Source organism: Agathobacter ruminis (assembly GCF_002735305.1).
Classification (GTDB): Bacteria; Bacillota; Clostridia; order Lachnospirales; family Lachnospiraceae; genus Roseburia; species Roseburia ruminis.
This window is the reverse complement of the sequence record NZ_PDYG01000042.1, coordinates 1-44,119: the sequence shown is the minus strand read 5'-3', so window position 1 is coordinate 44,119 and position 44,119 is coordinate 1. Positions and strand designations below refer to the sequence as shown.

The 44,119-nt window shown below is 43.6% G+C and carries 31 protein-coding genes, 1 tRNA gene, 1 pseudogene and 1 riboswitch; of the genes and pseudogenes, 29 read left to right on the top strand and 4 right to left on the bottom strand.

All coding sequences use genetic code 11. The features are described 5' to 3' along the window. Window positions 1-68 precede the first annotated feature (68 nt). Together alr and CSX02_RS07390 are read left to right on the top strand one after the other, a co-directional pair. On the top strand, window positions 69-1,256 hold the full coding sequence (gene alr / locus CSX02_RS07395) for an alanine racemase (RefSeq protein ID WP_031543030.1): 1,188 nt from the start codon (window positions 69-71) through the stop codon (window positions 1,254-1,256). Further along, window positions 1,249-1,860: a phosphoribosylanthranilate isomerase gene (locus CSX02_RS07390; RefSeq protein ID WP_189281426.1), complete on the top strand. Its 612-nt coding sequence runs from the start codon at window positions 1,249-1,251 to the stop codon at window positions 1,858-1,860. Before alr ends, CSX02_RS07390 begins: the two co-directional genes overlap by 8 nt. 101 nt (window positions 1,861-1,961) lie before the next feature. Here CSX02_RS07390 and CSX02_RS07385 read toward each other — a convergent pair whose 3' ends face one another. Together CSX02_RS07385 and CSX02_RS07380 are read right to left on the bottom strand one after the other, a co-directional pair. Next, entirely contained in the window at window positions 1,962-3,017 is a 1,056-nt protein-coding gene (locus tag CSX02_RS07385; RefSeq protein WP_099386204.1) for a hypothetical protein, read from the bottom strand. A 245-nt stretch (window positions 3,018-3,262) separates the two neighbouring features. Continuing rightward, window positions 3,263-4,054 carry a lytic transglycosylase domain-containing protein gene (locus tag CSX02_RS07380; RefSeq protein ID WP_099386203.1) on the bottom strand — a complete coding sequence of 264 codons (792 nt, stop codon included), beginning with the start codon at window positions 4,052-4,054 and terminating at the stop codon, window positions 3,263-3,265. Between the two features lie 167 nt (window positions 4,055-4,221). On the opposite strand from CSX02_RS07380, the pseudogene CSX02_RS07375 reads away from it, so the two are divergent. From CSX02_RS07375 to CSX02_RS07295, 17 genes and pseudogenes are all read left to right on the top strand, one after another. Further along, window positions 4,222-5,040 (top strand): annotated as a pseudogene (locus CSX02_RS07375) (tRNA 2-thiocytidine biosynthesis TtcA family protein); the annotation flags it as partial. A gap of 230 nt (window positions 5,041-5,270) precedes the next feature. Beyond that, window positions 5,271-6,539: a diaminopimelate decarboxylase gene (locus CSX02_RS07370; protein WP_099386201.1), complete on the top strand. Its 1,269-nt coding sequence runs from the start codon at window positions 5,271-5,273 to the stop codon at window positions 6,537-6,539. Window positions 6,540-6,650: 111 nt separating this feature from the next. Beyond that, a tRNA-Leu gene (locus CSX02_RS07365) sits at window positions 6,651-6,734 on the top strand. Window positions 6,735-6,915: 181 nt separating this feature from the next. Continuing rightward, complete coding sequence (locus tag CSX02_RS07360) at window positions 6,916-7,200, top strand: hypothetical protein (protein ID WP_099386200.1); 285 nt, start codon at window positions 6,916-6,918, stop codon at window positions 7,198-7,200. A 12-nt stretch (window positions 7,201-7,212) separates the two neighbouring features. After that, the gene (locus tag CSX02_RS07355; RefSeq protein ID WP_099386199.1) at window positions 7,213-8,940 is read left to right on the top strand and encodes an LTA synthase family protein; all 1,728 of its coding nucleotides are present in this window, start codon (window positions 7,213-7,215) and stop codon (window positions 8,938-8,940) included. A 21-nt stretch (window positions 8,941-8,961) separates the two neighbouring features. Further along, window positions 8,962-11,493, top strand: a complete 2,532-nt coding sequence (locus tag CSX02_RS07350; protein WP_189281424.1) for a YfhO family protein — start codon at window positions 8,962-8,964, stop codon at window positions 11,491-11,493. Then, window positions 11,456-12,406: a glycosyltransferase family 2 protein gene (locus CSX02_RS07345; protein ID WP_099386197.1), complete on the top strand. Its 951-nt coding sequence runs from the start codon at window positions 11,456-11,458 to the stop codon at window positions 12,404-12,406. The genes CSX02_RS07350 and CSX02_RS07345 overlap by 38 nt, the downstream gene beginning before the upstream one ends. Then, a complete protein-coding gene (locus tag CSX02_RS07340) occupies window positions 12,366-14,354 on the top strand; it encodes an SUV3 family DEAD/DEAH box RNA helicase (RefSeq protein ID WP_242970440.1) in 1,989 nt (662 codons plus the stop codon). The genes CSX02_RS07345 and CSX02_RS07340 overlap by 41 nt, the downstream gene beginning before the upstream one ends. Window positions 14,355-14,371: 17 nt before the next feature. After that, complete coding sequence (locus tag CSX02_RS07335; protein ID WP_099386195.1) at window positions 14,372-16,168, top strand: aminopeptidase P family protein; 1,797 nt, start codon at window positions 14,372-14,374, stop codon at window positions 16,166-16,168. Between the two features lie 27 nt (window positions 16,169-16,195). Continuing rightward, window positions 16,196-18,838 (top strand): DNA polymerase I, encoded by a 2,643-nt coding sequence (gene polA, locus CSX02_RS07330; protein ID WP_099386194.1) that lies wholly within the window; start codon window positions 16,196-16,198, stop codon window positions 18,836-18,838. A 14-nt stretch (window positions 18,839-18,852) separates the two neighbouring features. Further along, window positions 18,853-19,458 carry a dephospho-CoA kinase gene (gene coaE, locus CSX02_RS07325; RefSeq protein WP_051637857.1) on the top strand — a complete coding sequence of 202 codons (606 nt, stop codon included), beginning with the start codon at window positions 18,853-18,855 and terminating at the stop codon, window positions 19,456-19,458. Beyond that, window positions 19,451-21,556 (top strand): cell division protein FtsA, encoded by a 2,106-nt coding sequence (gene pilM / locus CSX02_RS07320; protein WP_031543054.1) that lies wholly within the window; start codon window positions 19,451-19,453, stop codon window positions 21,554-21,556. The genes coaE and pilM overlap by 8 nt, the downstream gene beginning before the upstream one ends. A 1-nt stretch (window position 21,557) precedes the next feature. Continuing rightward, entirely contained in the window at window positions 21,558-22,361 is an 804-nt protein-coding gene (locus CSX02_RS07315; RefSeq protein ID WP_031543055.1) for an MBL fold metallo-hydrolase, read from the top strand. A 27-nt stretch (window positions 22,362-22,388) separates the two neighbouring features. Continuing rightward, window positions 22,389-22,661: an ACT domain-containing protein gene (locus tag CSX02_RS07310; protein WP_031543057.1), complete on the top strand. Its 273-nt coding sequence runs from the start codon at window positions 22,389-22,391 to the stop codon at window positions 22,659-22,661. Between the two features lie 16 nt (window positions 22,662-22,677). Next, a complete protein-coding gene (locus tag CSX02_RS07305; RefSeq protein ID WP_099386193.1) occupies window positions 22,678-24,042 on the top strand; it encodes a PFL family protein in 1,365 nt (454 codons plus the stop codon). A 91-nt stretch (window positions 24,043-24,133) separates the two neighbouring features. Then, window positions 24,134-24,214: riboswitch (ZMP/ZTP riboswitch) on the top strand. A gap of 131 nt (window positions 24,215-24,345) precedes the next feature. Continuing rightward, window positions 24,346-25,059: an IMP cyclohydrolase gene (locus CSX02_RS07300; RefSeq protein ID WP_099386192.1), complete on the top strand. Its 714-nt coding sequence runs from the start codon at window positions 24,346-24,348 to the stop codon at window positions 25,057-25,059. Between the two features lie 47 nt (window positions 25,060-25,106). After that, a complete protein-coding gene (locus CSX02_RS07295) occupies window positions 25,107-26,288 on the top strand; it encodes a phosphoribosylaminoimidazolecarboxamide formyltransferase (RefSeq protein WP_099386191.1) in 1,182 nt (393 codons plus the stop codon). Window positions 26,289-26,456: 168 nt separating this feature from the next. Here CSX02_RS07295 and CSX02_RS07290 read toward each other — a convergent pair whose 3' ends face one another. Continuing rightward, a complete protein-coding gene (locus CSX02_RS07290; protein ID WP_031543061.1) occupies window positions 26,457-27,695 on the bottom strand; it encodes a 6-phosphofructokinase in 1,239 nt (412 codons plus the stop codon). 93 nt (window positions 27,696-27,788) lie between these two features. Here CSX02_RS07290 and CSX02_RS07285 point away from each other — a divergent pair, with 93 nt between their 5' ends. Genes CSX02_RS07285 through CSX02_RS07255 form a run of 7 tightly spaced genes read left to right on the top strand, consistent with a single transcriptional unit; the run spans window position 27,789 to window position 38,331 of the window. Next, the gene (locus CSX02_RS07285) at window positions 27,789-28,889 is read left to right on the top strand and encodes a DUF4422 domain-containing protein (RefSeq protein WP_189281422.1); all 1,101 of its coding nucleotides are present in this window, start codon (window positions 27,789-27,791) and stop codon (window positions 28,887-28,889) included. A 15-nt stretch (window positions 28,890-28,904) separates the two neighbouring features. Then, window positions 28,905-32,282, top strand: a complete 3,378-nt coding sequence (locus CSX02_RS07280) for a PD-(D/E)XK nuclease family protein (protein ID WP_099386189.1) — start codon at window positions 28,905-28,907, stop codon at window positions 32,280-32,282. Window positions 32,283-32,287: 5 nt separating this feature from the next. Then, window positions 32,288-35,815, top strand: a complete 3,528-nt coding sequence (gene addA, locus CSX02_RS07275; protein WP_099386188.1) for a helicase-exonuclease AddAB subunit AddA — start codon at window positions 32,288-32,290, stop codon at window positions 35,813-35,815. Next, window positions 35,812-36,471 (top strand): Maf family protein, encoded by a 660-nt coding sequence (locus CSX02_RS07270; protein WP_099386187.1) that lies wholly within the window; start codon window positions 35,812-35,814, stop codon window positions 36,469-36,471. Before addA ends, CSX02_RS07270 begins: the two co-directional genes overlap by 4 nt. 38 nt (window positions 36,472-36,509) lie before the next feature. After that, window positions 36,510-36,773: a hypothetical protein gene (locus tag CSX02_RS07265; RefSeq protein ID WP_031543067.1), complete on the top strand. Its 264-nt coding sequence runs from the start codon at window positions 36,510-36,512 to the stop codon at window positions 36,771-36,773. 2 nt (window positions 36,774-36,775) lie between these two features. Next, complete coding sequence (locus CSX02_RS07260) at window positions 36,776-37,771, top strand: peptidyl-prolyl cis-trans isomerase (protein ID WP_099386186.1); 996 nt, start codon at window positions 36,776-36,778, stop codon at window positions 37,769-37,771. A gap of 2 nt (window positions 37,772-37,773) precedes the next feature. Next, window positions 37,774-38,331: a phosphatase PAP2 family protein gene (locus CSX02_RS07255; RefSeq protein WP_031543069.1), complete on the top strand. Its 558-nt coding sequence runs from the start codon at window positions 37,774-37,776 to the stop codon at window positions 38,329-38,331. A gap of 31 nt (window positions 38,332-38,362) precedes the next feature. Here the strand turns inward: CSX02_RS07255 and htpG are convergent, their stop codons facing one another. Then, the gene (htpG, locus tag CSX02_RS07250; protein ID WP_099386185.1) at window positions 38,363-40,414 is read right to left on the bottom strand and encodes a molecular chaperone HtpG; all 2,052 of its coding nucleotides are present in this window, start codon (window positions 40,412-40,414) and stop codon (window positions 38,363-38,365) included. A gap of 266 nt (window positions 40,415-40,680) precedes the next feature. On the opposite strand from htpG, the gene CSX02_RS07245 reads away from it, so the two are divergent. From CSX02_RS07245 to CSX02_RS07235, 3 genes are all read left to right on the top strand, one after another. Continuing rightward, entirely contained in the window at window positions 40,681-42,417 is a 1,737-nt protein-coding gene (locus CSX02_RS07245; RefSeq protein WP_099386184.1) for an HD domain-containing phosphohydrolase, read from the top strand. A gap of 265 nt (window positions 42,418-42,682) precedes the next feature. After that, entirely contained in the window at window positions 42,683-43,276 is a 594-nt protein-coding gene (locus tag CSX02_RS07240; protein WP_189281420.1) for a DUF3793 family protein, read from the top strand. 9 nt (window positions 43,277-43,285) lie between these two features. Then, entirely contained in the window at window positions 43,286-43,696 is a 411-nt protein-coding gene (locus CSX02_RS07235) for a flavodoxin (protein ID WP_031543073.1), read from the top strand. Window positions 43,697-44,119 lie beyond the last annotated feature (423 nt).

Sequence of the window (44,119 nt, the reverse complement as noted above, 5' to 3'; positions counted from 1 at the left end):
AGCATAGTCGAACCTATTGAAAAGGTAAAGAAAGACTATGACTAATACTAATAGTAGGAGATGATGAAATGTACACCGAACTCAGAAGAACCTGGGCGGAAATCAATCTGGATCATTTGAAATATAATTATGAGTCGCTCAGAAAACGAATCGGCTCAAATTGCAAATTTTTGGGCGTGGTAAAAGCGGATGCCTACGGACATGGCGCGACGCAGATCGCCCGTGAATTACAGAATCTTGGTGCGGACTATCTGGCTGTATCAAGCACGGATGAAGGACGCGAGTTGCGTGACGCAGGCATTACGATGCCGATTCTGGTATTGGGACATACCCCAAAAGATCAGGTTGCAACTTTGATCGAATATCAGATTACACAGGCCATTACCTGCGAAAGCAAAGCAATCGAATACAACGAAGAAGCACAAAAACTTGGAAAGAAGTTAAAAGTGCATATCAAACTGGATACCGGTATGTCGCGATTGGGATTTTTGTGCAACGATCAGCATTTTGAGCATGGCGTGGAAGCAATTTATCATGCTGTGACGTTACCGAATCTGGACACGGAAGGGATCTTTACCCATTTCGCGTTGTCAGATGAATATACCGATTTTGCAAAGGAATATACGCAAAAGCAATTTGATTTGTTTTGCAAAGTGATTGATGCGGTCGAGGCAAAAGGATTCCATTTTCAGATTCGTCATTGTGCCAATACAGGAGCGGTTGCAAATTATCCGCAGACATATCTGGATATGGTGCGTCCGGGATTGCTGTTGTATGGTTATGGACCGGAAGCGCATTCCCTGGGATTAAAACCGGTGATGGAACTGAAAACAACCATCAGTACCATCAAGATTTATGAGCCGGGAACCTGTGTGAGTTACGGCGCAACATGGACAAGTTCACGCAAGACACGAATGGGTGTGGTTCCAATCGGATATGCGGATGGATTGTTCCGCGCACTATCCAATCAATATGCCTTTTATACAGCAGATGGTCCGGCACCAATCAGAGGCCGCATTTGCATGGATATGTGCATGATTGATTTGACGGATGCACCGAATGTCGGTGTAGGCGATGAAGTGACGGTCTTCGGAGCACATAACTCTCTGGATGAAATGGCAAAGGCGGCAGGCACAATCCCGTATGAATTGACCTGTGCGGTCTCAAAGCGTGTACCGCGTGCCTTCTTTAAAGACGGAATTGAAATAGAACGCGAATTGAAATTGAAGATTCATGATGAGGACATCGATGAATAGAACCAAAATAAAAATCTGTGGCATCAAAACACAACAGGATATCGTGATTATGAACCGTACAAAGCCGGATTATGCCGGCTTTGTATTTTTTGAAAAGAGCAAGCGACATTTGACTTATGATCAGGCGGCTGATTTGCTTGCAAATCTGGATCATGGGATTACTCCTGTTGCAGTATGTGTTTCCCCGGATTCTGCGCGTATTGAAGCGATTGCGCGGTTGGGATTTCCAATCATACAGATTCATGGAAATTTGACGAATGAGATGATTGAACAGTGGCCAAATCAGATTTGGCAGGCTGTGAATGTTGAAGGGGAAGATCTTCCGGAGATTATGTCGCATCCGAAAATTGTCGGATATGTGGTAGATGGAGCAAAATATGGCAGTGGGCAGTCGTTTGCATGGTCGAAAGAACTCGCAAAGGCCTGTGTATCTTTGCCGCATCTGATTCTGGCAGGCGGTCTGAATGCAGAGAATGTTTGCGAAGGCATACAACTGTTCCAACCGGATATTGTTGATGTAAGCAGTGGAGTGGAGCTGCCTGAGATGGGAAAAGACGCGGCCAAAGTGGAGGCGTTTATCCGGGCGGTTCGCGAAGGTGCGTAGTTGAAACGCGTAGAGCAAAATAGACGCACAAAAGAATGATATAAGCTTAAAAAAGAAAATGGCCCGGCAGATGCCGGGCCATTTTTGGTGGTCAAAAGAGATTATGCCTGATAATCGGCTGCGACAGCCATATCGACCTGAGCGATGGTGCCTACATTGCCATTTTCATATAGGAAAATGCCGTGTCGTCTGATAATCGCATCGGTGTGATTCATGCTGTCTGTCAGTGAAAAATCAGCTGCGGAACTGCCCAGGTAGATGGCACCTACAGATGTTGATTTCAAGTCCATCATGTGGTCGGTTCCGTCCGGATTTTTGCACCAGACTTTTAATTTTGAAAATATGGAATCGGCTTCATCAATCCAGCCGTTGCCATCTTCGTCATAAGCTGCAAGATCGGCAAAGCCGTTGCCGCTTTTGGTGCCAAACAGCTCGCTGCCGTCATCGATGGTGCCGTTGTTGTTGCGGTCAAGCGCCAAAAAGCCGCTGCCTTGTCCAAGCCCTTTGATTTCTTCAGCAGTGCCATCGGCATCCATGTCGAAGAAAAATGTCTGATCATCCATTTGGATGAAATCGGAATCCACCTGTATCACCAGCGGATCGATGAGAACCGGCTGTGTAAAATCAATCTGCTGAGAAGCAGCCATTGTAAAGCTGCGCGACAGATTCATTTGCATGCCGAATTCGATGGTCCTTCCGTCTGCAGTCTGTATGATTCCGGAGGTATTTAACTGCACCGATTCATCCTCCTGAAATTCATAATGTGTCAGATAGCTTTGCGTTGAAAAGCCGAATTCATAAGTCTGTTCATTATTTGCACGATCCTCAGCATATTCATATGGATTGACAGACTCCGATGAGCAAGGGTCTCCAAAGAGCAGACGCAGAAAATACTGAAAGATTTCCTGACGCACTTTTTCGATTTTTCCCATCTGATTGGAGAAGAGTGTATTGCGCACTCCATTGGATTTGGCGGCAAGCGATTCTTTGTGTTCTGCCAAATCATCCTCCTTTGCAGACATGAGTTTTTCAAAATCGGATTGTGTGATTTTGGCACCTGTATCAACGAGGCTCGAGGAATACTCAGAAAAAGAGAGTTCGCGCTTCCTGTAACTTCGTGCAGATGCCATGTTTACATTACTTGATGTGATAATCATTCTTTTCACTCCTTTTGTGAGTAACGATGATTTCTCTTATGAGTCCGTTCAAGCAAGAAACAAAAAAAGACGAAAAGACTATGCTTTCCGTCCATGGCGTTACTGTATTGAATTGTTTGTTGTGTAAAATCCGGAGGACCACCATACTCCGGCGGGTCTTACATGTATTCCCTTTCATGTTCAGACAAAATATATATCGGCGCGAATGATGCAAAACTGAATACACTTATTTACAAAATCATCTGTCAGCTGTTGTATAATTCGACGATTTTGTCAATGTATCTGTTGCAGAATTCAGGGACACCGCCATATTTCTTGACGGTACCGGATCCTGCGTTGTATGCGGCCAGCGACAAACGCAAATCACCGTTGTATTTGTTCAGATAGTCGGCCAGCTCACATGCACCGCCGAGAATGTTTTGCTGTGCATTGTATGGATCTTTGATATTGTAATCCTCGACATTGCAAGGCATCAGCTGCATGATTCCCATGGCGCCTGCATGACTTAAGTCTTTTGGATTAAAGCTGGATTCACGATAGGCAACGGCCTTTAATAATTTGACATCAACACCGGTTGCGGCTGCAGCCTGTTCAAAATATTTTTGCAATTCATCAGAGCATTTCAAATCGCCGGTATTTTCATATCCGCTTGAACCGGTATGACTTGGACATTTCGAAGTTGTATGACCGGTGACATCAACAGGAAGGCTAGAACGGTCAACCGAGGTAATCGGGGACGTCTTGTTTGTCGATGCTGACGGGGCCGGAGCGGATGATGCGGATGGAGTCGGCTGATATGATTTGACCAGACCGAGATCATATGCAATTTTTGAATTCAGCGAAAATCCGTTCTGACCGGATTCCTTTAATTGATGAAGGATTTGATCCACTTTTAATGCGGTTTCGGTACGCTTGGCCTGTTCATAGGTTTGATGAAATGTGGCCTTGACTGAATTTTTTGAAGCATTTTCCGAAGCTTCTTTTATATTGTCGCGTACGGCATCCTGATTCAGATAATTGTAAATTTTTACATCCATCTTTTTTCCCTCTGACAAAATGCATAATAATTGTGTGCAATTAAAATGAATTTTAAGCAAACAGTAGATTTCATAAAATGTATCGGCAGATTCTTTGAAAAAATGAATACACCGTGTTATACTTGCAGATATTATTATAAAGAAACAGCGGAGAAATCGCAATGACAGAGAACAAAGATGTTGAGCGCAGTATTATAAAAACCTATAAGAAAGAAATCTGGCGTAAATTTACAAAGGCAATCAATGAATATCAGATGATTCAGGACGGGGATAAAATTGCGGTTTGTATTTCGGGCGGCAAAGATTCCATGCTGATGGCAAAACTGTTTCAGGAGTTGAAGCGGCATGGAAAGAATAATTTTGAATTGGAATTCATTGTGATGGATCCGGGATATAATGAGGAAAATTATCAGAATATCATCAACAATGCAAAACTGCTCGAAGTGCCGATTGTGCCTTTTCATACACAGATTTTTGATTCGGTGGTGGATATCAAAGACAATCCGTGTTATCTTTGCGCGCGCATGCGCCGTGGCTATCTGTATGCAAAGGCAAAGGAGCTTGGCTGCAATAAGATTGCATTGGGACATCATTTTGATGATGTGATTGAGACCATTGTGATGGGAATGCTTTACGGGGCGCAGATTCAGACCATGATGCCGAAATTGCACAGCACCAATTTCCCGGGGATGGAATTGATTCGCCCGCTTTATCTGATTCGTGAAGCGGATATCATCCGATGGATGAAGCTGAATGATTTGAAATTTATTCGCTGTGCATGCAGATTTACGGAAATGCTCGAAGCGGAAGTGGAGGAGACCAGTCAGTCCAAGCGAAAGGAAGTGAAGCGGCTAATCGCACAACTGGCCAAAACAAATCCGTATATTGAGATGAATATTTTCAGGAGTGTTGAGAATGTCAATCTGAATACGGTAATTGAATACAAAAAAGATGGTGTGCGCCATAATTTCCTCGATGATTATGATGAGATGGCAAAATATTATGAGTCGGGCGCATATCAAAAATTGCGTGAGGAGCAAAGCGGACAGGAAAAGACTGCAGATAAAAAAGATTCTGTCTGGAATAAAATTGTGAAAAGGGATCAGACTTTATTTTCTTAAGAAAATGAAATTGTACTTGAATTAGTACAATTTGTATAGTAAGATAGTGGACAATGATGTGACACTCTAATTGAATGAAGTAACAGGAGAGAACCATGAAAAAAATACCATTTGTTACAAAAGAACAGGTTGAAGAAATTGTAAAAACCTATCCGACCCCATTTCATATCTATGATGAGAAAGGAATCCGTGAGAATGCGAAAGCAGTCAAGGAAGCTTTTGCATGGAACAAAGGATTTCGTGAGTATTTTGCAGTAAAGGCAACTCCGAATCCGTATATTTTAAAGATTTTAAAAGATTATGATTTTGGATGCGATTGTTCATCATATACTGAGCTGATGCTTGCAAAGTCATGTGGCTTTGACGGAGAACATATTATGTTTTCTTCCAATGAGACTCCGGCTGAAGAATATGCATATGCAAACAAATTAAATGCCATCATCAATCTCGATGATATTACGCATATCGATTTCCTTGAGGAGATTGTGGGAACCCTTCCGGAAACCATGTCATGTCGCTTTAATCCGGGCGGGGTATTTGAACTTTCAAACGGAATCATGGACAATCCGGGCGATTCCAAGTATGGAATGACCAGAGAGCAGATTGTGGAGGCCTATAAGATTTTAAAGAGTAAGGGCGTTCGCAAATTCGGTATCCATGCATTCCTCGCCAGCAATACCGTAACCAATGAATATTATCCGGAGCTTGCAGCACAGCTGTTTGAACTGATTGTAGAGATTCAAAAAGAGACCGGATGCGATTTTGATTTTGTAAATCTTTCCGGGGGAGTTGGAATCCCATATACACCGGACAAAGAGCCGAATGATATTCGTGCAATCGGTGAAGGGGTAAGAAAAGCATATGAGAAGATTATCGTTCCGGCAGGATTGGATGGATTAAAGATTTATGCCGAGATGGGCCGCTTCATGCTCGGACCATATGGCGCACTCGTGACAAAAGCCATTCATGAGAAACATATTTATAAAGAATACATTGGTGTTGATGCCTGTGCCGCCAATCTGATGAGACCGGCAATGTATGGCTCATATCATCATGTGACAGTACTTGGAAAAGAAAATGCCGAAGCAACCGAGGTATATGATGTGGTTGGTTCGCTTTGTGAGAACAATGATAAATTTGCGATTGACCGCAAATTGCCAAAGATTGATATGGGCGATTATATCTATATCCATGATACCGGTGCGCATGGATTTGCCATGGGATATCATTATAACGGACGCCTGCTTTCCGCAGAATTGCTGCTTCAGGAAGATGGCAGTGTGAAGCTGATCCGCCGTGCAGAGACTCCGGCAGATTATTTCGCAACCTTTGACTGTTTTGAGGATATCAAGATTACAGAGTAGAAATTCAAGTCTCGTTTGCAGAATAAACCGGGGAAAAATGAAAAAAATAAATTTTTCCCTTGCGTTTATTCTGCTCTTATGATAGGATAGTTAAGTCGCAAAAAGTGATATGCCGGCATGTCGGAATTGGCAGACGAGACAGACTCAAAATCTGTTGGCTGTATGGTCGTGTGGGTTCAAGTCCCACTGCCGGCATTCAAAATGAGTTCGAAAGAACTCATTTTTTTTATGCTTATGAAAATACGATACTAAAGTACCATTAAAAAATATCCCCAAATGGGTTAATCTATTATTAGAATTACCGATGTACTATATGTAGGGTTAAATATGTTTTAGCCACACACCAATAAACAATATCTTGGGGAGACACAGGTACATGAACAAAGGCAAATTTTTGGATAATTTTTCAGGAAATAATGTTGAACTTTGTCACACATATAATGAGCGTGTCGGTAATCGGACGGTGCAGCTTTTGTTGGATGAACAGATTCCATTCACAAAGAATTGCAGAAAGATTCCTTTCTTTAAGCGCGACAAATATAATGGCGCAGAAAAGGTATGGGTCATTGAGACAAATCCGCACCGTTATGGACAGGCGCGCAGAGCCATCGACCGCCTTGATCAAGGTACAAAGGAGCGCCTTGTCCTTAGTAATTACTAAGGAAGTGCGATTATGCCAAAAACAAAAAAAGAGAGAATACAGCTTGCCGTGAACATTTTGATTGCTACGGTGGTTCCGGCAATGCTGTTTTATCTCATGGAATTCTATGAGCACAACCCATTTGTGGAAGTGCGTGCGGAAGCACAGTTTTTTAATGTCCTGATCTTTGAACTAATTGGATGGGGACTATTTTTTATATGCAAAAAAGCGATGATTTCGCTTCGCATTCTTAGCATCTGTGCGATGCTGTTCGGATTGATCAATCATTATGTCATGAAATTTCGTTCCACACCATTTGTTCCGTGGGATATTTTTTCCATCAAAACAGCAAAATCAGTGGCCGGCAATTATGATTTCACGCCCGATGTGCGTACCGTAATCGTAACCGTCTTATTTCTTGCCGTGATTGCGGGACTGCAGTTTTTTCATTTTCAAATCGAATTAAAAATCTATTATCGTCTGATTCCGTTTGCTGCCTGCTTTTTATTGACGATTCTGTTTGCAAAGCTGCTGCAGGACGATGAATTTCAGACAAAACATTATTTATATCCGTTTTTGTTTACACCGGCTTATATGACCAAAGTAAACGGCATGACGGTAACCTTTATGATGAATCTGGAATATGTGCATGTTGAGAAACCGGCCGGATATCATGCGGATGAGGCACAGGAGATTCTCGAGGAATATGATGACGATGACAGCACTGTGACGGAGGAGTATCCGAATATTATTGTCATTATGAATGAGGCTTTTTCGGATGTCGGAATTTTGTCTGATTTTCAGACAAATGAAGATTATATGCCATTTATGCACCGCGTGATGGCAGGAGAGGTCGAAAATACGATTCACGGATATTTAAACGTGTCTGTATGCGGTGGCAATACGGCCAATACGGAATTTGAATTCCTGACCGGTAATACCATGCGTTTCCTGCCGACGGGAAGTATTCCGTATCAGCAGTATGTGAAAAATGAGATGCCGAGTCTGGCCCGGTTTTTGAAAACACTTGGATATGAGACCTATGGAATGCATCCGTATTATGCGAGCGGTTGGGACAGAGATACGGTTTATCCGCTGCTGGGACTTGATCATACCGTCTTTTACGAAGACTGGTTTTACAGAAGCTATCTGCGCAGCTATATCAGCGATGCCTGTGATTTTGATATGATTCGACAGGTTTATGAGAAAAATTCGGATTCACCTTTGTTTTTGTTTAATGTAACCATGCAAAATCATGGCAGTTATTCAGATGCTTATGAGAATTTTCATCCGAATGTGACCATAAGCGGATCCAGCCAGTTTGAGCTTTCGCAATATTTGTCGCTGATTCAGGTAACTGACAGGGAACTGGCGGATCTGATTGAATATTTTAAAGAACAAAAAGAAAAGACGGTGGTGGTATTCTTTGGCGACCATCAGCCGAATGATTATACGGTCAGACCAATCTGGAGCGCTTCGGGCGACGAAGAAATCCGATATCAGGTGCCGTATATGATCTGGGCGAACTATGATATCCCGGAGAAAGAATGCGACACCAGCGCAAACTATCTGGCCGCTCAGATGCTGGAGGATCTTGGAATGCCACGCTCGAAGTATCAAAATTTCTTATTGGAGCTGGCAAAACAATATCCGATTATTTCATCTGTCCGGATGGAACAGACAGATGAGGCACAGCAGGAGATGCTGGATACTTATCAAAAATTGCAATACTATTCCATGTTTGATTACAAAGCGGATTAAATGGATGAACGGGGACTGAAAATGGAACGCATAACAAAATATATAAAACAGAAACGATATGGACTGATGGCTTTTGGAATTCCTTTTTTGATTGCTGTTTTGATTTGCATCGGCAATCGGGTTTTCCCATTTGGACCAAACAGTATGCTGCATATCGATATGTACCATCAATATTGTCCGTTTTTTACAGAATTCGCAGAAAAACTGAAGCATGGCGGAAGTCTGCTTTATACCTGGAATCTGGGGCTGGGATCGGATTATATTTCGCTATATGCGTATTATCTGGCCAGTCCGCTCAATTTTCTGCTGATTTTGTGCCCGCGTGCTTTTGTCATAGAATTTATGGAGCTGACCATTCTGTTTAAGATTGGTCTTTCCGGCATGATGATGTATTTATATCTGCGCGACCATGGCAGACTGAATTTACTTGCAAGCGCAAAGCGCAACAGCTTAAAGAGAGCCGCACTTGTCTTTTCCACGACCTATGCGCTCAGCGGATTTGTCGCAGCCTATAGTTGGGACATCATGTGGATGGACACGGTAGCACTGGCCCCGCTTGTGATTCTGGGACTGGAAAAGCTGGTAAAAGATCAGAAACCGGCATTGTATACCATCTCGCTTGCAGTTGCCATCTGGTCTAATTATTATATTGCAATTATGCTTTGCATCTTTTTGGTTTGCTATTTTGTATGGCTTTTTATGACAAAAGCAAAGGGATGGAAGGCAAAGATACTTGCAACCGGTCGCTTCGGACTGTATTCTCTGCTCGCCGGCGGCATGTCGGCGATACTGATCCTGCCGGAAATCATTGTGCTTGGATATTCCGGATCATCGATGGGAGACGGATTCCCGTCAAAGATGGAATGGTATTTTAATGTGCTTGCGGAATTTGGTCGTATGAATGTGGCAACCGATATCTATACAAGCACGGAGCACTGGCCGAATTTGTATTGCGGCGCATTTACGATCCTGCTTGTGATTTTATATGCCTTTAATCGAAAAATTTCATGGAAAAACAAACTGGCGGCATTTGCCATGGTGGCATTTTTCATGATTGGATATGCGAATAATTATCTGGATTTCTTCTGGCATGGATTCCATTTTCCAGAATCACTGCCGGGAAGACAGTCCTATCTGTTTGCATTTTTGTTGCTGACGATGGCATTTGATGCTTGGCGCAAACGCAGTTATTACAACTGGCAGATTTTTGTCGCCGTAGCGGTTGCGCTCGCATTGCTTGGTCTGTCTTATTGGAACGGGAAAGAGGAGATTACGCCATTCTGGAGTTATGCGCTGACGGCAATGTTTTTCCTGTTATATCTGCTGCTTTATCTCGTGCGCAGGAGCAAGGGCATGAAATGGTTTCTGATGCTTGTTGTATTCTCAGAGATTGCAGCCAATATGACGGCGACGGGAATCGGCGTGACCAGTCGTGTCAGCTATAAGCAAAATGATGCGGACTATGCCTACCTGCTTTCGGTTGTGCGCGACAGGGAAGGGGACGACTTTTATCGTGTGGAGGCACCGAACCGGTTGACCAAAAACGACTGCAGTTATCATTCTTATCCGGCTGCTACGGTATTTTCTTCCCTGATGAATATTGATGTCAGTCATTTTTATCAGAGTGTCTATATGGAGGGCGGCAAGAATTACTACTGCTATAACGGAGCTACCCCGCTGACTTCCGCAATGCTTTCGGTCGACTATATCATTACGCAAAATGAGTTGGCGGAGAATCCTTATTGGACATTGGCAGAACAATCCGGAAATCTGTATCTGTACCGGGCAACCTATTCACTTTCCGCAGGATATGTGATTGATTCCGGAATTCCGCAGATGTGGGACAGTGCGTATCCGACCACAAGCGACCGGATTAACAATCTGACAGAACTTACGGAACTGCTTGGTGCATCCGATCGCTATCTGCGTCTTTGTGCGCATGAAGAAGACCGGGAAGAAGGCTGTACCACAATCCATATTGAAGAGCCGGGATATTATTATGCATCTTATTTCACCAATAGCAGTGACAGATTGACGATGAGCAGTTCGCGAGGCTATCAGAGGACTTTCTCAAAGGCTTCCCACCGCTATCTGCTCGAGCTTGGAGCATGTGAAGCCGGAGATGAAATAAAGATTTCGAATGCAAAAGGTGATATTTTGCAATTTAATCTGTTTTCATTGAATGAGGAAACGGTTCAAACCGCATATGAGACATTGGCAAAAGAACAGCTTAAGGTGACCGGACATTCCGATACAACATTGGACGGCACCGTGAAGACTGAGGGCGGTCAGATGATTTTTTCGATTCCGTATGTGCCGGGATGGAAAGCTTATGTGGATGGAAAAGAGTGTGAATTACAACCGTTTGAAGATGCATTTTTGTCTCTTTCGCTGGGGAGCGGAACACATGATATTCATCTGGAATATCATACGCCGGGACTTTTGACCGGAGCTGTAATTTCTGCTTTATGTATTGCGATATTTCTGCTATTGTTAGTAGGAAGGAGATTTTTTTATGCAAAAGAAAATCAGCATTGTGATTCCGTGCTATAATGAAGAACAGGCGCTCGGAATTATTTATGAGAAACTGGTCGAAATTGCAGCACAGATGACGCAATTTGACTTTGAATTTGTATTGGTCAATGACGGATCGAATGATCATACACTCGAAGTGATGAGAACACTTGCACAAAAAGATGTGCGAGTATCATATTATTCTTTTTCGCGCAATTTCGGGAAGGAAGCCGCACTTTTGTGCGGGTTGAAAAATGCATCCGGAGATTATATCGCAACGATGGATGCAGATATGCAGGATCCGCCGGAACTGATTCCGCAGATGGTGGAAGCGCTTGAAAGCGGTGTGTATGACAATGTGGCAAGCCGTCGCGTGACGCGAAAAGGGGAGCCTTTGATCCGTTCTTTTTTCGCACGCAAATTTTATAAATGGATGCGCAAAATGACGCATATTGAGATTGCGGACGGGGCGCGCGATTATCGTATGATGAACAGAGCAATGGTGAATTCCATCCTTGCATTGCCGGAATATAATCGCTTTTCCAAAGGAATTTTTGCATGGGTAGGATATCGGACCAAATGGATTGAATTTGAAAATGTAAAGCGCAGTGCCGGAGAGACCAAATGGAATTTCTGGCAGCTTCTGCGTTATTCAGTGGATGGCATTGTGAATTTTTCGAATGCGCCGATTCGGCTGGCATCCATATTGGGAATCATGATGACCATTCTTTCTTTTTGTGCGATTATTTTTGAAGTGATTCGCGCATTGATTTTTAAAGATCCTGTTGCAGGATGGCCGAGTCTGGTTTGTATCATCACCTTTATCGGTGGAATTCAACTGTTTTGTATGGGAATTATGGGGCAATATATCTCGAAAACTTATATGGAAGTGAAGCGTCGTCCGCATTATATTGTCGGAGAGACGAATCGAGAATGTGAATACAATGGATAATAATATGAATATGATTCTGGAATTCTATGTTGAGCAATACCGCACTGCGGCGCGCACGGTCAAAAAGCCGGCGCATATCAACAAATATCTGCATCGCATGAATTCCAAAATCAGAGAATTACAAAATACACGAACTGCCAATCCGCTGCGCCTTGAAAAGCATCACAAGGATGTCAAGGCGTTGGCAGAAACCGTATATTTTCATAATGACAAGCGCGCAATCAGACGGTTTAATTTGGAATTAATGCCGGAACTGATGCGTATCGATCTGTTTGATATGAGTCCGGCCGAACTGGACTATATTACGGAAGATGTATTAAAGCGGATACGCAAAGAAAGCGGCGGTGCGCTGACCAGACAGTCGTTTGCGCAGGTATACCGCGGATATATGGCAAGGATTCTGCGCAAGCAGATTGTGGAACTCGTTCCGGCACGACCGGAGATGGAATTTGCAGAGACACACAAGATGAAGCGTCATTTTATCCTGCATATCGGTCCGACAAACAGCGGAAAGACATATCATGCACTCGAGCGTCTGAAGACTGCCGAACATGGCGTATATCTCGGACCGCTTCGTCTGCTTGCTCTGGAAGTATATGAAAAGATGAATGGTGCGCAGGTGCCATGTACCATGCTGACCGGACAGGAGTGTCTGGAAGTGCCGGATGCGCGCATCACTGCTTCTACGGTAGAAATGCTCGATATCGATCAAACCTATGATGTGGCTGTCATCGATGAGGCACAAATGGTTGCGGACGAGAGCCGTGGACATTCATGGACACGTGCAATTCTTGGCGTCAGAGCACATGAGATTCATATTTGTATGAGCCCTGCTGCGACAGATGTTGTTACGCATCTGATTCGTTTATGTGAGAATTCGGATTATGAAATCAAGCAGTATGAACGAATGACAGGACTTGAACTTGAAAAAGAACCGATTTCCTTCCCGGAGGATGTCCGTGAGGGAGACGCATTGATTGTCTTTTCAAAGAAATCGGTTTTGAATATTGCTGCGCGTCTGGAACAGCATGGCATCAATGCCAGTGTCATTTACGGCAGTCTGCCACCGGAAATCCGTCGTCGCCAGATGGAGATGTTCTTGAGCAAGGAAACCAAAGTGGTGGTCTCAACCGATGCCATCGGAATGGGCCTGAACCTTCCGGTTCGCCGCATTGTCTTCATGGAAGTGGACAAATATGACGGCAGACAGATGCGTGCGCTCGAATTGCCTGAAATCAAACAGATTGCAGGTCGCGCGGGACGATTTGGTATTTATGAGACCGGATATATCACCGCAATGGATGAGAGCAAATTGCGCTTTTTAAGCCGGCAATTGTCAAAGGAAGAGGAGCCAATCAAAAAAGTTACGCTTGGCTTCCCACAGGTATTGCTCAATATGGATGCACCGCTTGATGTCATTATCAATTTATGGAAAGATGTTAAGCCTTCGGATCCGTTTGAAAAAATTAATATTGAAGAGATGATGTTTTTGTATCAGGAGGCATATAAGAACCGCAGATATATTGTCGACTTTGATGATAAATTTGTATTATACAAGATGATTACATGCCCGATTGATATCAAAGACCGTGAGCTGGTGCGGCAATGGAATGATTATTGCGAGAATTATACTGCAGATATTATGCTGACACCGCCGACGAAGAGAAGCCGTTATGACGAACTGAGAAAATATGAATCCTATTACAAGAAACTGGATTTGTATTATCAATTCTCCATGCGCATGGGCAAACTCTACGATGGCAAGTGGCTCGAAGAAGAGAGAGAGAAGACACAGGATAAGATTATGGAGTTGCTCGCGCAGGATAAAGGGGATTTCATTCTGCGCTGCAAGTATTGCGGAAAAGTGCTGCCGCTCGATTCCGGCACGCGCTTATGCAAACGATGCAGTCAGCTGCGTGAGAACAATTGGGGATATCATTATTCGTAGAAAGGACAGGTACTATCATGTCACAAACAATCGACACAAGAATTCAACAATTACGGGAGGAAATGCAAAAGCAAAATATTGCAGTTTATGTGGTGCCTACTTCGGATTTTCACAATTCGGAATATGTCGGCGATCATTTTAAAGCACGCGAATTCATCACCGGATTTACCGGTTCCGCAGGAATTGCCGTCATCACAATGGAAGAGGCAAATCTATGGACCGATGGCCGTTACTTTTTGCAGGCGGAAGATCAGTTAAAAGACAGCTGTGTGATTTTGCGCAAGATGGGAGAAGAAGGCGTTCCTACCATTCGCGAATATATCAAAAATACCTTAAAAGAGAATGAAGTCATCGGCTTTGACGGAAGAGTCATCGATGCAAATACCGGAAATGCATTTGCAACAATTGCATCAGAGAAAAACGGCAAGCTGAAGGTGGACGAAGATCTGGTTGGAAAAATCTGGACCGACCGTCCGGAACTGTCCAAGGCGCCGGTATGGATTCTCGAAGAAAAATACAGCGGAATGAGCACAAAAGACAAGCTTGCAAAAGTACGCGAAGCAATGGCGGAAAAAGAAGCGGATGTACATCTTTTGACCAGCCTGTATGATATCGCATGGCTTTTGAATGTGCGCGGTGATGACATTGCCTGCGTACCGGTCGTATTGTCTTACCTGGCACTGACTGCAGAATCCTGCATCTGGTTTGTGCAGGAGGAGGCGCTTGATGAAAAGGTAAAAGCCTATCTGCGAGAGAATGCAATTGAGACCAGACCGTATGATGATTTTTATGCTTATGTGGAAGCGCTGCGTGACAAGACGGTTCTGCTGAACAGAGACAATGCAAATTACCGCACCAATACTTCGATTGATGATTCGGTAAAGGTAATCAGTGAACTCGAACCGACTACCACCTTAAAGGCAGTCAAGAACGAGACCGAGCTTGCAAACAATCGAAAAGCACATTTAAAGGACGGAATCGCTGTCACCAAATTCATTTACTGGATGAAAAAGAATATCGGAAAGATTCCGATGACAGAGATTTCGGCTTCCGACTATCTGCTTTCGCTGAGAGAGCAGCAGGAGGGATTCCTCGGAATCAGTTTTGATACGATTTCCGGATATGCGGCACATGGTGCGATTGTACATTATGAGGCAACACCGGAAACCGATATTCCATTGGAACCAAAGAGCTTTTTGCTTGTGGATTCCGGCGGACATTATCTGGAGGGAACCACCGATATCACCAGAACGATTGCACTTGGGGAGCTGACGGCCGAAGAGAAAGAAATGTACACCCGTTGCATGCGCAGTCATATGAATCTTGCAAATGCAAAATTCTTATACGGATGTTCCGGCATCAATCTCGATATTCTGGCGCGTGCTCCATTCTGGGAGATTGGAATGGATTACAATCACGGAACCGGACATGGCGTCGGACATATCCTGAATGTGCATGAAGGACCGAACGCGTTCCGTTGGAGAACATCTCCGGGCAGACATGAAGACAGTTGTCTGGAAGCAGGAATGATTACCACTGACGAACCGGGAATTTATCTGGAAGGTAAATTCGGTATTCGTCTTGAAAATGAATTGGTATGTCAAAAAGATGAAAAAAATGCATACGGACAATTCATGAGTTTTGAATCGATTACCTATGTACCATTCGATCTGGATGCAATTGACAAAGCACAGATGAGTGAACGGGAAATCGGATATTTGAATGCTTACCATAAGATGGTTTACGACAAGCTGGCACCGTATTTCGAAGGTGATGAGCTGGCATGGTTGAAAGAGGCCACCAGAAGCATTTAAAGTAACAGGAAAGACAGAGGAATTTTTATGGCGGAAAAATTAGTATTGATAGATGGACACAGTATTTTAAACAGAGCATTCTTCGGACTGCCGGATTTGACCAATTCGGAAGGACTGCATACCAATGCGGTATATGGTTTCCTGAATATTATGTTTAAAATTCTTGAAGAAGAAAAACCACAATATCTGACGGTGGCATTCGATGTTCACGAGCCGACTTTCCGCCATAAAATGTATGATGGATATAAGGGCACACGTAAACCGATGGCGGATGAACTCCGTCAGCAGGTCCCTTTGATGAAAGAGATGCTTCGCTCCATGGGAGTGACGGTTGTTGAACTGCCGGGATATGAGGCCGATGATATTCTTGGAACCATTTCTCATCTGGCGGAACAGCGCGGAATGCAGGTTTCAGTCATTTCCGGAGATCGCGATTTGCTACAGCTTGCGACGGAACAGATTCAAATCCGCATTCCAAAGACCAAAAAGACCGGAACGGAAATCGAAAATTATTATGCAAAAGATGTGCTCGCACGTTATCAGGTGACCCCAAAAGAATTCATTGATGTCAAGGCTTTACAGGGCGATACCTCCGACAATATTCCGGGTGTGCCGGGGATTGGAGAAAAGACAGCATCTGCGCTGATCGCGCAATACCACAGCATCGAAGCGGTGCATGAGGATGCTGCAAATGTCAAGCCGCCGCGCGCGTCCAAGAATATTCTCGAATATTGGGACCAGGCCGTGATGAGCAAAGAACTTGCGACAATTATTCTGGATGCGCCTGTCGTCTATGACTTTGAACAGGCGAAACTCGACGGCATCGCATCATTGTATACGGACGAAGCCTATAAGATGTGCAAACGTCTGGAATTTAAGAACCTGCTGTCCAGATTTGAACATGCGGACAATGCAAAAGAAGAAGCATTATCATTTACGATATTGGACAATGAGATGATTGCAAATGCATTTTTGCTGAATCTGAAAAGCGGGTTTGCATTTGCATTTACACAGACAGAGACCGGAATCGCAATTTCCATCGCTGATGGAGAGCATCTGGTTTATATTCCGAGTACCGAACAATATGAGGAACAGAAACTGGCTGCTGCATTTGCGGATGCTGTGATCCGCATTGCAAAGCAGGATGAGACTGCTGTATTTGAGACGGCTGAAGTGAAAAAGACATTGCGCTATCTGCTTACACATGGCATTTCGCTGAATCCGTATCGCAATCATTTTTATGACCGCACCATTGCAGCTTATCTGATCAATCCGACCATCGGCGATTATCCGTATGATCTGATTGCAAAGGATTATCTCGGACAATTCCTTCCTTCAAAGGATGAACTAATTGGCAAAAAGAATCATGAAATCGAGACCTATTTGTGTCATGAAGCAAATGTGACCTATCGTTCTTACCAACTTTTGCTGGACAGACTGGATGAAATGGGAATGATGCAATTGTTCCGTGAAATTGAGATGCCACTCGCCTTTGTCCTGGCTGACATGGAGCAGGAAGGTATCCTGATGGACAAGGAGACACTGCAGGAATACGGCAGAACACTTCAGGTGTCAGTGGACGCACTGGAAAGCCGTATCTATGAGGCTGCCGGGGAAAAATTTAATATCAATTCGCCAAAGCAGCTGGGTGTGATTTTGTTTGAAAAGATGGAATTGCCGGGCGCAAAAAAGACCAAGACCGGTTATTCGACTTCTGCGGATGTGCTCGAAGGATTAAAGGGATCCTATCCGATTGTTGCGGATATTCTCGAATATCGTCAGCTGACCAAATTAAAATCCACTTATGCAGATGGATTGAGCAATTTTGTAGAGGCGGACGGACGCATCCGTACCAGCTACAATCAGACGATTACTGCGACGGGACGTCTGAGCAGCACCGATCCGAACCTGCAGAATATTCCGATTCGTATCGAATTGGGCAAACAGATTCGCAAAGTATTTTATCCGAAAGCAGGATGTGTATTTATCGACTCAGATTATTCACAAATCGAATTGCGTGTACTTGCACATGTATCCGGGGATGAGAATCTGATAGAGGCATTCCGCGAAGGAAAGGACATCCATACCAGCACGGCGTCAAAGGTATTTTCTGTACCGTTTGATGAGGTTACGACGCTTCAACGACGCAATGCAAAGGCCGTGAATTTTGGTATTGTATACGGAATCAGCGCATATGGTCTGTCCCAGGATCTCGGAATCGGCAGAAAAGAAGCACAGGAATATATCGATCAATATTTTGCAACCTATCCGAAAATTAAAGAATTTTTGGATGCAACAGTGGAAGATGCAAAAGAAAAAGGGTATATTAAAACTATGTTTGGACGCATTCGTCCAATTCCGGAATTGTCCAGCGGCAATTTCATGACACGCCAGTTTGGAGAGCGTGTGGCGATGAATTCCCCGATTCAGGGAACGGCGGCGGACATCATTAAGGTGGCGATGATTCGTGTACATGACCGCTTGATTCAGGAAAATTATCAGGCACGTCTTTTGCTTCAGGTGCATGATGAATTGCTGATTGAGTCACCGGAAAATGAAAAAGAGGCCGTGATTGCGCTGCTTGAAGAGGAGATGCGTGGCGCAGCCAATCTTGCCGTGGATCTGGTTGTGGATACACAAATCGGCAAAGACTGGTACGAAGCGCACTAGCTTGGAGGAAACGGATGTATTTTATCGGAATTACGGGTGGTGTCGGAACCGGCAAATCAGAAGTGATGCACATTCTCGAGGAAAGAGAAGACACAAGAGTTTTGCTGGCGGACGAAGTGGCACATTTGCTGATGCAAAAAGGACAGCCCTGCTATAAACAGATTATAAAAGAATTTCCTGACCCGCAATTGCTGGCAGAGGATGGCGAATTTGATCGTATACAGATGGCACAATGGCTATTTCGCGATGAGAATGGGCGCACGCGTATCAATCAGATTGTGCATCCCGCGGTAAAAGAATATGTATTGCATCAGGTTGAAACGGAGCGTGAAAAAGGAAAACTGAATTTCTTTTTTTTCGAAGCTGCACTGTTAATTGAAGAACAATATGATGCAATTTGTGACGAACTTTGGTATATTGATACGGATGATACGATTCGTCGATCAAGATTAAAGGCATCCAGAGGATACTCGGATGAAAAGATTTCACAGATCTTTGCAAGCCAGAAGTCACGAGAAGAATTTTCCGCTGTTTGTAAAGAAATCATCACAAACAATGGAACAACGGATGAATTAAAAAACCAAATTTATAATGTGTTAAGGAGAAAAATCCATGAGTAACAATGTATTTGGTCTTGATATTGGAACAAGAAATGTTGTGGGGACAGTTGGATACAAAAATGAAGACGATCAGTTTGTTGTCATTGCGCAATACAACAAGGAGCATGAGACACGAGCCATGCTGGACGGTCAGATTCATGACATCGGTCGCGTCGGCCGTACCATCAAAAAGGTAAAAGAAGCGCTCGAAGAACAGACGCGAGAGACTCTCTCGGATGTATGTATCGCAGCCGCTGGTCGCGTATTAAAGACGGTAACCACACATATTGAATATGAATATCCGGAAGAGAGTGTGGTGACGGATGAGGACATCCATACCCTCGACCTGCTTGGTGTGGAAAAAGCACAGAATATTTTGAAAGAAAATAATGATACCCAGTACAAATTTTATTGTGTGGGTTATTCTGTTGTAAAATATTATTTGAATGATGAAGTATTCATCAATCTTGAAGCGCATAAAGCGATGAAAATCGGAGAGGATATCATTGCGACCTTCCTTCCGGAAGATGTTGTAGACGGATTATATTCTGCTGTCGGACAGGCGGATCTGACCGTTGCGAATATGACTCTCGAGCCAATTGCCGCAATCAATGTGGCGATTCCGGAAAACTTCAGATTGCTGAACATCGCTCTGGTCGATGTCGGCGCAGGTACCAGTGATATTTCCATTACCCGGGACGGCAGTATTATCGCCTATGGCATGATTCCTCATGCGGGTGATGAATTGACGGAAGTAATCGTGCAGCAATATCTTGTAGATTTCAAGACCGCAGAGTCCATGAAACTTGCATCCACAACAGAGGATGAGGTGACCTACAAAGATATTATGAGCATTTCACATACGATTCCTTCCAAAGAAATCTGGGATTTGGTAGAGCCTGTTGTAGACCGCATTACCGGTGAAATCGCCCAGAAGATTCGTGAATTGAACGGAGACAAGACGGTCAGTGCATGTTTTGTGGTCGGCGGAGGCGGAAAAATCCATGGATTTACCGAACATCTGGCAGATCATCTCGAGCTTCCGTATGAGCGCGTTGCATTGCGTGGCGAGGAGGTATTGGGAGATGTTGTATTTGAACAGGCGGAAATCAAAAAAGATCCTTTGATTGTCACACCGGTTGGTATCTGTCTGAATTATTACGATCAAAAGAACAACTTTATCATGGTACATTTCAACGGGGAGCGTCTGAAATTATATGACAATAATCATTTGACGGTTGTCGATGCTGCATTGACGGCAGGGTTCCCGAATGATGCCCTGTTCCCGAAACGGGGTACACCAATCAACTTTACGGTGAATGGTGCTCAGCGCATCGCGCGTGGCGAGGCTGGTGATTCTGCGGTTGTAACCTTAAACGGGGAACCGGCCAATATCAACACACCGCTTGAGCCAAATTGCGAAATCACCATCACACCTTCATCGGCAGGTTCGGATGCGGTATATACCGTCGGACAGCTGGAAGAATATCGCAATTCCTCTATGAGCTTTGTGGTAAACGGCAAGCGTGTAACCTGTCCGAAATTTGTGGAAGTCAATGGCATTCTTGAGCCGGAAAGCTATCGGATCAAAGAGGGCGATGTCATTGAAACGCGCGGCTATTATACAGTTGCACAGGTTGCGGAATTTTTGGATGTCGTCATCGACGAGAATCATGAAATTCTGGTGAACAACAAAACCGCGAACATGGATACTCTGGTTTATGAGAATTTCTCTCTGGACTGTGTATTTGATAATGATCCGCTTTTTGAGGGCGAGGTCATCGAAGAATATAACAAAGATGATGTTCCGGAAGACAAAACAGAGGAAAATACTGGCGCAGATTCTGAAAATGTTGTAGAATCAGAAACAAAATCAGAGCCGAAGTCAGACAACATCAATACCATCGATGTCGCTCTTCGTGTGAAAGTCAACGGAGAAGATGTGATTTTGCACGGAAAGAGTGGATATATCTTTGTTGATATCTTTGATTTTATTGACTTTGATTTGAAAGCGGGTGCGGGCAGAGCTGTTGTCACCACAATCAACGGTGAGAATGCACAGTATTCGCAGCCTCTGAATCAGGGCGATGTCCTTGAAATTTATTGGAAAGAGAATTAATATGTTACAATTATGCAGTATCGCAAGTGGCAGCAGCGGAAATTGCATCTGTGTCGGAAGCAATTCCACGCATGTGCTGATTGATGCCGGAATCAGTGGAAAGAGAATCGAGAACGGTTTGAATTCCATCGATATGACTGCAAGAGATATGTCGGGCATTCTGATTACCCATGAACATATCGATCATGTTGCCGGTCTCGGTGTCATGGCGCGTCGCTACCACTTGCCAATTTATGCTACGCAAAAGACCATTACAGCGATGCAGTCTATGTCATCACTCGGGAAAATTGATGCCGAATTGTTTCATCCGATTGAAAAAAATGAGGATTTTATGATTGGAGATGTGACATTTCATCCTCTTGAAATTTCGCATGATGCGGCCGATCCCGTCTGTTACCGGTTCACGGATGGAACACATCGCTTTGCGGTCGTAACTGATTTGGGAATTTATGATTCGCATCAGGTTCAGCAATTACAGGACCTTGATGCGATTTTGTTGGAATCGAATCATGACATTCGTATGCTTGAGACCGGAATTTACCCATATCCGCTCAAACAGCGTATTTTGGGAAACAAAGGTCATTTGTCCAATGAACGAAGCGGTCAGTTCCTGAGTGAACTGTTAAGCGATAGAATGACGAGTGTGATGCTCGGACATTTAAGCAAGGAGAATAATCTTGAAGAGCTGGCGTATGAGACCGTCCGCGTCGAAATCAATGCGGCGGATAATCCATATCATGCAGATGATTTCCATCTGCAGGTGGCAAAGCGGGATACCGTTTCTCCAATGATACAGGTAGGTTAAGGCAGATAGTCAAAAGAGGAGAGAATCATGAACAAAACTATCATTACTGTAGTAGGAAAAGATACCGTTGGTATCATTGCAAAGGTATGTACATATCTTGCTGATTCAGGTGTTAATGTGCTGGACATTTCCCAGACCATCGTGTCAGGGTATTTCAATATGATGATGATTGTAGATACCGCTGATGCAGCAAAGAATTTTGCTACAATTTCCGATGAACTCGATCAGTTGGGCGAATCCATCGGCGTTGTGATCAAGTGTCAAAAAGAAGAAATTTTCCAGATGATGCACAGAATTTAGTGAGAGAGGATAGAACATGATTAATATTGGCGAAGTATTGGAAACCAATGAGATGGTCGAAAAGGAAAATCTTGATGTCCGCACCATCACCATTGGAATCAGCCTTTTGGACTGTATAGATTCCGATTTGCAGAAATTAAACGAAAAGATTTACAACAAAATTACAACGGTTGCCAAAAATCTGGTAAAAGTTGGAAATGAGATTGAATCCAACTACTGTATTCCGATTGTCAACAAGCGCATCTCCGTAACACCGATTGCATTAGTCGGCGGAGCAGCCTGCAAGAGTCCGGAAGATTTTGCAACCATCGCAGATACCATGGACCGTGCCGCAAAGCAGGTTGGTGTCAACCTGATCGGCGGATATTCCGCATTGGTATCAAAGGGTATGACGAAAGCGGACGAGATGCTGATTCGTTCCATCCCGATTGCACTTCACAGAACCGAGCGTGTATGCAGTTCTGTCAATCTTGCATCCACCAAGACCGGTATCAATATGGACGCGGTTAAGCTGATGGGCGAGATTATTCTTGAAGTGGCTGAAATTTCCAAAGACAATGATTCTGCAGACTGCATGAAGCTGGTTGTATTCTGCAACGCACCGGATGACAATCCGTTTATGGCCGGTGCATTCCACGGCGTGACAGAGACCGATGCAGTTATCAATGTCGGAGTATCCGGCCCTGGTGTGGTATTGCGTGCAGTAGAAAAGGTAAAGGGCGAAAGCTTTGAAGTTCTCTGCGAAACCATCAAAAAGACCGCATTTAAAGTAACCCGTGTGGGACAACTGGTGGCAAAAGAAGCATCCCGTATGCTCAATATTCCGTTTGGTATTGTGGATTTGTCATTGGCACCGACGCCGGCAGTCGGCGACAGTGTTGCAGATATTCTTTGCTCCATCGGACTTGAATATGCAGGTGCTCCAGGTACGACAGCTGCGCTTGCTATGCTCAATGATCAGGTCAAAAAGGGTGGTGTTATGGCATCCTCTTACGTCGGTGGTTTGTCCGGCGCATTTATTCCTGTATCGGAAGACCAGGGTATGATTAATGCGGTCGAAGCCGGCGCAATCAATCTCGAAAAGCTTGAAGCCATGACCTGTGTATGTTCAGTCGGACTTGACATGATTGCCATTCCGGGAGACACTCCTGCAACGACGATTTCGGGTATGATTGCAGACGAGATGGCGCTTGGTATGGTGAACCAGAAGACGACTGCGGCACGTCTGATTCCTGCAATCGGAAAGAAAGTTGGCGACCAGGTGGAATTCGGAGGTCTGTTTGGATATGCTCCGATTATGCCGGTTAACCCGTTCTCATGTGCAGACTTCATCAACCGCGGTGGACGCATTCCGGCTCCAATTCACAGTTTCAAAAACTAAAACCATGCTCCGGCTTTCGCCGGAGCTTTTGCATATGTTAACTTTAGGAAAAATTGCGGGTTGACTTTGGGGCAATCGTTTGATTATAATAACTGTGTTATATGACTGACGGAAAGTGGAGCATACCACATGAAGTATAACGAATATTAAGCCGACCGTCTGGGCACCAATTATGAAGAAGAAGTTTCGATAATTGTTGCTTGGACTGTCGGCATTTTTTGTATTCTTCCCCCCCTCTGGTTTGCCGATGCAACAGAGACTTCTTCCCAAGTAATGGTTTTGTGTCAAAAAAGGAGACAAGAAATGAACAGAATTTCACTTGCAACAGAATTATCTGCAACAACTTATCCGGGCCGCGGAATTGTAATCGGCCGCTCAGCAGACGGAAAATATGCCGTAACAGCATATTTTATTATGGGCCGCAGCGAGAATAGCCGTAACCGTGTATTTGTGGAAGATGGCGAAGGCATCCGCACACAGGCATTTGATCCGAGCAAGTTAACTGATCCAAGCCTGATTATCTATGCACCGGTTCGCGTGCTGGGAGATAAGACCATTGTTACGAATGGAGATCAGACTGATACCGTTTATAAAGGAATGAGCAAAGGGGAGACTTTTGAAGTTTCTCTGCGTTGTCGTGAATTTGAGCCGGACGGACCAAATTATACACCTCGTATTTCCGGTGTTATGGAAATCAAAGACGGTGCATTTGAATATGCAATGTCTATTTTAAAGAGCAACAACGGAGACTCGGATTCCTGCAACCGTTACACCTTCTCTTATGAGAATCCAAAGGCAGGAGAGGGCAGATTCATCCATACCTATATGGGAGACGGCAATCCGCTTCCAAGCTTTGAAGGAGAACCGACCTGGGTTGATATTTGCGGAGACATCGATGAATTTACCAATCTTGTATGGTCAAACCTGAATGAAGACAATAAGGTTTCTCTTTTTGTCCGCTACATCGATATTGAAACCGGAAAATATGAAACCCGCATCATCAATAAGAATCAATAAAAAAGCCGATTGTGCGAAAAAATTGAATCAGAAATAGGAGAATGACGATGAACGAATATGAATTAAAATACGGATGTAATCCAAACCAGAAGCCTTCCAGAATCTACATGGAAGATGGAAGTGATCTTCCAATTGAGGTATTAAACGGCAGAGCCGGATATATCAATTTCCTTGACGCATTTAACGGATGGCAGCTGGTATCAGAGTTAAAGCGTGCAACCGGACTTCCGGCCGCAACTTCTTTCAAGCATGTATCACCGGCAGGTGCCGCAGTCGGACTTCCGCTGACAGATGTAGAAAAGAAAATCTACTGGGTAGAGGATATGGACATCGAATTTACACCGATGGCAAATGCCTATATCCGTGCAAGAGGCGCAGACAGAATGTCAAGCTTCGGAGATTTTATCTCTCTTTCCGATACCTGTGATGCTTCCACCGCACTTGTTATCAAAAGAGAAGTATCTGACGGCGTGATTGCACCGGATTATACCGATGAGGCGCTTGAAATTTTAAAGGCAAAGAAAAACGGCAATTACTGTGTCATCAAGATTGATCCGAATTATGTGCCAAAGGCATCCGAGAAAAAGGAAGTATTCGGAATTACATTTGAGCAGGGACGCAATGAATTAAAAATCGATGAGCATTTCTTTGACAATATTGTGACAGAGAACAAGGCTTTGACCGAGCAGGCAAAGATTGATCTTGCGATTGCAATGATTACTTTGAAATATACCCAGTCAAACAGTGTCTGCTATGTAAAAGGCGGACAGGCAATCGGAATCGGCGCCGGCCAGCAGTCGAGAATTCACTGCACCAGACTTGCCGGATCAAAGGCAGACAACTGGTGGCTGCGTCAGTCTCCACAGGTATTGAATCTTCCGTTTGTGGATGGAATCAAGCGCGCAGACCGCGACAATGCAATTGACTTATATATGGGTGAGGATTATATGGATGTCCTGGCTGATGGGGCCTGGGAAAAGATCTTCAAGACCAAGCCGGCTGTATTTACTGCAGAAGAAAAGAGAGCATGGCTGGATCAGAATACGGATGTGGCACTTGGATCGGATGCATTCTTCCCGTTCGGTGACAACATTGAGCGTGCACACAGAAGCGGTGTGAAATATGTTGCACAGCCGGGAGGATCGGTGCGCGACGATCATGTAATTGACACCTGTAATAAATATGATATGGTGATGAGCTTTACCGGAATTCGTCTGTTCCATCACTAAAATGTTCGATTTATCGGACACTAAATAGAATAAACTCCTTTCATAACAAAGAAATGATACACATTTACTTCGCTATGAAAGGAGTTTTTTTATGAAAGGATATTATACTTCAAACGGATATATGGGTTATCTCGATGGTACCTATCAGCTTTTTGCGGATGAACAGGATTATCGGGAGATGTTCGAAGAACAATAAATCGGCGTATAGCATGGAAGTCCATTCTGATAGCGGGTTTCGTATTCACCCTGAATCAATGGCTTCAGGTATTTGATTGCTTCATCGGTTACATCATTATGTGCCTCATTGATAAATGAAAGCGGTACGGATTTGACACGGTTTGCAATTTCATTTAAATCAGCATATCCATAGCTTACCTGATAGCCTTCAGCCCCGTTTTCGCGTGTCAGAGTGGACATCATGCCGCTGATGCCTTCCTGTGCATAAGCGACAGCATTGGCGCCGAGTCGAAATGCTTCTTCAAGGTCTGTGCGGGATGCAAAATGGCCTCCGCAGCGCTGCAGGATATTGATTTCTACAGAGCGTACTTTAATGCCGAGCTCGCGGGCTACGAGACGCTCCAACGTCTTTCCTGCGCCACTAAGCTGGCTGTGACCAAACTGATCAACGGTTGCTTCCGTTGCACTGATATAATTACCCTGTGCATCACGGATTCCCTCAGATACGGCGACAAGGACATTATTATATTGGATGACCTTTTCGCGGACATCTTCAAGGAACTGTTCGGTATCAAACGGTACTTCCGGCAGATAAATCAAATGCGGAGCATCTGAGAATTCTGTTCTGGCAAGCGCGGTTGCGGCGGTCAGCCATCCGGCGTCGCGTCCCATGACTTCCACGATGGTGACACTGTTTAATTTGTAAATCGAAGTGTCATATGCCATCTCGAGCATACTTGCAGCGACATATTTGGCTGCGGAGCCAAATCCCGGCGTATGATCGATGTGAACCAGATCGTTGTCGATGGTTTTCGGAACACCGATGATTTTGACTTGAGAGCCGATGCGCTTTGCATAAGCAGACAGTTTCATTGCGGTATCCATGGAGTCATTTCCGCCAATATAAAAGAATGCAGCCACATCATGTTCTTTGAAAAAGGCAAAGATTTTTTCATAGACGGCAGAATCTTCTTCAACGGATGGCAGCTGGAAACGGCAGGAACCGAGAAACATGGCCGGAGTGGTCTTTAATTGTTCCAGGGAACGCTCCGTTGCAAAATGTTCGGACAAATCAATAAAACGATTTTCGAAAAGTCCTGTAATTCCATTGAGAAGACCGTAAATACGATCAAAGTGTTCAGTTTTTTGAACAGCTGAAATTACTCCTGCCAAAGAGGAGTTGATTGCGGCGGTAGGACCGCCCGATTGAGCAACAAAACAGTTTTTCATTTCTTTTTTCCTTCCTTTTAATAGAAAACACCCAAAGGCTATTTTGCAAAAAATTAGAAGTGATGTCAAGGAGAAATGTGTATAATAGAAGATATGAGAACAAAAATATATGTGATGACACACAAAAAATTTGATATTCCGTCGGATTCGATGTATCTGCCGATGCAGGTGGGCAGAGCAACCCACCCGAATCCGGAACTGGCCTCTTATCTGGGAGATGATACGGGAGATTCCATTTCCGAAAAGAATTGTTATTACAGCGAATTGACAGGTCTGTATTGGATATGGAAAAATGAGAAATGCGCAGATATAGTCGGATGCTGCCATTATCGGCGATACCTGCTCAATCATGCCGGATATATGTTTCGACAGGATGAAATCCAAACGATTCTGAAGTCTTATGATATCATCACCACCAAACGACTGGACCTGAATTTTTCTTATTATTATGGATTCGGTGAGAATCATAAAATCTATTATCTCGATGAGACCATGAAGGTGCTGGATGATCTGTATCCGGACTATGCCACGACATTTCGCAGGCTGGTGCAGGAAAAGCATACCTATTTCGGCAATATGATGATTTGCAAAAAGGAACTGTATGATGCATATATGGAATTTTTGTTTGGAACATTATTTGAGCTGGAAAAGCGGATCACAGTCGAAGAAGAGGACAGCTATCACCGCAGAATCTTTGGCTTTATCTCTGAATTTCTGCAATATGTCTGGATTGTACACCGGAATCTGAAGGTTTACGAATGCATGGTCGGCATGCTGGGGGAAAAGGCTGAGACCAGAGAAGTGAAACAACAGCTGGGCAGATTTTTTGCAAAATGTGATTTTGAAGGCGCAAAGAATTATTTTCTCGAATGTAGGCAGAAGCGGCCTGATATTTTGATGGAAGCCTCCGATGTGACAGGAGAATTACATCTGTGTATGCAGGTGATTGTGACTGCAGGGCTTGAGCAGCGGCAATATGGGACCAATCTGCTTTCGCATACGAATCAGTTCGAGGAATTGATGCAATATATGAATCATCTGAATGCTTATCATGCGCAACTGGCAAAGGACCATGTGGAACCGGCATTGCAGGATTGGATTGATGCGCATGAAATCAGTGATGTCGCGCATCGAATCTCCGAACAGGTGATGCAGGCCAGCATCGACGGACATATCAATATTTCAAAAATATAAAATAAAGGGACGAGTATGGGAATTCAATTTATTTTAGGCGGATCGGGAAGCGGAAAAAGCGAATATCTTTATCGTTTGATTACAAAGCAGGCGATGGAACATCCCAACAAGAATTATCTTGTGATTGTACCGGAGCAGTTTACGCTTTCCACACAGCAAAAGCTGGTTTCATTGTCGCCAAATGGCGCGATTATGAACATTGATATCTTAAGTTTTAAGCGATTGGCATATCGAGTCTTTGATGACATGGGAATGTCCGATTTGGCTGTTTTGGAAGAAACGGGCAAGAATCTGTTGCTGCGCCGAATCGCGCAGGAAGAGGATGCCAATCTGACGGTGTTAAAAAACAATATGAGCCGCATGGGCTATGTGGAACAGTTAAAATCTTTGATTTCAGAATTTGTGCAATATAATATTTCTCCGGAGCTGATTGATCAGTTTGCATCAATTGGCAACTTTTCGCGCAATTTTATCACAAAGATGAAGGACGTAAATATCTTATATACCAAATTTCTGGAATATATGAAAGACCATTATATTATGGCCGAAGAAATTTTAAATGTTTTATGTGACGTTGCAAAAGATTCGGAATTGTTGCGCGACAGTGTGATTGTGCTGGATGAATATACCGGATTTACCCCGATTCAGTATCGACTGCTCGAACAGCTGCTGACGGTAACCGACCGCATTTATGTATCCTTATCGATTGATGAACGGGAAGCATTCAAGCCAAGTGAGGGCATGGAAGATCTGTTTGATCTTTCGAAGACGACCATTCGCAAACTGTCGGAGATTTCCGGGAGACAGGGAATTCCTGTGGAGGATCCTGTCATTATGAAAAGTCCGTCCGAGCGCAGATTTGCCGCAGTTCCGGAGCTTGCACATCTCGAGGCCAATCTGTTTCGTCAGGACTGTCAGAAATATCAGAGCGATCAGCCACATCAGGCAATTTCAATCTGGAATGCGATGACACCGCGGGAAGAAATGATATTTGTCGCCAGACAGATCAACACACTGGTGCGCAGGGAACATTATCGTTATCGCGATATTGCGATTGTGACAGGCGCTTTGGAACAGTATCAAATCTATGCGCAGGAAGTGATGGAAAATTATGGAATTCCATATTTCCTTGACAGTACGACCTCGGTATTTTATTCGCCGTTTACAGACTGCATTCGAGCCCTGATCGAGATATTTGATCGAGATTTTAATTATGAGTCGGTGATGAGATTCCTGCGTTGCGGCTTCGCAAACCTCGAAGAAGAAGAGATTGATTATCTGGACAATTATCTCATTGCAACCGGAATCAGAAGGCAATCAGGCTGGTCAAGGTCATGGCTTGGACGAAAAGGAAAGAGCAAGGACTTTGATCTTGAGCGCGTCGAGTCCATGCGTCTGCAGTTGATGGATTTATGGAATCCGATGATTCTTCTGCAAAAGCAAAAAGATGCGACGCTGGCTGATGGAATCCATGCCATTTATCAGATTATTGTCGCAATGCAATCTGCGGATCAGCTGATGCAATCTGCCAATGAGTATCTGGAGAGAGGATTGCAGAGCAAAGCAAAAGAATATGAACAATTGTATGAAAAAGTCATGCAATTGCTTGAAAAATATGAAGAACTTCTCGGAGAAGAACCATATGATTTACAGGTATTTTCGGAATTGCTGGATGCAGGTCTGTCAGCAATCCAGCTGGCCGCGGTTCCGCCGGGATATGATGCGATTACCGTCGGTGATATCGAGCGTACCAGATTAAACGGCGCGAAAGTATTATTCTTTGTCGGAATCAACGAAGGCGTGATCCCAAAGAATACCAATCATGGCGGCATTATCTCTGAATATGAGAGACAGGCTCTGCTGGATGCTGATATTATGTTGGCTCCGTCTGCACGCGAAAAGGCATTTATCCAGAGATTCTATCTGTATCGCAATTTGACAAAGCCGTCAGAACGTTTATATTTGAGTTTTGCGCGAAGCGGTAGCGACGGAAAGGCTTTGCAGGAGTCTTATTTGATTAAGACCGTATTGCAGCTGTTTGAGAATCTGCAGGTACAGATTCTGCCTTCTTTGATGGAAGAACCGGATTTTTCGACGGAAATGGTGACACTTTCTTATCTCGCGCAGGGACGGAAAGATGACTGGTGGTATGCAGCTGCAAAAGCGCTGGAACATCATGAGATGACAGAACAATTGATTGCCGCTCCATATTGCAGTTATCAGGCACAGCCAATCAGCAAAAATGTTGCGCGTCAGCTATACGGAGATGTTTTGTATGGCAGCGTAACTCGAATTGAAAAATATTTTTCATGCGCCTATGCACATTTCTTAAATTACGGATTACAATTGCGCGAACGACAGGAGGCCGGCCTGAATGTGATGGACGTCGGAGATTTGTATCATATGGCAATGGAACGTTTTGGACGTGCGGTAAAGGATTCCGGTATTTCCTGGTCGATGCTTCAGGAAGAAAAAAGAGACGAACTGGCTGACCGCGCAATGTCAGAGGCTCTTGTTGCGCTTGGATATGAACAATCCGGAGAAGAGCATGATGCGGATCTGTATCAGCTGAAACGCATGCGTGAAATTTTTCGCAGAAATGCGTGGGTCATGACAGCTCAGATTGCCAAAGGGGAATTTGTCCCGGAGGATTTTGAAATTAAATTCGGTGCAGGAGCAGACAATGAGCTGCAGTTTGCCTTGAAAAACGGACGTCTGCTTCGCGTCAGCGGTAAGATTGACCGTCTGGATGAATATCGCAAAGATGGCAAAATCTATGTCAAAATCGTCGACTATAAGACGGGCAATACCCAGATGGAATTGTCACGTATTTATCATGGTCTGCAATTGCAGCTGTCAGTATATTTGAATGCGATACTGCAGATGAAAGAGCATGCGGTTCCGGCAGGAATCCTGTATCAGAAAATTACCGATCCGGTTTTGAAAGAAACAGATGACCCGATGAATGATTATCTGAAGGAATTAAGACCAAACGGACGCGTTTTGGCAGAGCAGGATGTCTATCTTGCAATGGATTATGATCTGGCCAATCCGTCATATGATTCTAATGTGATTCCGGTAGGTGTGAAGAAAGATATGGGATTGAGATCGGGTGCTTCGGTTTTGAATGAAGAAGACTTTGGCATTTTGTCGGATTATGCGATCATGCGAATGAAGGAAAGCGGAGATGCGATTTATGAAGGCAATGTAGCCGTGAATCCGTATGAACAAAAGGCGACAAATGCCTGTGCATACTGCCAGTATCGGGGCATTTGCGGATTCGACAAAAAGATTCCGGGATATCAATATCGTAATATTGATGCAAAACGGGAGACGGAAGAATGGATTGAAATGATGAAAACAGACATCAATTCAGGGAAGGATATTGGTTAAGAAATATGGGTATTACATGGTCTGACGATCAATTAAAAGTAATCAATTTGCGCAATCGGGATATTTTGGTCTCTGCGGCTGCAGGAAGCGGAAAAACGACCGTTCTGGTAGAACGCATTATCCGAAGAATTACCGACCCTACTGATCCGATCGATATCGATGAACTGCTCGTTGTAACATTTACAAAAGCGGCAGCCGGCGAGATGAAAGAGCGAATCGGAAAAGCATTGGATGATTTAAATCTGCGAAAGCAAAGTGCACTGGTGCCGCATGCGCAGATTACGACCATCGACAGTTTTTGCCTTTTTGTGATCCGCAATTATTTTGAGGAAATCAATCTGGATCCCAATTTTCGTGTCGCAGATGAAACCGAGGGACAGCTGTTGGTCAAGGATATGCTCAAGGAATTGTTTGATGCGGAATATGCGGTCGAAAATCCGGATTTCCTGGCTTTGATTGATCAGTATGCCGATGCGCGAAGTGATGCGAAAGTGCGTGATATGGTAGAAAAAATCTATCAGTCTGCGCAATCCGCTGCCTGGCCAAAGAAATGGATGAATGGCTTGCTCGAAGACGATACGGAAAAACGTGCGATTCAAAAAGTGGTTGATCTGGCAGTTGCAGATATTCAATCTGCAACCCGTATGGCACAACTTGCACTGGAAATTTGTATGAGCCCGAGCGGAAATACGCCTTATTGTGAAGTTTTTCAGTCGGATTTGGAAATGCTTCGGGGACTGGAAGAATGTAAGACTTTTCAGGAATTGCAGGAAGGCCTTTCGTCATTAAAATATCAGAAGCTTTCCAGCTCAAAATGTGAGACAGCCTCACCGGAGCTGAAAGAAAAAGTAAAAGCAATTCGTGAGAAATATAAAAAACAGCTGGATGGACTCAAAAAAACCTATTTTTTCATGTCGGAGGAAGAAATTCTCGCGCAGCAGCAGCGCGTTTTCCCTTATATGAAAACACTGGTTAATCTGGCAATCAAGTTGGACTGCTATGTCCGGGAAGAAAAGAAAAAGCGTCATATGGTTGATTTTTCCGACATGGAACATTTGGCACTGTCTATTTTAGTGGATGAGGAAACAGGACAGGCACGCCCGGCTGCGGAGGAATTCCGGAAGCATTTTAAGGAGATTATGATTGATGAATATCAGGACTCCAACGAGGTACAGGAGGCAATTCTGACCGCGATTTCCGGCCATGAACAGGGCAATTACAATATGTTTATGGTTGGTGATGTCAAGCAGAGTATTTATCGCTTCAGAATGGCAAAACCGGAGCTGTTTATCGGAAAATATGAATCTTATTCCAAAGAAGACAGTAAGCAGCAGCGAATCGATCTGCAATGCAATTACCGAAGCCGCGAAGGGGTATTGGATTTTTGCAATGATATTTTTTATAAATTGATGAACCGTGAACTCGGTGGCGTCGAATATGATGATGAAGCCAAATTGAATTATGGCGCGAAATATCCTGATTCAGAGGAACCATGTGCGGAAGTTTTGATTTTTAACAAAGATGAAATCAATGAACAGCTGTCTGAAGAAGAACAGGAAAATGACAAAATTAAATTGGAGGCGCGCATGGTTGCGCATCGCATTTTGGATTTGCGCCGGAAAATGCAGATCAGGGACAAGCGTACCGAAGAAATGCGAGGTGCGGAATTCTCCGATATTGTGATTCTGCTTCGCTCCATCAAGACGGCCGGACCAATATTTGTAGAGACACTGGAGCAATACGGCATTCCTGCGCATGTGGATTCCACGACCGGTTATTTTGACGCAACAGAAGTCAATCTGATTTTGAATTTCCTGAGGTTGATTGACAATCCGTATCAGGATATTCCGATGGCAGCCCTGTTAAAATCTCCGATTGTACAACTTACAGATGAGGATTTGGCTGAAATTAAAATTGAAGGATGCAAAGAGGATGAATTGCCGAAAGCACAATCGTTCGCAGAAGCTGCATTGCGCTATTTGAAAGCAAATGAGCATCCGTTTTATGACCTGCTTTTGGAATTGCGCTCACGCAAGGATCTGAGTGTACATGAAATGATTCAGTTGATTTTCCGACGCACAGGATATGACAGTTATGTGGCTGCATTGCCGGGCGGAAAGACGCGCTATGCGAATTTGACCACACTTGTGGAGAAAGCGATGATATTCGAGCAGACCAGCTATAAAGGAATCTTTCATTTCCTTCGCTATATTGCGCAAATGCGCAAATACGAAAAGGACTTTGGGGAAGCGGATGCCGAGGGAGAGAATGGCGATGTCGTACATATTAAGACCATTCATAAAAGCAAGGGTCTGGAATATCCGATTGTATTTGTGTCCGGAATGTCCAAGAATTTCAATATGCAGGATGAAAAGGGAGATATGTTGCTGCATCCGGAACTGGGTATGGCAATGCGCGAAATCTATGGCAATCCGCGCAAAAAGAAAGATAATATTATGCTTTCTGCAATTAAGAATTATTTACATCTGGAAGCTTTGGGAGAAGAAATGCGTATCCTGTATGTCGCCTTAACCAGAGCAAAGGAAAAACTGATTCTGACCGGAGTGGCACCGAAAAAAGAAATTGAAACAGACGGAATTCTGGGATTCGGAGAAAAAGCGGCGGCAAAGTGCTATTATGACTGGATTTTGCCGATCCTGTATCAGTCCGGAAAACATGATTATGTGAAAGAACTTGATCAAAGTTATTTCGAAAAAGGACAACAGGAGCAAACCGTCGAAAAAATGCTGGCATATGGCGAAGTTTGTGATAAGATAGACAAGGCGGATTCCGATAAGGTGCAATTGGTACTTGATTCCATGGCTTATCAATATCCTTATCAGGCAGATGTTTCGCGCAAATCGAAATATTCTGTTTCCGAAATCAAACATGAATCCATGAAACAGCGCTATGATGCACTTGAGGGCGAAGTGGAGACCGCTCCGTTTCTGCTGCAGGAAAAAGATCCATATATTCCTGCATTCGCAAGAACCGTTCAAGAGCAGGATCCGCAGATGCCACAGGTGTCTGCAGGTGCATTGTTTGGAACGGCGGTCCATCGTATGATGGAAGTGCTTGATTTTGCGCAATTGGCCAAGGTGGATTTTGCGAGTGAAGAGCAGTTGCGGGCTTATGCAGATGCACAGCTGGCACAGATGAAAGAATCGGGAGCACTCGAGGAGGCGCTGTTTGATCGTTTGCATGGAGGAGAACTTTTGGATTTCTTAAAAAGTCCGATTGCAGAATCCATGGCAAAAGCAGCTGCTGCAGGAGAACTTTATAGAGAAAAACCATTTGTCATGCAACGAAAGGATGGCACCCTGGTACAGGGAATCATTGATGTTTTTTGGAAGACAGACGAGGGAATGGTATTGCTTGACTACAAGACCGACCGCGTCGAACAGGCACAGGAATTGATCCTGCGTTATGAGGAACAGTTACTCCTGTACAAAGATGCCCTGGAGAAACTCTTTGGCCCGGTTAGCAGGACTTTGATTTATTCATTCCGCCTGAAGGAGGTTATTTCAATATGAGTATGATTATTCTGGCATCAGGTTCTCCTCGCCGCAAGGAGATTCTTGAGACTGCCGGCTTATCATTTGAAATTATTCCGGCAAAAGGGGAAGAACAGATTCTTCACACCGAGCCGGATCTGGTGGTGCAGGACCTGTCTGCACAGAAAGCACTTGAAGTCGCCGGAAATATTTATCATTATTCGCAAAAACAACTGGAGAATCTGTTCTGTGAGGAAGAGGGCTCTGAAGAGAAAAAACTGGTGACGGATACGATGGTCATTGGTGCAGATACGGTTGTTGCCTGCGATGGCAAAATTCTCGGAAAACCAAAAGATGAGAAGGATGCGTTTGAAATGCTGAAAAATCTCAGTGGTCGTGCCCATAAAGTCTATACCGGTGTGACGATTGTCCTGATGGAACCGTCGGGAAGAAGCGGCAAAATCACTTTTTCTGAGGAGACACAGGTGCATGTCGCACCATTAACGGATCAGGAGATTAGGGATTATATCGCGACCGGTGAGCCGATGGACAAGGCAGGAGCATACGGGATTCAGGGAGCTTTTGGAATGTTTATCTCGCGCATTGAAGGAGATTATCAAAATGTTGTGGGATTTCCGCTTGCGAGATTCTATTCTGAATTAAAGAAGATTGGCATTGACATCAGAAAATGGTAAAATTGATATCATATTGTATCTGAACAGAGGAGAATTATATGAGTGAATTCGATGAAAAAGTATTGGAAGCTTTTTTAGAACAGCAGGGAAAACTGTTTCCGGAGCCGGTAGCAGATAATCTCGAAGAGGCAGAAGCATTTCTCGAGGATTGTATGGCGACTGTCTGCAAAAACAAAAAAGAAGTCGTTACATATTTTGAGGAAACCGGAAGTGATATTTCCGGCATGACTCACGAAGAAATATTAGAAGCAGATGAAGTCTTTTCGATTGGGGATGGGCGTTATCTGATTGTGGAAGGATAATTATGAAATTGAACAGAAAACATGTCGGAGTTTTGATGGCCGGCTGCATCTGTGCAACGATGCTAAACGGATGCCGAATCGGCAATACCGAATTTATATTAAAAGAAAAAAAGATGAGTTCCGATGTCGCATTTACTCTGGATGGAGAAGAATGTGAAATCGATGAAGTAAAGCTCTATCTTGCCAATTACAAAAATTTGTACGGAACATCTTATGGTGTCGACCTTTGGGGCAAGGACTATGATGAGAGCAAACTGAGGGAATATATTAAGAAAATCTCGCTCAGTGAAATTGAACGCATTTATGCCATTAACGGACTGGCAAAGCAACAGGAAGTGGAGCTCTCCGAAAGCGAAAATCAAAAAGCGGAAGAGATGGCCAATGAATATTATGAGTCGCTGACCGATGATGAACTCGAATTCACGGGAATCTCTTTAAAACATCTGACAGAAGCTTATAAGCATTATATTCTTGCGCAAAAGGTCTATAAGATGATGACCGAGGGCGTCAACGAAGAAGTAAGCGATGACGAAGCCCGCGTTATGGAAGTTCAAATGATTTTTATCAAAGATAAGAGTCAGGCTGAAATTGTCAAAGAAAAATTGTCAGGATCCAGTGATTTTGCGGCAATTGGAACCAGTTATAACGAGAATGATTCACTGGAAACATTTATTGCCCGAGGGGATTATCCGAAAGAAGTGGAAGATGTGGTATTCAATCTCGACAATGATGCGGAGTCGGACATGATTGAGACGGAAGAAGGCTATTATTTCGTAAAAGTAATCAATAAATTTGATGAGCAGAAGACACGCGAAAACATCGAAAAAATCCGTCTGCAAAAGCAGAAAGCACAGTTTGACGATTCCTATGATGCTTATATTGATTCGGCGGTATTTCATCTGAATCAGGATGCGCTGGATGAGATTACACTTGATACGGATTATGAGCTGACAACCGATTCGTTTTTTTCGATCTATAAACAAAAGATGGGAGAATAGATATGACCTGGAGTTTATCATGGGAAATTCCGTTTCTTGACTATCTGCAGACGATACGCAATCCAATTCTTGACCGGATTATGGTTGTAATATCAACACTTGGGAATGCCGGTATTTTTTGGATTATCCTGGCATTGATTCTGCTGATTCCTAAGAAGACGCGCTGGATGGGACTGGAAACCATCGCAGCAATGCTATTTACCTTTATCATCGGCAATTTGATCATGAAAAATGCATTTAATCGAACAAGACCATGGGTTGTGAGTGGATTTACGGATTTTCCGGCGGGACTGAAACTGCCGGGTGATGCTTCATTTCCGTCAGGTCATACCATGAATGGTGTGACTGCAGCCATGATTTTGTTGTTTTATGACCGCAGAATTGGTATTCCGGCTGCCATCCTGGCACTGGCAATTGCTTTTTCGCGCATGTATAATTATTGTCATTTCCCGACTGATATCATCGGTGGAATTGCAATCGGGATTTTATCATCCGTCTGTATGCATTTCATCTTCCGATATTGGCAAAATAAAATTCAAGCAAAACATACAGAAGCATAAAAAACGACCTGCGATTGCAGGTCGTTTTTGATTATTTTGCAAGTAAAAGCATAATCTTGTTTGTACGATTGACAAATTTGGTCATTGCTTCCGGTGAGAGCGGCTGGTTTGCCAATACGGCAAGATCATAGAGCTGCTCGACAAATGTCGGCACATGTTCGCTGTCTGAGTGCTTGAAGATGTACTGAACCAGCTCGTTGTTGGCATTTAAAGTCAGGGTCTGATCTGCGGCAAACATGTTGAAATCCATGGCTCCCATACCGCCGGCTGCATACATTTTCATCATATCCTGCATGCGTCGTCCCTGCTCGGAGAGCGTTAATACAGATGCAATCTCTGCATTCTTTAATGCCTCGACGGTGACGGTCAGCTTGTCATTGTTCAAAACTTTCTTGAACAATTCGGAAAGTGCTTTGGTCTCTTCCTCGAGATTGGTATCATTGGAATCATCTTTTAAGGTGTCGGTCATTTCTGCATCCACACGTGCAAAACGATAATGCTCATTGCGCTGTTCTAATTGTGTAATGAAAGAAGTATCAATTGCCTGATCGAGGATGACGGCATTTAATCCTTGTTCTTTAAACAGGTTGATATACTGGCTCTGCTGTACTTTGTCAGTTACATAGTATACGGTTTTCTGTTTCTTTTCTTCATTGTCTGCTGACTCTTTTGGCTTTGTCTCGGTTTCGCCTTCAGGCTCTTCTACAGGAACGAGCAGTTCAGGAAGTGTGAGATATTTGTCATTGATATCCTTAAAGAGGATATAGTCATTCATCTTGTCGCAGAATTTGCCGTCTTTCAGGCAGCCAAATTTGATGAATGGACTGATGTCATCCCAGTATTTTTCATAATTTTCTTTATCTGTCTTACACAGACCGATCAATTTGTCTGCAACTTTCTTCGTGATATATTCTGAAATTTTGCGGACAAATCCATCATTCTGAAGAGCGGAACGGGATACATTCAGCGGTAAATCAGGACAATCGATGACACCCTTTAAGAGCATCAGGAATTCAGGAATGACTTCCTTGATATTGTCTGCGATAAATACCTGATTGTTATAAAGTTTAATCTTACCTTCGATGGATTCATATTCCGTATTAATCTTCGGGAAGTAGAGAATTCCCTTGAGATTAAACGGATAATCCATATTCAGATGAATCCAGAAGAGCGGCTCTTTGTAATCGAGGAATACTTTACGGTAGAAGGCTTTGTATTCTTCATCCGTACAATCGTTAGGATTCTTGGCCCAGAGAGGATGAATATCATTTAATGCAACCGGGCGCTTTACAATCTTTAACTTGTCGGAAGCAGGAGATACCTCAACGGTTTCTTTGGTACCGTCCTCTTTTTCGCGCTCCTCCGTCTTTGCTTCCTCATGAATCTCTTCGATGACACGGTCGGTGTCCAGACGATCTGCCTTGTCGATGGTTTCGTATTCTTCCGGCGCATTTTCTTTTGCAAGATAAATCTCTGTCGGCATGAACGAACAATACTTTTCAATGATTTCGCGTGCGCGGTATTCATTGGCGAATTCCAGACAGTCCTCATTCAAATGTAAGGTGATTTCGGTTCCGACTTCGGTTCTGTCACCGTCTTTCATTTCATATTCGGTACCGCCGTCGCAGGACCAGAATACCGGAGTGGCTCCATCCTGATAAGAGAGGGTATTGATGGTAACTTCATCGGCAACCATAAATGCGGAATAAAATCCAAGACCGAAGTGACCGATGATCTGGTCATCATTGCTCTTGTCTTTATATTTTTCGATGAAATCGGTTGCACCGGAAAAAGCGATACGGCTGATATATTCCTCGACTTCATCCGCGGTCATTCCAAGACCGTTGTCAATGATTTTGATGGTCTTTTCCTCCGGATTGACGAGTACGGAAATTTTGCCTTTATAATCGGATGGAAGAGCACATTCGCCCATCATATCCAGCTTCTTTAATTTGGTAATGGCATCGCATCCATTTGAAATCAATTCACGATAGAAGATATCATGATCTGAATATAACCATTTTTTGATGATAGGAAACAGGTTGTCACTATCAATGGAAAGTGTTCCATGTTTTTCTGACATTATTATCACTCCTTAGTTTGTATTTTTATCGTACATAAATGATGATAATTCCGCTTATTTCAAATGTCAAGAGAAAATTAGCACTCTTTAACATCGAGTGCTAATAAAACGCAAACTCCGGGTGGGAACAATACGAGACGCAGAATTTGTGAAAGATTTATAAAATCAGGCGATTTTATGACTTTAAAGTCTTGAAAAAGTGACAAAGTTCGCGTATACTAAAAAAGAATTTTTAATGAAAGGGTAATTTTTTCATTTTTAGCAACATGTTTTTTGTACCATTTTTATATTTGATTTCGTTTTTTATTTCATTAGCAATTCTGGCAGGTGTGATTATTTCGTCCAAGCGACATAATAATATGCACTATATTTTCTTTTGCGTTTTAATCTCCATCAGCTTATTTGGATATTGGACCATTGCAATGTCGGAAACGGCAGAGGAGGCAATGATCGGCCTTCAGCTTACCTATGTGGGGCGCTGCTACCTGGAACTGGTTGCAATTTTGATTTTGTGTACCTTCTGCAAAATTCATCCGCGTGCGATATGGTGTGCACCGGTGTCGGTTCTATGTGTGTTTTCGATGATGTCGGTAATGACCATTGGCAAGACAGACTGGTTTGTACGTGATTTGAGTTTTACGCGCAGGAATGAAATGGGGGAGCTCTCTTATTCAACCGGTCCGTTGGAACTCGTATTTGAATTCCAGTTGGTTTTCCTTTTTGCTTTGTTTGTCATGATTTTTTTCTATGCACATCGACATCGAACAAAGATGGCATATTCCAATTGCTTTCGTATTATAGGAATTATGGCTTTGGGTACGGTTTCCTTTTTGTTTGAGCGGTTTGGCAACTTTGCAGTCAAAGTACATCCGTTCGCATTTTTGATTATGGAAATTGTATTGATTACCATGGTGCAAACCATCAATATGCATGACATTGATTCGAATATTGTGTCGCATATGCTTCAACAGCAGGATTATGGATATATCTTTATAGATATGAAACGCCATTATCTCGGATGCAATGAAACGGCGGAAGACCTTTTGCCACAGCTGCGATATCTCGAGTGTGAGCATATTTTTACAAGCAAGAAAGCTCCGGTGACCGGAACCATCAACAAATGGCTCAACGAGTTTGATTCGCGTACGGATGCACAAAAATTGACGCATCGCATCTATGACGATGACAAGGCATTAAGCTGTATGATTCGTCCGCTTCGTTACGGTCATAAGAATCGTCAGGTCGGATATACCGTGGTATTGTTTGATGACTCTCAGCAATTCAAATATATCAATCTGCTCAATAATTACAATTTTGAATTGGAGGAAAAGGTAAAAGAAAAGATTGATCATATTGAAGAATTACAAAATCATGTGTTGATGAGCATGGCTAATATTGTCGAGAACCGTGATTTTACAACGGGAGACCATATCAAGAGGACAAGTCATACCGTTCGACTGTTTATGGAATATCTCAAGCGTATGAAACCGGAATTGCAATTCTCGGAACAGTATTTTGAGGCAGTATGGCGTGCTGCGCCGATGCATGATATGGGCAAAATCGCCGTGCGAGATTATATTTTGAACAAGCCGGGTAAATATACGGAAGATGAATATGCTGAAATGAAGACGCATTCTGCCAAAGGTGCAAAAATCGTCGAGGAAGTCTTTGGAGAATTTGAAGAACCGGAATTCGTGGAAGTGGCTGTCAATATCGCCCATTATCATCATGAGAAATGGGACGGAAGTGGCTATCCGGAAGGATTAAAGGGTGAGCGCATTCCAATGGAGGCCAGAATCATGGCACTTGCAGATGTGTTTGATGCCTTAGTCAGTGAGAGATGTTATAAGCAGGCTATGAGTTATGAACAGGCTTTTTCTGTCATCGAAAATTCATTGGGAACACATTTTGATCCGGTTCTCGGCCGCTATTTTGTGGAATGCAAAGATGATTTGATTCGCTTATATGAAGGCGAATGTGAATCGGCAATTGAAATTGCATAGTATATAGAGCAGAGGTGGAAACACCTCTGCTTTTTTTTTACTTTGAAAAATAGTACTTATATACTAAAAAAATCTTGTTGACTTATGCATCAGGTATGGATATACTTGTACATAGGTTAGAGATAACTAACACAAGTTTAAATAATGAAACCATATTGAAGCATAGCGACTTTTAACTTGTGGAAGAATAGATCAACCTCTTGATTCTCTCTCAAACAAAGTGGAGTATGTGATGTGCCAGGAAGTGTTGGAAATTGTTTGTAAATTGAATAAAAAGAATTTTAACCTTCAGTTGGCACTTCAATGTGCTCCGACCATTACCGGAGTTAAAATCTCGAATTTGTTTCCAATGAAACGTCAGCAGGAAGAAGTGTTTCGGATGTTGTTTCGCAAGAGTCATTTACATTATTTTCGCCTAAGTGACGGTGGCGAGACGGATCGTGTGACATATTTGCTCTATCGCAGGGACGAATTATTGGCTTATTTGCAAAAAGCGCAGGTGAGAGCATTTTTGCAAAGCTGTGGATACCGGTCTTATTCGCTCGGTGCGGTGCTGCGTCGCTTTCAACAGCGCTATGAGAACTATATGCGGGGAGAAAGCAATGAATTTCCGCATGAGATGGGAATGATCCTCGGTTATCCGGTAGAGGATGTGGTCGGTTTTATCCGGAATGATGGGCAGAATTATCTGTATCGCGGTTACTGGAAAGTATATGACAATGTGACAGAGAAAAAGAAAATTTTTGCGCAATATGAAGCCGCAAAAGAAGAACTGGTTCGTTTGATTGCTGCGAACCAAGATATTCGCACAATCATTCAAAAATATCAAAATTCGCAGGTGGATTCAGCTGCGTGTTAGGAGGAAAAAATGACAAGTGTAATTTATTGGTCTCAATCAGGAAATACACAGGCAATGGCTGAGGCAGTAGCCAAAGGAGCCGGCGTCAGTGCAGTATATGTTGGAGATGCATCGGTTGACAGTTTAAAGGCGCAAAAAGCATTTGCGTTAGGATGTCCGGCAATGGGCGCTGAAGTGCTTGAAGAGTCGGAAATGGAGCCTTTTGTATCTGAGCTGGAAGGCTCTGTGTCAGGCAAGACCATTGCTTTATTTGGCTCCTATGGATGGGGCGACGGTGAGTGGATGCGCGATTGGGTGGAGCGTATGCAAAATGCCGGTGCAACAATTGTAAACAATGAAGGACTGATTTGTCAGGATGCACCTGATGAACATGTACTCGAAGAATGTGAAGCACTTGGAAAGGCAATTGCTTCTGTATAAGATCACAGCAGATAATATATGTTAGAAACAGCGATAAGCTGATTCTATATAAAATCCCTTAGCAACTTACTCCTAGTGTAAGTCTGGCCGGCAAATCGAAGATTTGCCGGCCCTCTCTCTTTTATAAGAAAATGGATTCCCATTCACAGTATACCTTATGATAAACATCCTCAGTCCATGCCCCGGTGCCCTTCACTTTGCAAGAATATTTTGGTTTTCATATATGCAAAAGCTCGCATCCTTATTACCATCTGTCTTTTGCATGCCTGTACAATTTTGAAAAAAGGTTTATCGTTGGCGGACACACAAAAGCAATCGTATATGTACTTCTCATCTAAAGGATCCCCGGGTGAATTGGAGTGCGCCTAGTGAAATAAAAATGAGTTTTGATGTTTATAGGCATGCGCCGCCACGGAAGGCGGC

What these genes read in the sequence shown, in the direction of transcription:
- polA (WP_099386194.1), top strand. Translation starts at nt 16,196, where the DNA reads ATGGCGGAAAAATTAGTATTGATAGATGGACACAGTATTTTAAACAGA.
- CSX02_RS07390 (WP_189281426.1), top strand. Translation starts at nt 1,249, where the DNA reads ATGAATAGAACCAAAATAAAAATCTGTGGCATCAAAACACAACAGGAT.
- CSX02_RS07260 (WP_099386186.1), top strand. Translation starts at nt 36,776, where the DNA reads ATGAAATTGAACAGAAAACATGTCGGAGTTTTGATGGCCGGCTGCATC.
- CSX02_RS07280 (WP_099386189.1), top strand. Translation starts at nt 28,905, where the DNA reads ATGGGAATTCAATTTATTTTAGGCGGATCGGGAAGCGGAAAAAGCGAA.
- CSX02_RS07370 (WP_099386201.1), top strand. Translation starts at nt 5,271, where the DNA reads ATGAAAAAAATACCATTTGTTACAAAAGAACAGGTTGAAGAAATTGTA.
- CSX02_RS07290 (WP_031543061.1), bottom strand. Translation starts at nt 27,695, where the DNA reads ATGAAAAACTGTTTTGTTGCTCAATCGGGCGGTCCTACCGCCGCAATC.
- CSX02_RS07350 (WP_189281424.1), top strand. Translation starts at nt 8,962, where the DNA reads ATGGAACGCATAACAAAATATATAAAACAGAAACGATATGGACTGATG.
- htpG (WP_099386185.1), bottom strand. Translation starts at nt 40,414, where the DNA reads ATGTCAGAAAAACATGGAACACTTTCCATTGATAGTGACAACCTGTTT.
- pilM (WP_031543054.1), top strand. Translation starts at nt 19,451, where the DNA reads ATGAGTAACAATGTATTTGGTCTTGATATTGGAACAAGAAATGTTGTG.
- CSX02_RS07345 (WP_099386197.1), top strand. Translation starts at nt 11,456, where the DNA reads ATGCAAAAGAAAATCAGCATTGTGATTCCGTGCTATAATGAAGAACAG.
- CSX02_RS07310 (WP_031543057.1), top strand. Translation starts at nt 22,389, where the DNA reads ATGAACAAAACTATCATTACTGTAGTAGGAAAAGATACCGTTGGTATC.
- CSX02_RS07355 (WP_099386199.1), top strand. Translation starts at nt 7,213, where the DNA reads ATGCCAAAAACAAAAAAAGAGAGAATACAGCTTGCCGTGAACATTTTG.
- CSX02_RS07305 (WP_099386193.1), top strand. Translation starts at nt 22,678, where the DNA reads ATGATTAATATTGGCGAAGTATTGGAAACCAATGAGATGGTCGAAAAG.
- CSX02_RS07255 (WP_031543069.1), top strand. Translation starts at nt 37,774, where the DNA reads ATGACCTGGAGTTTATCATGGGAAATTCCGTTTCTTGACTATCTGCAG.
- CSX02_RS07315 (WP_031543055.1), top strand. Translation starts at nt 21,558, where the DNA reads ATGTTACAATTATGCAGTATCGCAAGTGGCAGCAGCGGAAATTGCATC.
- coaE (WP_051637857.1), top strand. Translation starts at nt 18,853, where the DNA reads ATGTATTTTATCGGAATTACGGGTGGTGTCGGAACCGGCAAATCAGAA.
- addA (WP_099386188.1), top strand. Translation starts at nt 32,288, where the DNA reads ATGGGTATTACATGGTCTGACGATCAATTAAAAGTAATCAATTTGCGC.
- CSX02_RS07360 (WP_099386200.1), top strand. Translation starts at nt 6,916, where the DNA reads ATGAACAAAGGCAAATTTTTGGATAATTTTTCAGGAAATAATGTTGAA.
- CSX02_RS07385 (WP_099386204.1), bottom strand. Translation starts at nt 3,017, where the DNA reads ATGATTATCACATCAAGTAATGTAAACATGGCATCTGCACGAAGTTAC.
- CSX02_RS07380 (WP_099386203.1), bottom strand. Translation starts at nt 4,054, where the DNA reads ATGGATGTAAAAATTTACAATTATCTGAATCAGGATGCCGTACGCGAC.
- CSX02_RS07245 (WP_099386184.1), top strand. Translation starts at nt 40,681, where the DNA reads ATGTTTTTTGTACCATTTTTATATTTGATTTCGTTTTTTATTTCATTA.
- CSX02_RS07335 (WP_099386195.1), top strand. Translation starts at nt 14,372, where the DNA reads ATGTCACAAACAATCGACACAAGAATTCAACAATTACGGGAGGAAATG.
- CSX02_RS07265 (WP_031543067.1), top strand. Translation starts at nt 36,510, where the DNA reads ATGAGTGAATTCGATGAAAAAGTATTGGAAGCTTTTTTAGAACAGCAG.
- CSX02_RS07270 (WP_099386187.1), top strand. Translation starts at nt 35,812, where the DNA reads ATGAGTATGATTATTCTGGCATCAGGTTCTCCTCGCCGCAAGGAGATT.
- CSX02_RS07300 (WP_099386192.1), top strand. Translation starts at nt 24,346, where the DNA reads ATGAACAGAATTTCACTTGCAACAGAATTATCTGCAACAACTTATCCG.
- CSX02_RS07235 (WP_031543073.1), top strand. Translation starts at nt 43,286, where the DNA reads ATGACAAGTGTAATTTATTGGTCTCAATCAGGAAATACACAGGCAATG.
- CSX02_RS07285 (WP_189281422.1), top strand. Translation starts at nt 27,789, where the DNA reads ATGAGAACAAAAATATATGTGATGACACACAAAAAATTTGATATTCCG.
- alr (WP_031543030.1), top strand. Translation starts at nt 69, where the DNA reads ATGTACACCGAACTCAGAAGAACCTGGGCGGAAATCAATCTGGATCAT.
- CSX02_RS07295 (WP_099386191.1), top strand. Translation starts at nt 25,107, where the DNA reads ATGAACGAATATGAATTAAAATACGGATGTAATCCAAACCAGAAGCCT.